Raw genomic sequence first — 57,671 nt, 5'->3', positions numbered from 1 at the left:
CGAACATCCGGTACTCCGGGCGGTGGGACGCCCGGTCGCCGGCTGCCTACGTGCCCGGGTGGGCCGGCGCCTACGCGGTGGTGGGCTTCACCGGGCCACGGTGAAACTGCGTCAACGCGCGAGCGTCGACCTGTACGCGAGTGTCGATGGCGGCGCCGGGGCGTCGTACCGGAACGTGAGCGGGACGGTGAACCTGACGCCGGCCCGGCTCCCGCCGGGCACGCACACGCTGCGGGTGGCCTACCGGCAGGATGCCGGCTCCTACCACGGTGACGAGGTGTTCCAGGGCGTGAGCCTGGACTCCGGCGCGTACACCGTGGCGGTGAGCGTGCCGTCCCGGATCGTGAGGTTCGTCGGCGACTCGATCACGGCGGGCTACAAGTACTTCGAGACGGGCCTGGACACCAGCACGCCGGACTGGGACTTCTCCCGCTACCAGGTCAGCGACGTGGTGATCAACCTCGGCACCAACGACCGCTCGCACACCGTGTCCGGCGCCCACCGAGACCAAGGCCGCGGTCGCCGCCCGGAACGACGCGGGCGACGGCAAGGTGCGTCACATCGCCACGGAAGGCTGGATCGGCCCGGCCACCGACACCGCGGACGGCACCCACCCGAACGACGCGGGGCACCGGAAGATCGCGGCCCGGCTCGCCGCGGTCATCGGGTGACCAAGACACCAAGGAAGGAACAGGTCCCATGTTCCGTGGATCGAGGTGGGCGGTGGCTCTGGCCGCCGTGGCGGTCGTCCTCGGGATCGTCACGCCGGCCGGTGCCCGGCCGGCCTTCGCCGCCGACAACCCGTACCAGCGAGGCCCGACCCGACCACGGCGAGCGTCGCGGCCACGCGGGGGACCTTCGCGACCGCGGAGCTGAGCGTGGGCGGCGGGAACGGCTTCGCCGCGGGCAAGATCCACTACCCGGCCGACACCGCGCAGGGCAAGTTCGGGGCGATCGCGATCGTGCCCGGCTACACCGCCACCTGGGCGGCCGAAGGCGTGTGGATGGGGCCCTGGCTGGCCTCGTTCGGGTTCGTCGTCATCGGGATCGACACGCTCAGCCGCACCGACTACGACACCGCCCGCGGCACCCAGCTGCTGGCCGCCTGGACTACCTGACCCAGCGCAGCTCGGTCCGGGACCGGGTCGACACCCAGCGCCTGGCGGTGATGGGGCACTCGATGGGTGGCGGGGGTGCGATGTACGCCGCGCTGCACCGGCCGTCCTTGTGGGCCGCGGTCGGGCTGGCGCCGTTCAGCCCGTCGCAGAACCTGACCACCGACCACGTTCCGGCGCTGCTGCTGGCCGGGCAGAGCGACGGGACCGTCAGCCCGTCGAGCGTCCAGAACCTCTACAACGGCATTCCGGCCGGGGTGGAGAAGGGCTACCTCGAACTCACGGGTGCGGGCCATCCCGTGGCTGAAGATCTTCGCCGACCACGACACCCGGTACAGCAAGTTCCGGTGCCCGTCCCTGGCGGATTCGACCGGCATTTCGGGCTACCGCAGCACCTGCCCGCTCGACGAACCGGGCGGCGGTGACCCCGGGCCGGGCGACCAGGCGGTGAGCTTGGTCGGCGCGGGCTCCGGCAAGTGCGTCGACGTAGCGAACCAGTCCCAGGCGACCGGCACCGCGCTGGTCGTCTGGACCTGCAACGGCGGGACCAACCAGCGCTGGACGCCGACGACGGCCGGCGAGCTGCGGGTCTACAACGGCACGAAATGCATGGACGCGGGCAGCGGCCAGCCGGGGACGGCGGTGAGGATCAGCTCGTGAGTGACTTGATTAGATAGATTAATGAAGTAAGCTGGGCGGGCTCTGATGTGCGAACAAGGAGGCCAGGTGCCCGAGAGCCGTCTGCTCGCCGCCGAGGTGGTACCGCCCTGGTTGTCCGCCGAGCCGGATCGGCTGCTGGAGTTCGCCCGTGCTTCCCGGCACCCCGAAGGCGGCTTCGCCTGGCTGGACGAGCAAGGCCGCCCGGTGCGCGGGCGACCGGTCGAAACCTGGATCACGTGCCGGATGACGCACGTCTTCGCCCTCGCCGTGGCCCAGGGGAGAGGCGAGGACCGCGAACTGGCGGAACACGGGGTCGCCGCGCTGACCGGCCTGTTGCGCGACGACGAGCACGGCGGGTGGTTCGCGTCGGCCACCGCGGCCGGCCCGGTCGGCGACGACAAACGCGCCTACGAGCACGTCTTCGTCATCCTCGCCGCGGCGAGCGCGGCCGCCGCCGGGATCGGCGACGCCCGCGTCCTGCTCGACGAGGCGCTGGGCGTGTTCGACGACCGCTTCTGGGAGCCGGCGGCGGGCCTGGCGGCCGACGTCTGGGACCGGGGGTGGACCCGGCTCGAGCCCTACCGCGGGGCCAACGCCAACATGCACGCCGTCGAAGCCCTGCTCGCGGCCGCCGAGGTCACCGGTGACCCGCGGCTGTGCGAGCGGGCCGCCCACATCGTCGAGCGGCTCGTCGGCCGGGTCGCCCGCGGGCACGGCTGGCGGCTCCCCGAGCACTTCACGGCGGAGTGGACCGAGGTGCCCGGCTACCACCGCGACGACCCGGCCCACCCGTTCCGGCCGTACGGCGTCACCATCGGGCACCTCTTCGAATGGGCCCGGCTGGCGGTGCACCTGCGGACCGCGCTGGGCAGCCGCGCCCCGGACCGGCTCCTCGAGAGCGCCCGATCGCTCTTCGCCACCGCGGTCCGGGACGGCTGGTCGGTCGACGGCGCGGACGGCTTCGTCTACACCACGGACTTCGCGGGGACGCCGGTGGTGCGCAGCCGCCTGCACTGGGTCGTGGCCGAGGCGATCGCCGCGGCCTGGGTGCTGCACCAGGCGACCGGGGAGGCGCAGTACCTCTCGTGGTTCCGGCGGTGGTGCGACTACACGGAGAAGTACTTCGTGGACCGGGAAAACGGGTCCTGGCACCACGAGCTCGACCCCGGCAACACGCCCGCGGCCGCGGTGTGGCCGGGCAAGCCCGACGTCTACCACGCCTACCAGGCCGCGCTGATCACCCGGCTGCCCGTGTGTGCGTCGTTCGCCGGTGGCGTGGTGATGGGCCGTTCAGGAGGCGGGTGACAGCGGGGGTTCGGACGGCTGGAGGTTCTCCGGCAGCCGCAGGCCGCTGTGCAGGGGCACGAGCTCCGACTGCAGCACCATCGCGGCGGCGCCGATCGCCGGTGCGGTCGCCGCCGCCCGGGACAGCCGCATCTCGACGGTGTGGTTGGCGCGGGCGAAGAACATGCCGTCCAGTTCCCGGCCGACCGCCGGCAGGTAGCTCGGTCCGGCGATGGCGAAGCTGGGGCCGGTGAGGACCACGGCTTCGAGGTCCATGATGTTCGCCAGGTTCCGCACGGCGACCGCGACGTACCGCGCCGAGCGCTCCAGCAGGGCGAGCGCGCTCTCGTCACCGCGTCGCGCCGCCCGGCTGACCGCCGCGAAGTCCGGGATCACCGACTGGTCCGGGGTGCGATCCCGCCGGGACAGCCCGGCCGCGCGGGCGAGCCGGCGGTCGGCACGCGCGGCGGCCACGACGGCGGCCGGGCCGGCGAGGACCTCGAGACAGCCGCGCGCACCGCACCAGCATTCGGGACCGTCCAGGTCGAGGCAGATGTGGCCCAGCTCGCCGGTGTTGCCGCTCGTGCCCCGGTAGCTGATCCCGTTGACGATCAGCCCGGCGCCGATGCCGCTGCCCATGTACAGCGCGGCGAAGGTGGGCGGCAGGTCCACGCCGCCGGACCAGTGTTCGCCGAGCGCCGCGGCGGTTGCGTCGTTGTCGAGCACGACCGGCAGGCCGGTGGCGCGGCGCATTTCGCCGCCCAGCGGGAAGTCCGCCCACCGCCGCATGGCCGGCGGGGTGATCGCCATGCCTTCGTTGGCGCTGAGGGGGCCGGGGATGACCAGGCCGAACCCCAGCAGGCGCGCGCGGTCGACGTCGGCGCTCGCGACGAGCGCCCAGGCCTCTTCGGTCATCCGCTGTACGACCGCTTCCGGGGCGGCGTCCCCCGCGCCGGGCCGGGAGATGCGGGCGACCACGGCCCCCGCCAGGTCGGTGACCACGTACGTGATGTCGGCGTGGTCGAGGTGGATGCCCACGGCGTACCGGGCCGACGGGTTCAGCTGCAGCAGGACGCGGCGCTTGCCGCCGGTCGACGCGGCGCGTCCGGTCTCCTGGACCAGGCCGTCGTCGATGAGACCGCGGACGACCGTGGAGATCGTGGCACCGGTCAGGCCGGTGGCGTTGACCAGGCTGACCCGGCTGATGGTGCCGGCCGCCCGGATGACGTCGAGGACCGCCGCCCGGCTGCTGGTGTGCGGGGTGGTCCTGGTGGGCGCGCTCATCCGAACTCCTGCCGACTTACTTAGGTCGATACGCGAAGAGTAGCAAGGCGCTGCCCGCCAGCCGGGTGTAGACAGCGCGTTCGCGCCCGGCAGATGCCCCGAAAGGGTTGACTTAATTTCTTCGATGACTTAACAATGCCTTCAGTCTTGTGCCTGCCGTGATCGGCGGACGGTCAACGCAGCCCAGCCAGGAGGACTTGATGTCGGTTCACCCAGCGCGTCGCCGGGCAGGCGGCGCGGTGCTCGCCGCGGTCGCGGCCACCACGTTCCTCACCGGCTGCGGGTCGTCGGACAGCGGGTCCGCCGCGGACAGCACGCTGGTCGCCTACACCGGCCAGTCGGGCGACTACCAGATCAACTTCAACCCGTTCTCCTCCAGCACGATGGAAGGGCCGGGGACGATCTTCGAACCGCTGTTCTTCTACAACATCACCCAGGACGCGAAGCCCGTCCCGCTGCTGGGCACCGACTTCGCCTGGAACGCCGACGGCACGCAGCTGCTGGTCACCCTGCGGCCGAACGTGAAGTTCTCCGACGGCACGCCCTTCACCGCCGAGGACGTGGCGTTCACGCTCGACATGGTGGCGAAGAACAAGACCATCAACACCACCGGCTACGACGGCCAGGCCGTCGCCACCGACGACACCCACGTCCGGATCACCTTCTCGAAGCCGGCGTTCATGCAGGGCGCGCAGGTCCTCGGCAAGACTTTCATCGTTCCCCGGCACCTGTGGTCGAAGATCCCCGACCCGGCGAACGACGTGGTCGCGCAGCCGGTCGGCACCGGCCCGTTCGTGCTCGAGGAGTTCAAGCCCCAGGCGTTCACGTTCAAGGCCAACCCCGGCTACTGGGGCGGCGAGCCCGCGGTGAAGCGGATCCGCTACCTCGCGCTGGCGGGCAACCAGTCCGGCGCGGACGCGCTGGCGAGCAAGCAGATCGACTGGCAGACCGGGCCGGTCCCCGAAATCAAGAACGTCGCGAAGAACTACCCGGGCTACCAGGCCATCACGGTCCCGATGAACCAGATGAACCTCACGACCTGTTCGAACGCCGCTCTCGGCTGCACCGGCCCGCAGACCGACCCGGCCGTCCGCAAGGCGATCTACTACGCGATCAACCGCACCCAGCTCAACGCGCTGGCCTTCGAGGACACCGCCTCCGACATCTCGCCGGGCTTCACGCTGCTCGGCCGCGACGCCAAGTACGTCTCGCCGAAACTGCGGGAACGGCTCGCCCCGAAGGCACCCGACCTGGCCCGCTCGGCCGGGCTCCTGCAGGGCGCGGGCTACGCGAAGGGCCCGGACGGCCTCTTCGCCAAGGACGGCAAACCGCTCGAGCTGACGGTCCAGGTGCCCTCGGGCTGGACCGACTACATCACCGCGATCACCACCATGGCCCAGCAGCTGCAGCCCGCCGGGATCAAGCTGACCGCCCAGCAGGTGTCCTACAACGAGTGGGCCGACGCGCGCGTGCGCGGCCGCTTCCAGCTGCTGATCGACGCGATGAACCAGGGCCCGTCGGCGGACCCCTTCTACGACTACAACTACTACTTCTCGACCGAGACCACGGCCAAGGTCGGCGAATCGGCCTACCCGAACTACAGCCGCTACTCCGATGCGGAAGTCGACGCGGCCCTCAACGCCGTCAAGGGCATCGACTCGACCGACGCGGCGAAGCGGCAGCCGTACTTCGACGTCGTCCAGACCCGCGTCGAACAGGACATGCCCTACATCCCGATCCTGACCGGCGGCACGACGAGCGAATACCACTCGGCCAAGTTCACCGGCTGGCCGGCCAAGGACAACCTGTACGCGTTCCCGGCGGTGTGGAGCCGGCCGGACCAGGCCCAGATCTACAAGGCGCTCAAGCCCGCGGGCCGGTGACCGGTGAGCTACTACCTCCGGAAGCTGGCGTTCTACCTGGTGGCCCTGTGGGCGGCGCTGACGCTCGACTTCCTGATCCCGCGCCTGCTCCCCGGCAACCCGGTGGACGTCCTGCTCGCGAAGCTGGCCCAGCGCGGTGCGACCCCCGATCCGTCGGTGCGCCGCGCCTACGAGCTGCTGCTGGGCACCCACAGCGACGAGCCCCTGTGGTCGCAGTACGGCTCCTACCTCGGCCGGCTGGCGCACGGCGACCTCGGCGTGTCGGTCAGCGTCTTCCCCGCCAAGGTCTCCGACGTCATCGCCCAGGCGCTGCCCTGGACGCTGGTCCTGGTGGGCATCGCGACGCTGCTGTCGTTCCTGCTCGGGGTCGGGCTCGGCATGGTCGTCGGCTGGAAGCGCGGCACGTGGCTGGACGCCCTCGTGCCGGGGACCACGGTGCTGGCCGCGGTCCCGTACTTCTGGCTGGCGCTGCTGCTGGCGGCGCTGCTCGCCGGCGCCCTCGGGTGGTTCCCGCTGCTCGGCGGCTACGACGTGGCCCTCGACCCGGGGTGGAACGCCGACTTCCTCGGATCGGCTGTGTACCACGGCACCCTGCCCGCGCTCACCATCGTCGTCTCCTCGGTCGGCGGGTGGCTGCTCGGCATGCGCAACATGATGGTGTCCACCGGATCCGAGGACTACGTGCTCACCGCGCAGGCCAAGGGACTGCGCGACGGGCGGGTGATGCTGCGCTACGCCGCCCGGAACGCGGTCCTGCCGTCGGTGGCCGGGTTCGCGATTTCTCTGGGCTTCGTGGTGTCCGGGTCGATCGTCACCGAGCAGGTGTTCTCCTACCCCGGTATCGGCTCGAAGCTGCTGCAGGCGGTGCAGAACAACGACTACGCGCTGATGCAGGGCATCTTCCTGATCATCACCGTGGCCGTGCTCGCCGCCAACCTCGTGATCGACCTGCTGTACGGCCTGATCGACGCGCGCACCCGGGCCCGGGCCTGAGAAGGAGAACGGCACGTGACGAACCTCAGTCCCGAAACCACCACGGGCGCGCCGATCCTGACGCCCGTCCGCCGGGGCCGCGTCAGCGGACTGCGCGCGGTCCTGCCGACGTGGTCGCCCCGCCTGGGCGTCGGGCTCGGCCTGGTCGCGGTCATCGCCCTGTTCGGGATCTTCGGGCCGCTGTTCGTCGGCGACCCCGACACGATCCGTGACGCCGGCCTCGCCCCGCCCGGCGACGGCCACCTCCTCGGTCTCACCCAGACCGGGCAGGACGTCTTCGCCCAGCTGGCGTACGCCACCCGCGGCTCCCTCCAGATCGGCCTGATCGTCGGGGTGCTGGCGACGGTGCTCTCCGCGTTCTTCGGCGTCATCGGCGCCTACGCCGGCGGCGCCGTCGACGAAGTGTTTTCCCTGTTCTCCAACGTCATGCTGGTCATCCCCGGGCTGCCGCTGGTGATCGTGATCGCCGGGTTCGTGCCGCCCGAGTCGCGCGGCGCGTGGACGGTCGCGCTCGTGCTGGCCATCACCGGGTGGGCGGCCTCGGCGCGGGTCCTGCGCGCCCAGACGCTGTCGCTGCGCAACCGCGACTACGTCGCCGCGGCCCGGGTCGCGGGGGAGAAGCGCTGGCGCGTCATCACCGTCGAGATCCTGCCCAACCTGCTGCCGCTGCTGGCGTCGCAGTTCGTGTTCGCGGTGATCGCGGCGATCCTGTCCGAGGCCGGCCTGTCGTTCCTCGGGCTTGGTGCGTCGAATTCCTCGACGCTGGGGACGATGCTCTACTTCGCCCAGAACGGGTTCGCCCTCCAGCGGTCGGCCTGGTGGTGGTTCGTCCCGCCCGGTCTGGTCATCGCGTTGTTCGGCTGCGGGCTTTCGCTGATCAACTTCAGCATCGACGAAATCATCAACCCGAAGCTGCGGGTGGCGGGCCGGCGGCGGCGTGCCGAACGGCCGGAAACCCGGCCGCCGGCCGGGGCCGGGGCCGACGTCGTGCTGAGCGTCGATCACCTCGACGTCGTCTACCGCACGCAGGCGCCGGTCCACGCGGTCAAGGACGTGTCCCTCACGCTCCGGCGCGGCGAGATCCTCGGCCTGGCCGGGGAGTCCGGCTGCGGGAAGACGACCTTGGCCTACGCGATCAACCGGCTGCACCGGCCGCCCGCGGAGGTCGCCGCGGGCACGGTCGTCCTGCACGACCGCGACGGCTCGGACATCGACGTGCTGGCCCTGGAACGCGAGGAGCTGCGCGCGTTCCGCTGGGACCGCCTCTCGATGGTCTTCCAAGGGGCGATGAACGCGCTGAACCCCGTGACCACAGTGCGTTCGCAGCTGGACGACGTCCTGACCACCCACCGCCCGGGCCTGCCGAAGGCGCAGCGGAAAGCGAAGTGCGAAGAGGTCCTGCGGCTGGTCGGCGTCGATCCCGGCCGGCTGGGCGCCTACCCGCACGAGCTGTCGGGCGGGATGCGGCAGCGCGTGATGATCGCGATGGCCCTGCTGCTCGACCCGCAGGTGATGATCATGGACGAGCCCACGACCGCGCTGGACGTCGTGGTGCAACGCGGGATCCTGAAGGAGATCCTGCGGCTGCGGGACGAGTTCGGCTTCGCCGTCATCCTCATCACCCACGACCTGCCGCTGCTGCTGGAGATCGCCGACCGGATCGCGGTGATGAAGGACGGCGAGATCGTCGAAGACGCCCCGGCCGAGCGGATGTACCGCGCGCCGGCGCACCCCTACACCCGGACGTTGCTCGCGTCGTTCCCGAGCCTGACCGGGGAGCGCGGGGCGTTCCTGCGCGACCAGGCCCTCACCGAAGGAGGTGTCCGGTGACCGAGCTGGCGGTCCGCGACCTGGTCAAGGACTTCCGGGTCCGCGACGGCGTGCGCCGGTCCCGGCTGCGCGCGGTCGACGGCGTGTCGTTCACCCTGACCGCCGGCCGGACGACGGCGCTGGTGGGCGAGTCCGGGTCGGGGAAGTCGACGATCGCCCGGATGGTCGCCCGGCTCGAGTCGCCGTCGTCCGGGCGGATCGTGGTCAGCGCCGACGACGGTGCCGAGGTGTCCGGCCGGGCGTACCGCGACCACGTGCAGATGGTGTTCCAGGACCCGTTCGCGTCCCTGAACCCCTTCCACACGGTCGAGCACCACCTGGCGCGGCCGTTGCTGCTGCACGGGCGCGCCCGGGGCCGCGAGGACACCTGGCGGCAGGTCCTGAACCTCCTGGAGCGCGTCAACCTGTCTCCGGCCGGCGAAATCGCCCGGCGCCGGCCGCACGAGCTGTCGGGCGGGCAGCGCCAGCGGGTGGCGATCGCCCGGGCGCTCGCGCCCGGTGCGAAGGTCATCATCGCGGACGAGCCGGTGTCGATGCTCGACGTCTCCATCCGCCTCGGCGTGCTCAACCTCCTGGGGCGGCTGCAGCGCGAGGACCGGCTGGCCGTCCTGTACATCACGCACGACCTGGCCACGGCCCGCCACTTCGCCGACGACATCGCGGTGCTGTACCGCGGCCGGATCGTCGAACGCGGCCCGGCGTCGGAGGTGATCCTGCGGCCGAAGCACCCGTACACGCAGCTGCTCGCGGCGGCCGCGCCCGATCCCGACCGGCGGGGGACGGCGGCGGTGGAGCAGGCCGAGCCGGTCGGCGGCGGCCTCGCGCCCGGCGTGCACAGCGGCTGCACGTTCCGCGACCGCTGCCGTTCGGCGGCGGCGGTCTGCGCTACGACACCGGCGGAGGAGAAGGTGGGTACCGCGCACTTCGCGCGGTGCTGGTTTCCTGGCGCACCGGCATGACCCGCTGATCGAAGAAGGTCTGGACCACAACTCGGTTGACTTACTTAAGTTACTTGAGTAACAATCGCGAAGAAGGCGTGCTCCGAGGTGAGCCGCCGGAAGGAGCGCCCGAATTGAACCGTCAGGAACTGCACCGCGGCTGGCGGATCGAGGCCGTGGCCGGGCCGGTTCCGGACGCGGTCCGGGGTCGCGCGCTCCCCGCCACCGTGCCGGGCTCCGCCCACCTGGACCTGCTGGCCGCCGGCCTGATCGAGGATCCGTACCTCGACACCGCCGAGGCCGACGTCGCGTGGATGCACCGGGCCGGGTGGCGGTACACGCTCGACTTCGAGTCCTCGGCGCCGGCTTCGGCGGAACGCACGGATCTCGTCTTCGACGGCCTCGACACCGTCGCGACCGTGACCCTCAACGGCCGGCAGGTCGGACAGACCGCCAACATGCACCGCTCCTACCGCTTCGACGTCCGCGAGGTCCTGCGGGAGGGCACGAACACCCTCGTCGTCGAGATCGCGAGCGCGCTGACCCACGCCGAGGCGGTCGAGGCCGAGCTGGGCTGGCGCGACCACGCCTACCCGAGCCCGTTCAACATGATCCGCAAGATGGCCTGCTCGTTCGGCTGGGACTGGGGACCGGACCTGCAGACCGCGGGGATCTGGAAGCCGGTCCGGCTCGAACGGTGGACCACCGCCCGGCTCGCGACCGTGCGGCCGCTGGTGACGGTCGACGAGGACGGCACCGGCCGGGTCACGGTCCACGCGGACGTCGAGCGCGCCACCGGCGCGGGCGACCGGCTCGAGCTGGTCGCCTCGATCCCCGCCGAGAACCGGACCGTGCGCGCCACCATCGAGCCGGGCGGCACCCGCGGGACGGTGACGCTGACGGTGCCGGACGCCCGGCTGTGGTGGCCCGCAGGCTACGGCGAGCAGCCGCTCCACGACCTCGAAGTCGGCCTCGCCGGGTCCGGGACCGAGCTCGACGCCTACCGGCGCCGCATCGGGTTCCGGACCGTCACCGTCGACACCGAACCGGACGGGATCGGCACCCCGTTCACGTTCGTGGTCAACGGCACGCCGGTGTTCGCCAAGGGGGCCAACTGGATCCCCGACGACCACTTCCTCACCCGGATCACCCGCGACCGGCTCGCCCGCCGGGTCGACCAGGCCCTCGGGGCGAACCTCAACCTGCTGCGCGTCTGGGGCGGGGGGATCTACGAAACCGAAGACTTCTACGACGTCTGCGACGAACGCGGCGTCCTGGTCTGGCAGGACTTCCCGTTCGCCTGCGCCTCGTACCCCGAGGAGGAGCCACTGTGGACGGAGGTCGAGGCGGAGGCCCGGGAGAACGTCGCCCGGCTGACCCCGCACGTCTCCCTCGCCCTCTGGAACGGCAACAACGAAAACCTCTGGGGCTTCGCCGACTGGGGCTGGCCCGAGCAGCTCGACGGCCGCACGTGGGGCCTGAAGTACTACACCGAACTGCTGCCCGCCATCGTCGCCGAGCTCGACCCGACCCGCCCCTACGCACCGGGGAGCCCGTACAGCCCCGGCGATCGCCACCCCAACGACCCCGACCACGGCACCCGGCACGAGTGGGACGTGTGGAACCGCGTCGACTACACGCACTACCGCGACCACATCCCGCGGTTCTGCTCGGAGTTCGGCTTCCAGGGGCCGCCCACGTGGGCCACCCTGACCCGCTGGATCCACGACGACCCGCTCACACCGACGTCGCCGGGGTTCCTGCTGCACCAGAAGGCCGAGGACGGCAACGGCAAGCTCGACCGCGGGCTGGCGGCCCACCTGCCGCGGCCGGAGACCTTCCCCGACTGGCACTGGGCCACCCAGCTCAACCAGGCCCGCGCGGTCGCCTTCGGCATCGAGCACTTCCGGTCGTGGTGGCCGCGCACCGCCGGGGCCGTCGTCTGGCAGCTCAACGACTGCTGGCCGGTCACCTCCTGGGCCGCGATCGACTCCGGCGAACGGCTCAAGCCGTTGTGGTACGCCCTCAAGCACGCGTTCGCCCCCCGGCTGCTCACGGTCCAGCCGCGCGACGGCGAAGACGTCGTCATCGCGGTCAACGACACCGCCACGCCCTGGTCGGGTGACCTCGAGCTGGAAACGCGGACGGTCGCCGGCCAGGTCACCGGGCGCCGTAGACTGCGGTTCACCGTGCCGGCCCGCTCCACAGTGGAGCTGGCCCCCGCCGGGACCGGAGAGGAGGTGCTCGTGGCGGCGACCGAAGAGACCCGGCTCGTGCACGTCTTCGGCGAAGACCTCGAGCACGACTACGTGGCCGGTCCGCTGTCCGCCGAGGCGACGGCGGTGCCGGGCGGCTACCGCGTCGACGTCACCGCGTCCGCGCTGGCCCGGGACGTCGCCCTCCTGGCCGACCGCGTGGCGCCCGACGCCGTGGTCGACGACATGCTGATCACCTTGCTGCCGGGCGAAACCCGGTCGTTCCTGGTCCGCACCGCGAACACGGTCGATCCGGCCGCCTTCGCCGACCCGCTCGTGCTGCGGTCGGCGAACGCCCTCGGCTCCCCGGTGATGAGGTCCTGAGTGAGTACCCCCCGCCCCTCCGGCGCGATCGGCCTGGTGCTGGCCCGCCCACCCCGGCTGCTCGGCACCGAGCCGTTCTTCATGGAGTTCATCGCGGGGATCGAGCAGCACCTCGCCGACTGGGACCTCTCGCTGCTGCTGCACGTCGTCAGCACGCAGGACGGCGAACTCGCGGCGTACCGGCGGTGGGCCGCGCAGCGGATGGTCGAGGCGACCGTCGTGGTCAACCTGGTCCACGACGACCCCCGGCCGGCCCTGCTGCGGTCGCTGGACATGCCGGCGGTCCTCGTCGGCGAGCCCGAGGACGACCACGGCTTCCCGACCGTGCGCACCGACAACGCCGGGCCGGTCCGGGAGGCCTTGGGCGTCCTCCTCGACCTCGGCCACCGGCGCATCGCGCGGGTGACCGGGCCCGCGCCGCTGCTGCACACCCGGGCCCGCACCGAGGCGCTGCTCGCCGGCTGCCGGGAGGCCGGCATCGAGCCGCTCATCGCGGAAGGCGACTACTCGGAGGAGTCCGGGGCGAAACGCACCACCGAGCTGCTGTCCGGTGCCGAGCCGCCGACAGCCATCCTCTACGACAACGACGTGATGGCGCTGGCGGGGCTCGCTGCCGCCAAGGAACTGGGCATCGAGGTGCCGGAGCGGCTCAGCATCATCGCCTGGGACGACTCGACGCTGTGCCGCCTGGCCACCCCTTCGCTGACGACGATGAGCGTCGACGTGCACCAGTACGGCGTCTCGGTGGCGGAATCGGTGCTGGAACTGGTCGACGGTGCCCCGGTGACCGAACGCTGGTCGCCGGGCGCGAAGTGCGTGCTGCGCGCCAGCACCGTCCCACCCGCCTGAGCCTTTTCGCTCGCCTCGCGTGTCGTGAGTGGTAATGAGGGTTCTAACCCGAATTACCACTCACGACGTTTCGGCGAGACGACGTCTTAAATTTCCTGCTCGAACTTATTCTCGCGGGGTATCCCGGTGCTGGTGAGGTTGTTAGAATCCAGACTGGAAGCGCTCTCAGACTGGCATTTCTCATGCCGTGCCCGATTGAAGCGGGCCGGTCTTCATCGCGGTCAAAGGAGATGCGATGTCATTCCCTCGAAGTGGGAGGCGGAGAACCGCACGTGCCCTGGCGGCCTCGGTTCTCGTCGTTCCCTTGCTCGCCACCGGCGGAACCGCTTCGGCGGCCCAGACCGGATCTCTCGTCGGTGCGGCGTCCGGTCGCTGCCTCGACGTCACCGGCAACGTGCAGACCGCCGGTACCGGGATCGAGATCTGGGACTGCAACGGCCAGGCCAACCAGCAGTGGACCGTCACGGACGCCGGTGAGCTGCGCGTGTTCGGTGGTTCGCTGTGCCTGGACGCCGCCGGCACCGCAGCCGGCACCAAGCTGCAGATCTGGACCTGCACCGGCGCGGCGAACCAGAAGTTCGCCCTGCGTGCCGACGGCAGCATCCACGGCGCCCAGTCGGGCTTGTGCGCCGACGTGAACGCCGCGGCGACCGCGAACGGTACGACGGTCCAGCTCTGGGGCTGTCACGGCCAGGCCAACCAGCGGTGGAGTCTCGGCGGCGGATCGACGCCGCCCGGTGGCACCTGCTCCGCCAATCCCGTCAACCCGCGGGCGACGGCCCAGGCGAAGAAGCTGCTCTGCTACTTCTCCGGCCAGTACGGCAACCACATCATCTCCGGCCAGGAGGAGTCCACCTGGGTGGCCGGCTCCGAGTACGAGATGAACTACATCCACGACCACACGGGCAAGTACCCGGCGATCCGCGGCATGGACATCGAGCAGGACGGCGTCGGCGGCCGCGGGGTGACGTGGTGGAACGCCGGTGGCATCCCGATGGTCGGCTACCACATGGGTGCGCCGACGAAGCCGGACACCTACGAGGGCAGCCAGATGGCGGTGTCGATCAACGCCGTGCTCACGCCGGGAACGGCCGAGTACGCCTCGTTCGTCCAGCGGCTGGACAAGGCCGCCGCCCAGCTGCAGATCATGGAGAACGCCGGGGTTCCGGTGCTGTGGCGGCCCTTCCACGAAGCCGGGGGCACCTGGTTCTGGTGGAGCAAGGAAGGCGGCGCCCAGTACAAGCGGCTGTGGCAGTTCGAGTACAACTACCTCACCGGCACCAAGGGGCTCGACAACCTGCTCTGGCTGCTGCCGTTCAACGGTCAGCCGGATTCGTCGTTCTACCCGGGCAAGTCCTCCGTGGACATCGCCGGTTCGGACACCTACGCCGGTGACTACGGTCCCCAGACCGGCCTGTTCACCGCCACCCGGAACATCGTCGGCGGCACCATCCCGATCGCCCTGCACGAGAACGGCCCGATCCCGGACCCGGACCAGCTGCAGTCGTCGAACACGCGGTGGGTCATGTTCAACACCTGGCACACCGACTGGCTGACCAACACCTCGCACAACTCGATCAGCCAGCTGCAAAAGACGTACACCAGCGCGTACGTGATCACCAGGGACGAAGTTCCCAATCTGAAATGAACCGGCTTCCGCCCCGGACGGATTCCGTCCGGGGCGGAACTCGCCGAATTCGCCAGGATTTGCGGCTGCGGGGGTGAGCCACGGCTTCAGCGTTTTCCGGAGGTGTGATGAAGCGTCCGACCGTCAGGGAAATCGCGGCGCGCGCCGGGGTGTCGCAGGGCGCCGTTTCCTACGCGCTCAACGGCCGCCGCGGCGTCTCCGAGGCGACGCGCAACCGGGTCGTCGAGATCGCCCGGCAGCTCGGCTGGACGCCGGGTGGCGGAACGCACCGCCACGTCCGCCGGTCCGGGGCGCTGGGGATGGTGGTCCACCGGCCGGCGGTCGCGCTCACCGCCGAGCCGTTCTTCGGCGCGCTCCTGTCCGGGATCCAGCGGCAGCCGGCCACGGGAGCGACGTCGCTGGTGCTGCAGGCCGCGCCGAGCCGCTCCGCCGAACTCAAGATCTACCGGCGCTGGCACCGGGAGCGGACCGTGGGTGGCGTCCTCCTGCTCGACCTCCGGATCGGCGACACCCGGCCGGACGAGCTCGCCGCGATCGGCCTGCCCGCCGTCGCGCTGGGTGGTCCGCTGGGCCGGTCGGACGTGCCGTCGGTGTGGCTGGACGACCGGCAGGCGATGGCGGCGGTGCTCGCCCACCTGGCCGGCCTCGGGCACCGGTCCGTGGTCCGCGTCGCCGGTCCGGAGACGTTCCTGCACACGCGAACCCGGACGGACGCGTTCGTGGCCGCGGCGGGCCGGCTCGGCCTGGCGGACGCGCGCACGGTTCACACCGACTACAGCGACGAAGGCGCCGCGGGCACGACCCGCCGGGTCCTGAAGTCGAAGCGCTCCCCGACCGCGTTGGTGTTCGACAACGACGTCATGGCGGTGGGTGGTCTGGTCGCCGCGCAGGGGCTGGGTCTCCGGGTTCCGGCGGACCTGTCCATCGTGGCGTGGGACGACTCGGTGCTCTGCCGGCTCGCCCGCCCGGCGCTGACCGCGGTCCGGCGGCCGATCGCCGAGTGCGGCGCGCTGGCGGTGTCGGTGCTGCGGCAGGTGATCGACGGCGGGAACGCGGCCGACACCGCCACTTCGGTTCCGGGGTTCGCGATCCGGGGGAGTACCGGGCCGGTGGTCCGCCGGTGAGCTCCGGGACGCACGGGCCGGGCCGGGCCCGGTCCGCGTGCGGTCTTCTCAGCGCCGGGACCAGCGCTGGTTCGCCTGCCCGTTGCAGGTCCAGAGCGCCACCGCGGTTCCGTTGGCCGTCTGCTGCCCACTCGCGTCTAGGCACTGGCCCGACTGCCGTCCGGTGATCGAGCCGTCGGCGTTGAGCGTCCACTGCTGGTTGGCCTGGCCGTTGCGGTCCCAGAGCTGGACCTTGGTCCCGTTGGCCGTGCCGGCTCCGACGACGTCGAGGCACCGTCCGGACTGGACGCCCACCAGGGTGGCGCCGGCCGGCGCGCTGCCGCCGCCGAGGGCCGCGGTCAGCGCCGGGTACCACCGGCTTTCCATCTTCTGGATCCCGGTCGTGCTGTTCGGGTGGACGCCGTCGACGGTGTCGGCGGCGGCGTTGAACCCGGTCCACTGGTCGACGACGGTGATGGGGGACGCGGCCGTCGAATGGGCCTGGGCCCAGCCGGGGATGGCGTTGTCGAGGTCGACCACGCGCCGGCCGCACGCGGAACAGTTCGCCGGGTTCATCGGGAGGATCTTCGCCACGATCCCCTTCATGGCGGGGTTGCTCGCCCGCATCCGGCCGAGCAGGCGGGTGTAGGCGTCGAGGATCGTCGTGGTGCCGATCTCTGCACGATACCTCCCGAGGGCGATCGACCGGCCACTGTGGACGGTCGACGTGGGAGCGCTCTCAGGCGAGAAAGACGTTAGCCGCGGAACTCCGTCGTAAACCCTCAGCGGAGACTGACGGTCCGGCCGGTCAGCGCGGCCCGGATGGCCAGCGCGGCCCCGGACCGCGCCCATTCGCCGAAGTCGAAGGCCCGCACGCCGAGGTCGAGCTGGGCGGGATCCGGTTCGTAGGACTTCGCGATGCCGTCCCGCACCCGGTCCGCGGCGAGCTCGTACAGCGGCAGGCCGTCGCCGGTCAGCAGGACCTTCCGCGGGTCCACGAGGTTGGCGACCGTGCCGATGATGATGCCGAGGGCGAAGCCGGCATCGCCGAACACCCGCCGCGCCGCGGGGTCGCCGGCCTGGGCCCGGGCGACGGCGTCGGCGTAGTCCGTGGCGCCGAGTGCCCGCACGATCGACTCGTTCAGCAGGTAGCTGGCCGCGCAGCCGCGGTGGCCGAGGTCGCACACCGGTCCGGACTGGTCGACGACGAGGTGCGCCGCCCGGCCCACGGTTCCGTGTGCGCCTTCGACGAGTTCGCCGTTGAGCACCAGCCCGCAGCCGATGCCGACGCCGATCGTGATGAGGACCAGGGATCGCAGCCCGGCGCCGGCGCCGAACCAGTGTTCGGCGGCGGTCAGGGCCTGGACGTCGTTGTCCACGGCGGTGGGCAGGCCGGTCGCCTCGGCGACGAGCCCGGCGAGCGGGACACCGGACCAGTGCAGGTACGCGGACCCGTGCACGACTCCCGACCGCACGGTCCCGGCCAGCGTCACGCCCGCGGCGGTCAGGTCCGGGAACGCGGCGCGCAGCGTCGAGGCGGCTTCGGCGATCTGGCCGACGACCTCGGCGACGGCGGCCGAGCGCAGGGGAGTGTCGAGCGACGCCACCACCTCGGCGGTGAGGTCGGTGACCACGGCGTAGAGGTGGTCACCGGTGAGCTTCACGCCGAAGAAGTGCCGAGCGGCGCCGTGGACGTGCAGCAGCTCCGAAGGCCGTCCGGTCGTCGACCGCAACTCGGTCCCGCCCTCGGCCAGCAGTCCGTCGTCGACGAGCTGCCGGGCGATCCGGCTCAGCGTCGGCCGCGACAGCTGCCGGCGTGCGGCGATCTCGGCGCGCGAGGTGGGGCCGTGGACGAGCACCTCGAGGAGGACCTGACGGGCGGCTTCGGGGAGCTGTGGCCAGGGTGCTGCGGCCCGTACTCGGCCTTCGCGGGTTCCGGAACTCACCGGGCGAGGGTATCGCGGGAGAGCGTCCCGTTACGTCACTTCTGAAACAAAGTAGGGCTCAGAACGCCCTCGATTGTGGCTCCTTGACACCCGTTAGTGTTGTGGTGAAACTAACTGGGTGCTGACGACGACGTTCACCGCGGCCGACGACAAGCCGACGAGCCCCGGCGTGGTCCACTTCGCCGCCGCCGGCACCAGCCTCGTGCTCGACACGACCGGCGACCGCCTGCCCCGCGTCGTGTACTGGGGCGCCGATCTCGGGCGGCCCACCGAAGCCGAACTGGCGGACCTGGTCCGCGCGGCCCGGCCCCCGGTCGTCTCGAACAGCATCGACCACCCGCTCCCCGTCGGCGTACTGGCCGAAGCCGCCACCGGCTGGGCGGGCACCCCCGGCATCGCCGGCAGCCGGGCCGGTCGGGCGTTCAGTCCGCTGTTCACGAAGACCGCGGTGGACCTGGCGGCGGACGGCACCCTGATCACCGCCGCGCAGGACGCCGCCGCCGGGCTGGCGCTCGAGCTGCGGGTGGCGCTCTCACCGTCGGGCGTGGTGCGCCTGGGCGCGACGGTGACGAACATCGGCGGCGACGACTACGTCCTCGACTCGCTGACCCTCACCCTGCCGGTGCCGGCGAACGCCTTGGAGCTGCTGGACTTCACGGGGCGCCACCTGCGTGAGCGCGCCCCGCAGCGGCACCCGTTCACGGTGGGTTCCCACGTCCGCAGCGGTCGCCGCGGCCGGACCGGCCTCGACGCGACCCTGCTGGTGCTCGCCGGCGAGCCCGGCTTCGGCTTCCGCCGTGGGGAGGTCTGGGGCGTGCACACCGCCTGGAGCGGCAACCACACCACCTACGCCGAGCGCGACGCCGCGGGCGTCGCGATCCTCGGCGGCGGTGAGATCCTGTTGCCCGGAGAGATGATCCTCGCGCCGGGCGAGTCCTACGCCTGTCCCACGTTGATGGGCTCCCACGGCGACGGGATGGACGAGTTGTCCGGGCGGTTCCACGCCGACCTGCGCAGCCGGCCCGAGCACCCCGCGTCGCCGCGGCCGATCGCCCTGAACACCTGGGAAGCGGTCTACTTCGACCACGATCCCGCGAAACTGCGTGAACTCGCCGTGCTCGCCGCGCGGGTCGGCGCGGAGCGGTTCACGCTCGACGACGGCTGGTTCCGCGGCCGCCGGGCGGACGACGCGGGACTGGGGGACTGGTTCGTCGACGAGCGGGTGTGGCCGGACGGCCTGCGCCCGATCGCCGACCACGTCCGCTCGCTCGGCATGCAGTTCGGGCTCTGGGTCGAACCCGAGATGGTCAACCCGGACTCCGATCTCGCCCGGGCGCACCCGGAGTGGATCCTCCGGCCGGACGCGCGGCTCCCACCCGAGGCCCGGCACCAGCAGGTGCTCGACATCTCCCGGCCGGACTCCTACGCCTACGTGCTGGAACGCCTCGACGCGCTGGTCACCGAGTACGGCGTCGACTACCTCAAGTGGGACCACAACCGCGATCTCGTCGACGCCGGGCACACCGCCAGCGGCACGGCCGGCGTGCACGACCAGACCCGCGCCCTCTACCGGCTGCTGGACGAGCTCCGCGCCCAGCACCCGGGCCTGGAGATCGAGTCCTGTTCGTCGGGCGGCGGCCGCGCCGACCTCGCGATCCTCGCCCGGACCGAACGGATCTGGGCCAGCGACTGCCTGGACGCGCTCGAGCGGCAGCACATCCAGCGCTGGACCGGTCTGCTGCTGCCCCCGGAGATGCTGGGCTCGCACGTCGGCGCGCCGACGGCGCACACCACCGGCCGCACGCACACCCTCGACTTCCGCGCCGGCACCGCGTTCTTCGGGCACTTCGGCATGGAGTGGGACCTGACGTCGGCGAGCGGAACCGAACTAGCCGAGCTCACGGCCTGGATCGCCCTGCACAAGCGGTTCCGGCCCCTGCTGCACAGTGGCACGGTCGTCCGCGGCGACCACCCCGATCCGGCGCACTGGCTCCACGGCGTCGTCGCGCAGGACCGCACCGAAGCGCTCTTCGCCTTTGTCGCCCTGCAGACCGGCGCCTGGGCCCCGCCCGGAAACATCCGGCTGCCCGGTCTGGATGCCGGGACCCGTTACACCGTGCGGTTCCTGTCCGCCGTGGAGCGGGTGCGGCGGCACGGGCTGCCTGCGTTTCCGGATTGGGTGGACCGGCCGCTGACGTTGTCCGGCGCGGCACTGGCCACGGCCGGGTTTCAGGCGCCCGCGTTGCGGCCGGAACAGCTGCAGCTGATCCACGTGATCGCCGAGCACTGAGGAGGCGCAGGCGAAGTTCCGGCCGGCCCGGGAAACGCGCGCCGCCGGGCTGCAAACTGGCGGAACCGCCCGCCCAAGGAGTTCACTCAGGGTTGTGACCACTGACTTCGCCCCGCCCGCCGACCTGGCGGACCGCGTCGGGCGGGTGTGGCGGCGCAGTGGGGAGCTGCCGCCCGCGTTGCCGCAACCGTTCGTGGACCTGCTGGTTTTCGCGGACGGTTCGTTGTGGCTGACCGGACCGGAGACCGAGGCCCGGACCGGGAGTCTGACCGAGCCGTTGACCGGAGTGCGGCTGCGGCCGGGGACGTGTGCCTCGGTGCTGGGGATCGCCGCGGACGAGGTGCCGTTGGCGGGGATGCCGTTCCCCGGTTCGGGGCTGGGCGAGGCGTTGCGCGCCTTGCGGGCACCGTCCCGGCCGGCCGATCGGGCGGTGGGTCAGGTCCTCCAGGCCATGCGTGCGGCCCCGGGGGCGCCGGTGTCCCGGCACGCGGCCGCGGTTGGGCTGTCCGAGCGGCAGTTGCGGCGGCGGTTCCTGGTGGTGGCCGGGTTGAGCCCCAAGGCGTACGCGCGGGTGCTGCGGGTGCACCGGGCGGTGGCGTTGGCACGATCCTCTTCGGTGCCGGACTGGGCGGAGATCGCCGTCCGCAGCGGGTTCTACGACCAGCCGCACATGATCGCGGAGTTCCGGCGCGCGGTCGGTTCGTCCTGTGTCCGTTTCTTCCAAGCGGCGGGCGCGGCCGGCTAGCACCCTGTGGCCATGTCCGTCGAGGAGATCTTCGCTTTCCACGCGCAAGAGGTGGGCCCGGTGCGGTTCGCCGAGCCGTTCGGCGGCTGGGTGGCCACCCGGTACCCCGATGTGCGCAGAGTGCTCGCCGACCACGAGGTGTTCTCCTCCGACGAACTGCGCTACAGCACCCAGCCGATCCCGCACGGCGCGAACCCGTTGCTGCGCAGCCTGCAGGCGACCGATCCGCCCGGGCACCACGCCTTGCGGCGGATCGTCAGCCAGGTGTTCACTCCCCGGGCCGTGTCGGCGCTGGAACCGCTGATCACGGCGAAGGTGCACGCCCTCCTCGCCTCGGCCGGGCCGGTTTTCGACCTGGTCGGCGAGGTGGCCCACCCGTTGTCGGTGCACACGATCGCGGGTCTGCTCGGCGTGCGGCCGGCCCGGTGGCCGGATTTCGTCCGGTGGACCGAAGCCATCACGTCGTTCTTCGGCAGGTTCACCGCGGACGAGGCCCGCCGGACCGCCTTCCACCAGGCGTTGACGGAACTGGGGGCCTACTTCCGCGAAGAGTTCGAGCGGCCGGCCGGCATCATCGCGACCCTGATGGCGGCGGGCCTCACCGAGGACGAGCTGATCAACTTCTGCACCCTGCTCCTGATCAACGGCCACGAGACCACCAAGACGCTGCTCGTGAACGCGGTCCTTTGCCTGGCCTCCGCACCGAAGCCGGCCGACGTGCGACCGGCCGTCGAGGAGGTGCTCCGCTACCTGCCGCCCACCGGCGGAACGGACCGGTTCGTCACCCGGCCCACCGCGCTCGGGGGTGCGGAACTCCGGCCGGGCCAACGGGTCGTCGCGATGATCACGGCGGCCAACCGTGACCCCGCTGTCTTCGCCGACCCGCACACCTTCGACCCGGACCGGACGGCCAACCCGCACCTGTCCTTCGGCCACGGAATCCACTTCTGCCTGGGCGCCCACCTGGCCCGCTCGGAGGTCCGCGCCGCCCTCACCGCCCTGCTCGACCGCCCTTGGCGGATCGCGGACCTGGACACCCACCGGACTCCGGTCGGTATCGACGTCCGGAAAGTCACCCTGGCGACCGGCCGGTGAGGACCACCCGTGTTCGCGTGGTTCAGCGGAGGCGGGCGGCGACGACCGCGACCCAGAGCATCGCGGTGATGGCGCCGACGGCGAGGGTCAGCGAACCGGCCGCGCCCCCGGCCATCGCCCAGACGTCGCCGAGCAGCAACGCGCTTCCGGCGACGTGGGAAGCCACGGCGTCCCGGCGGTTGCCGCTGCGGGCGAAGTGGCGGCCGAGGACGTAGCAAGCGGCGATGAGCGAGATGAACGCGATGCTGCCGGCGGCCATGTGCCCGTAGGAGTGCCACGACATCGTCGGCGGCACCCCGGCCGGTGTCCCGGCGGGGAAGCCGTCGGCCGGGTCCATCGGGAGCAGGCCGGCCGCGGCCATCCCGACCCCGTTGACCAGCACGAGCCGTGGCGCCCAAGTGCTGGTCAGGGCCTGGCGAAGGCCGGTCGCGCCGATGACGATCAGCACCCCGGCGACGACGAAGTTCGCGATCTGCAGCCAGCCGAGCGAGCCGGTGCTGAGCATGCTGAGCGGGTGGCGGGTCAGGTCGAACCCGTCGCGGAGGGCCGCCTGCGCCAGGGAGACGGTGCCCCACAGGGGCGCGGCGACGGCCAGGCAGGTCAGCCGGGCGGAGGTGGTGGAGCGCTGGGTCGTGGTGGTCATGTCGGTCCTTTCCCGAAATCCGTTCTTGCCTCGACGTCGTCCGGCCGATGTGACAGGGAATGCCCGCATTCCCTGTCGGATAGGGTGTTCGACGTCGGGGTGACAGGCGGGAACGCCACCGAAAAGACGAGAGGCAAGCCGATGCGCTACCTGATGACGACCAAGGCCACCGACCAGGCCCCCGACGAGAAGCTCTACGCCGAGATGGGCAAGTTCATCGAGGAGATGACCGCGGCCGGGGTGCTGCTGGCCACCGGGGGCCTGAACCCCCAGGGCATCCGGGTCACCTCCGCCGGTGACGAGATCACGGTGACCGACGGGCCGTTCACCGAGGCCAAGGAGGCGGTGGCCGGCTTCGCGCTGGTCGAGGTGCGCTCCGAGGAAGAGGCGATCGAGCTGGCCCGCCGCTTCCGCAAGGTGGTGGGGGACGGCGAGAGCATCATCCAGCAGGTCTTCGGGCCGTGATCGACGTCCGCCGCACGGTCGACGCGGTCTGGAAGCTCGAATCGGCGGGCATCATCGGCGGTCTGACACGGATCGTGCGCGACGTGGGCCTGGCCGAGGAGCTGGCCCAGGACGCCCTCGTCGCCGCGCTGGAGCAGTGGCCGGAGTCCGGGGTGCCGGACAACCCGGGTGCCTGGCTGATGACCACGGCCAAGCGACGCGCGATCGACCACCTGCGGCGGGCGGCCCGGCTCGAGCGCCGGCACGAGGACCTCGCCCGCGAGCTCGATCAGCCTCAGGACGTCGAGCACGAAGACGTCCTGAGGCTGATGTTCCTGTCCTGCCACCCCGTCTTGCCGACCCCGCAGCGGGTCTCGCTCACGCTGCGGCTCGTCGGCGGGCTCACCGCCGCCGAGATCGCCCGCGCGTTCCTCACCTCCGAACAGCTGATCACGCAGCGCGTCACCGCGGCCAAGGAGGCGCTGGCGCGGGAAGGAGCCGCCTTCGAGCTGCCGGCCGGCGAGTCCTCGGCCGGCCGGCTGTCGTCGGTGCTCGAGGTCGTGTACCTGATCTTCAACGAGGGCTACGCGGCGACGTCCGGGGACGACCTGATGCGGCCGGGGCTGTGTCAGGAGGCGTTGCGCCTCGGCAGGCTGCTGGCCGAGCTGGCACCGGACGAAGCCGAGGTGCACGGGCTGGTCGCGCTGATGGAGATCCAGGCCGCGCGGTCGGCCGCGCGGACCGGCCCCGCCGGGGAGCCGGTCCGGTTGCACGAGCAGAACCGGGGGCGCTGGGACCCGTTGCTGATCCGCCGCGGGTTCACGGCCATGCTGCGGGCACGGGACATCGGCGCGCCGCCCGGCCCGTATGTGCTGCAGGCCGCGATCGCGGTGTGCCACACCCAGGCCCGCACCGCGGAGGACACCGACTGGGCCCGGATCGCGACGCTGTACGACGCGCTGGTCCGGCTGCTGCCCACGCCGATCGTCCGGCTCAACCGGGCCGTCGCGGTCGGCGAGGCACGCGGACCGGAAGCCGGGCTCGCGCTGGTCGACGAGCTGACGACCGACCGCACGCTGCGGGACTACCACCTGCTGCCCAGCGTCCGAGGCGACCTGCTCGCCCGGCTGGGACGGCACGCCGAGGCGCGCGTCGAGTTCGAACGGGCGGCGGCGATGACGAAGAACGCGGCCGAACGCGGCTTTCTCTTCCGCCGTGCCGAAGAACTGGGGACGAACACCTCCGCCGTGACCCTCGCGCAGGCCACCACGGAGTTCCTGGCGCGAGAAGACCTCGACACGGCAACCCTGCGCTCCTACGGCCAGACCCTGCGGCGCCTGCGCCTGTCCTTGGGCGACCGACGGCCGCTGGAGTCGTTGACGGCGGAGGACGTGACGAAGGTGTTCGAGCTGTCGTGGCGCGACGCAGCGGCGAAAACCTGGAACCGGCACCGATCGGCGATCCGGTCGTTCACCGCCTGGGGATCGCTGGCGGACCTCGCGGCCGGGCTGCCGCGGCGAACCGAGACACCCCAGCGGATTCCGGCCATCCCCACCGAACACCTCGAGCGCCTGTGGACCCTCGACGCACCGGCGCGCGAACAAACCCTGTGGCGCCTGCTCCACGAGTCGGCGGCCCAGGTGCGCGTCGTGCTGTCGCTCAACGTCGAGGACCTCGACCTGGAGGACCGCCGCGCCCGGGCAAGCGGCACCTGGGTGAGCTGGCGTGCCGCCACGGCGAGGCTGTTGCCCGACCTGCTGACGGGACGCACCCGCGGGCCGGTGTTCCTGGCCGAGCGCAGACCCGGGCCGGCCCGGACGCCCGCGACCCGCGATCTGTGCCCGGACACGGGCCGGAGCCGGTTGTCCTATGAACGGGCCGAGTACTTGTTCAAGCAGGCGACCAGGGGGCTGGATCCTGCGGGCGGTGGCTACACACTTCGCCAGCTCCGCCCTTCATGAGCTGCCGGAAGCGCAGGCCGGCTCGACCCGGGCCACGCGCTCTCCGCGGCAGAAAAGTGTGTTGATCATGCGGCACAGGGGTCCGTGCAGCGGTCACGGTCTCGCCGCCGCGTTGCGCGGCTCGGGGTGCCGTCCACGATGGGTGCCGGCTCCCGTCATTACGATCATCGACTATGGACACCGCCGATTTGGTCTGGCTCGACGCGACCGAGCTGGCGCGCCTCATCGCCGTCGGCGAGGTCACCGTGGTCGAGGTCGTGCAGGCGCATCTGGATCGCATCGAGGCGCTGGGCGAGCGGGTCAACGCGTTCGTCACCGTGCTGGGCGAGCAGGCCCTCGCCGCTGCCGCTCGCCCGCGCACCGGGCCGCTGGGTGGCGTGCCGTTCACGATCAAGGACTCGTTCGACACCGAAGGCGTGCGGACCACCCGGGGATCGTCGTTGTTCGCCGATCACGTCCCGGACGCCGACGCCACCGCCGTGGCGCGGCTGCGGGCTGCGGGCGGAATCCCGTTGGCGAAGACCAACCTGCCGGAGATGTCGTACTGGACCGAGACCGACAACCTGGTCGCCGGCCGGTCGCTCAACCCCTACGACCCCGAGCGCACCCCCGGCGGTTCCAGCGGAGGCGAGTCCGCGGCCATCGCGGCGGGTCTGTCGCCGCTCGGCCTGGGCAGTGATGTCGCGATCTCCGTGCGCGGACCGGCTCACGACACCGGCATCGCCTCAATCAAACCCACCCATGGGCGGGTGCCGTGCACCGGCCATTTCCCGCACGCGCTGCGGCGTTGGTGGCATGCCGGCCCGATGGCGCGCAGCGTGCGTGACCTGCGGCTGGCGCTGTCGCTGTTGGAAGGCCCCGACGGGCGGGACCCCTACGCGGCCGCCCCGGCCGCCGCCCGGCCCGGCGGGCCCGCCCGGATCGGCTGGACCACCGACGCGTTCGGCCCGATCGACCCCGAGGTGGCCGATACGGTGGTGTCGGCGGCGGTGGCTCTGTCCGACCTCGGTCTCCAGGTCGAGCAGGTCGGCGTCCCGTGGCTTGCCGAGCACGACTGCACGCGGATCTCGGCGACGCTGTTCACCGCTGAGATGCTGCCCTACCTGCGCGGCATCACGGCCGGGCGGGAGGCGGAGTTGCACCCGGTGATCGCGCGGACGCTCCAGGCACCGGACGTCACGATCGCCGACTACCTCGCTGCCGAAGGCGAGGTGGAACAACTGAGGTCGGTGTTCACGCACTGGTTCCGGGCCTACGATGTGCTCGTCTGCCCGGTGGTGACGATCCCGGCGCCGCCGCACGCGCAATCCAGTTACGTTGTCGGCGGGGAGAAAGTGCCGGCCCGCAACGTCATGCGGGCGACGGTGCCATTCAACCTCACCGGCCTGCCCGCCGTCTCGCTGCCGTTCGGGACGACCGCGGGCGGCCTGCCCGTCGGTGTCCAGCTCATCGGCACCTGGTGGGCCGACAACGACCTCCTCGCACTGGCCGAACGACTCGAGTCGGTCAGCCCGGTCCGCGACCGTCGCCCACCACTCCAGCCCTGACGTACCCCGTCCTGGCCGGCCAGTCTCGAAGCGAGCGGCAAGCACGTCGTCGACGTCACCGCCGATGATCATGTTCAGGACTCCGGCGCCATCTGCGTCCGTCTTCGGGTGTGTAGCCTCGGCAGCTGTGAGCTGGCTGCCCGACGACTTCGTCCACCCCGTCTCCACGCCCGTGCCCGGAACCGCGCTTCACCTGCGGCCGATCCGCGAGGCGGACACTGCCCTCGATTACCCCGCTGTGATGGGCTCCCGGGAGCGCTTGTGGAGCATCTTCGGTCCGGCCTGGTCCTGGCCGAAGGCGTCGATGACCTATGAAGAGGATCGCCTCGACCTGCTGCGGCACGAGAAGGAGATAGCCGCGCACCAGTCGTTCAACTATGCGCTGCTGGACGAGGAAGAGACCGCGATCCTCGGCTGCGTGTACATCGACCCGCCCGAGCGCACCGGTTCCGACGGCGAGGTGTCCTGGTGGGTGGTGGACGACCTCGTCGGCGGCGAAGTGGAGCGTGCGCTCGATACGCTGGTGCCGCGGTGGATCGCCACCGACTGGCCCTTCCGCCGGCCCCGCTTCCTGGGCCGCGACATCACTTGGCAGGATTGGCTGGCGTTGCCGCCGATCTCGTGACCACCGGTCAGGACAAGTGCGCCGACAACAGCCAGGCGGGTGCCGACTTGCGGCCGTTGCCCTCGTCCCGGACGTCGCTGCCCGCGAAGTCCGCGAAGCCGGGGAAGTTGTCCGGGACGTTGGCGTGGATGCGGGCCGGCCGGATGTCGTCGATCGTCCAGTACGCGCCCACCACCTCGCGCAGTTCTTCCGCGGAGACCGGGTTGACCCGGTCCGAGGGCACGGTGGCGCTGTCGAACACCAGCACGAAATAGGACGCGCCCGGCGATGCGGCGCGCACGATCGATTCCTGGTAGGGCCGGCGCAGCTCGACCGGCATCGAGTGGAACAAGGTGCTGTCGACGATGGTGCCGAACCGGCCGTCGTAGCCGGTGAACGTGCTGATGTCGGCGACCGCGAAGGTGGCGTTGGCCAAGCCGCGCCGGACGGCTTCCGCACGCGCCAGCTCGATCGCGGTCGCCGACTGGTCCAGGCCGACCGTCGTGAAGCCCCGCTCGGCCAGGTGGAGCGACGTCGCGCCCTCGCCGCAGCCGGCGTCGAGGACCTCGCCGTGGAGGGCGTCCGCGTCGATGAGCGCGGCGATCTCGGGTTGCGGTTCGCCGATGCTCCACGGCGGCCGGAAGCCCTGCCCCATCTCGGGAGCCTGGCCACGATAGGCGGATTCGAACAATGAGGGGTTCGTCATGCACCCCAGAGTGTCAACCCGGTTGATATATGTCAACATGGTTGACATGGAAAAGGTCCGGGACGAGCCGCTCGGCTACCTGCTGCACCGGGTCACCGCGGCCTTGCGCGCCGAGGTGGCCGCCACCGTGCTGGGGCCCGCCGGCTTGGCGGCCCCCGAATACCTCTGCCTGCGGATGCTGGCGCAGGCGCCGAAGTCCAACGCCGAGCTGGCCCGCGAAGCTCAGGTGTCGCCGCAGGCGATGAACAAGGTGGTGCGCGAGCTGCAGGATCGCGGCCTGGTGACGCGACCCGCCTCGGTGCCGTCCGGGAGGTCGTTGCCCGCCACGCTGACGCGCGAGGGCATGACCCTGCTCGCGCGCCTCGATCCCGAAGTGGCCGAGGCCGAGGATCGGGCCCTGGCCGGGCTCGACGACCACGGCCGGCGTGAGCTCCGGCGGCTCCTCGTCGCGGCGTTCCGCCGGTAGCCGGCCGCTGACGAAGATGCGACGTGTCGTGATTCGGACGCGTCCGCCCTAGTGACGGATGACGGCGGCGGCGTGAGCCTGGTGCGATGCACTGGAGATCATCCGTTCCGGTCCTCGCTTGCGTGAGCATCCTGGCCGCGGGCACCGCCGGCGTCGCGAACGCGGCCCCCGGCCGGCAACCGGCACCGCCACCCGCGGGCCTCGAACGCCATTCGGTCACCCTGCTCACCGGGGACGTCGTCCAGGTCGAACGGCAGCCCGGCGGCAAGCAGGCCGCCACCGTCCGGCCCGCGCCGGGCCGGGAGAAGATCCGGTTCCACCAGCAGGAGGTCGACGGCCACCTCAGCGTCTTCCCCGAAGACGTCACCCCGCGGCTGGGCTCGAAGCAGGTCGACCGGACCCTCTTCGACGTCACCGAGCTGATCGCCGAGGGGTACGCCGACGAGCAGTCGGCGACCCTGCCGCTGATCCTCACCTACCGCAAGGGCACAGACCTCCGGAAAGCCACGGCAGCAGCCGACCTGGGCGCGACGCTGACCAGCGTCAACGGCCGTTCCGCGCGGGCCGGCAAGGCGAATGCCACCGCGTTCTGGGCCTCGTCGGGAAACCTCGAGCGGATCTCCCTGGACCGCAAGGTCCGGGCCTCCCTCGATCGCAGCGTCCCGCAGATCGGCGCCCCCGAGGCGTGGGCCGCGGGCTACGACGGCACCGGCACCACGGTCGCCGTGCTCGACACCGGCTACGACCCCACCCACCCCGACCTGGCCGGCCGCGTGAGCGAGGCGGTCAACTTCACGACCAGCCCCGACACGACCGACCACTTCGGCCACGGCACGCACGTCGCCTCGACGATCGCGGGCTCCGGCGCCGCCTCGGGCGGCCGGCTCAAGGGCGCCGCGCCGGGCGCGAAACTGCTCGTCGGCAAGGTGCTCGACGACGACGGCTTCGGGTACGAGTCCTGGGTCCTCGCCGGGATGGAATGGGCGGCGCACTCCGGCGCCAAGGCGGTCAACATGAGCCTCGGCGGCGGCCCGACCGACGGCACCGACGCCCTCAGCCTCGGCCTCGACGCGCTCAGCGAACAGACCGGCACGCTCTTCGTGGTGGCCGCCGGCAACGACGGCGAACAAGGCGCCTACACCGTCGGCTCGCCGGGCACCGCCGAAGCCGCGCTGACCGTCGGCGCCGTCGGCCGTGACGAGAGCCTGGCGTCGTTCTCCAGCCGCGGACCGCGGTTGGGTGACAACGCGGTCAAGCCCGACATCACCGCACCCGGTGTCGGCATCGTCGCCGCCCGGGCCGCGGGGACCGCCATGGGCGACGTCGTCGACGACCACTACACCGCCGCTTCCGGCACCTCGATGGCCACGCCGCACGTCGCCGGCGCGGTGGCGATCCTCGCCCAGCAGCACCCCGGCTGGACGGGCAGTGAGCTCAAGGACGCGCTGGCCAGCACCTCCCTGACCGCCCCCGGGCGCTCGGTGTTCGAGCAGGGCGGCGGCCGGGTCGACGTGGCGCGCGCGGTGAAGCAGCAGGTGTTCGCCACCGGCACGCTCGACCTCGGCGCGGTCGAGGACGGCCGGGCGCCGGTGTCCGAAGAGGTCACCTACACCAACGCCGGCACCACACCGGTCTCGCTGAAGCTCGCGCTCGACGCCAAGTCCCTCGCCGGTGTCCCCGCCGGGGACGGGATCCGGCTCGGCAAATCCACTGTGGACGTTCCGGCCGGTGGCCGGGCGACCGTCACGATCACCGGCGACCCGGCGAAACTGGCGCCGGGCACCTACAGCGGCCGGCTCACCGCGACCGCGAACGGTGTCGTAGTGCACACCGCGCTCGGCGCGGACAAGACCGCGCCCAAGCACAAGGTCACCCTCACCGCCCTCGACCTGCAGGGCAAGCCGACCATGGCGCCGTGGCTGCTGATGTACGGCGAGGACTACCGCTTCGACGTCAACACCTGGCTGGCCGGCGACGGCCTGACGGTCGAGCTCGGCGCGGGCGTGTACTACCTGACCGCCCAGGTCAACGGCAGCGAGGACGGCCTCACCGCGTTCCAGGTCGTCCAGCCGGAGATCCGGGTCACCGGCGACACGACCGTCGTCCTGGACGCCCGCAAGGCGGTGAAGGTGGACATCCGGACCCCCCAGCCGTCCGAACAGGCCGGGATCTGGAGCTACTACACCTACCGGGAGCTCGGCCCGCGCAAGATCGCGAACTACGCCATGCAGTTCGACTACACCCGCGAGCTCCGGGTCACCCCGACGCCGAAGGTGACGACCGGCGCCTTCGAGTTCGGCTCCCGCTGGTCGAGGATCGCGCCGCCGTTGACGGTGAACGTCCTGGGCGGCCGTGCTCCGCTCACGAACCGCTACCTCGCCGGCTCGCCCAAGCTGGACGGGTGGCGGCTGCTGCAGGCCGTCTCCGCCGGACAGGGAAAACCGGCGGACTTCAAGAACGTGCGGGGCAAGGCCGCGATCGTCGACCCGGACCCGGCGGACTACAACCGCGACGAGGTCTCCCGTGCCGCCGCGGAAGCCGGGGCGGCGATCGTCTTCATCACCGTGCCGGACGGCTGGAGCACCGCCTCGGTGCCCTCGATCAGCGCGGCGCCGTTCCTCAAGATCCCGACCGTCCAGCTCGACCGGGACGAGGGGCTCGCGCTGCTGGCCGGGATCAAGCGCTTCCCGGCGTTCCTGAGCCTGGACGGGATCGCGGTCAGCCCGTACCTCTACGACGTCGTGCAGACCGAGCACGACCGGATCCCGGACAAGATCGTGCACCAGGTCACCGCCGCGAACACCGCGACCGTCACCACCCACTACCGCCAGACCGGCAGCGGCGGTGCGGCCAAGGAGCAGCGGTTCGCGTGGAAGCCGTGGCAGGACTTCGCCGTCAACGAATACCAGCGGTACGTGACGACGCCGTCGACCCGGCAGGAGTACGTCAGCTCCGGGGACGTCCAGTGGCAGCACCGGGTCAAGCACGGCCTGGTCTGGGACGAGATGTCGCCGCTCGACGGCGGCATGACCGCGGCGCCGCGCACCTACACGGGCCGGGAAAACCTCACCGAGGACTGGTTCGCGCCGGTCGTCCGGCCCGCCATCCCGCGGGGCGTGCCGGGCATGGACTCGACCCGCGAGGGCGACAACCTCCGGATCCGCGTCCCCGAGTTCGTCGACAGCCAGGCCGGGCACTACGGCTTCAACGAAGGCGACGACCAGGCCGGACCGGCCACCACCTCGGCGAAACTGTTCCGCGACGGCAAGCTCGTGTCGGAACAGCCCTACGCGTTCGGCACCTTCCCCGCCGGCGCGGACCCGGCGACCTACCGGCTCGAGGAGTCGGTGCGGCGTGATTCGCCGGAGTGGCTCTTCGGCACCAGCACGCAGACGTCGTGGACGTTCCGGTCGGCCCGGTCGGCGGCCCCGGCGCTGCTTCCGTTGCTGCAGCTGGACTACGCGGTCGACGCCGACTCCGGCAACCGGCTCCCGGCCGGTCGCCGGGCCAGGATCGGCCTGACCGCGCGGTTCCAGGACGGGATGGCCGCGCCGGACGTGCGGTCGGTGAAGGCCTGGGCGTCCTACGACGACGGCAAGACCTGGCGCACCGTCGACGTCAAACGCGCCGGGAAGTCCTATGAGGCCACGATCGACCACCCGTCGCTCGGGGCCACGAACTCCTACGTCGCGCTGCGGGTGCAGGCCACCGACACCGCGGGCAACGCCGTCGACCAGACGGTGCTCCGGGCGTACGGGCTCAGCTCGAAATAGCGTCACCCAGGGGCTCCGGGTGCCTTCCGCCGTCACGCGGCAGGAGGTGCCCGGGGCTCGGCTCGTCCAGCCAGCCGAGCTTGCTGGCCTGCCAGGCCAGCTGCATCCGGGTGCGGGCGTCGACCCGGCGCATGAGGTCCTGCAGGCGCCGCTGGACGGTCCGGTAGCTGACGTTGAGCTGGGTCGCGATCGACTTGTCACTGACCCCGCCGATGAGCAGGGACAGCAGCCGCCGCTCATCGGGGTCGAGGTGGGGGGTGGGCGCGGTGTCGCCGATCCGCAGCGGCGACGCGCGTTCCCAGTAGACCTCGAACAACGCGACCAGCGCGGACAGCAGGCTGCTCTCCCGGACGAGCGCGGCGGTGGGTTCGCCCGTGCTGTCGTGGGTGACCAGCGGGCACAGCGCCACCCGGCGGTCGGAGATGGCCAGGCGCACCGGCAGTTTCGAGATCGAGCGGGCGATCTCGCCGCCCTCGATCCCCTCGAGGACGTTGACGATCCGGCCGGGTTCTTCGAGCAGGCCTGTCTCGTAGATCACGCGATACTGCACGCCGCGGGCCTGCGCCAGCGCCTCCTCGACGTTCTCCGAGGCCGCCATCGCGACGTTGCCCTCCAGGCAGAACCACAGGGACTCTTCGCGGGCGCCGCGCTGGATGGCCAGCGCCTGCCGCCGGATCGCGTCCACCCCGGTGATCACCTCGACGAGCTGCGCGGAGTCGCGCCGCCGCGCGCTGCCGCGGTACTCCTCGGCGAGCTGGGACACCGCGGCCCTGGCGGCCTCCAGCTTCTCCTGGCCGTGCACCAGCAGCGGGCCGAGGGAGACGTCCGGTGGCGCGGACACGTAGTGCCCCTCGGTCCGGCTGACGAGCCCCTTCGCCAGCAGGGCCTCCAGGATCGGCTCCAGCTCGCCGCGGCCCACGCCGGCCCGGCCCGCGATCTCGTCGGGCGTGGTCCGGTACCCGCCGACGATCACTCGGTAGACCCGTTCTTCCCCGGGAGTCATGCCCAGCGCTTCCAGCACACTGCCTCCTAGCCACGCGGCCAACGCTTTCCGTCGGCGTTGACGGCTCTTGGACAACGTACAACGGGGCTCGCCGACCCGGGCCACCTCTTACTTCAAGGCGTGGACGAACGGGCGTCCGGCCGCCGTTCGGCGCTTTACAGCCCCGGCGGAAGGTGCCTAGGGTGCGCTCGCCCCAATGCGGCCGGTCAGTACCGACCACGGCTGAAGGAGGTCAAGTGTTCCGCAACCACAGACGCAGTACCCGCGCCACCGTCACGGTGTTCGCGGCGGCGGCCCTGCTCGCGGTTCCCGCGTTCACCGCCAGTAGCAGTGCCGCCATCGATCCGGGCGCCGCGCCCTGGGTGGACACCCATCGCCCGGTGCCGGCGCGGGTGGAGGCGCTGCTGCACGCGATGACGCTGCCCGAGAAGGTCGGCCAGATGGACCAGCAGCTGGTCGGCACGCTGACCGACGCGAACAGCGCGACGTGCGGCAACAACGGATTCAACCTGCCCAACCCGGAATGCATGCGAAAAATCCTGGTCGACGCCCACGTCGGTTCGATCCTCGCGGGCGGTACCGACAACCCGGTCGACACCACGGGCAAGGGCGGCGTGGGCAACACCGGCTACGACTGGGCGAACGAGTACAACATCATCCAGCAGTTCGCGATCAAGAACTCGCGCCTGCACCTGCCGGTGGTGTTCGGCGTCGACGCGGTGCACGGCTTCGGCCACCCGTGGCAGGCGCCGCTGTACCCGCAGTCCATCGGCATGGGCGCCACCTGGGACCCCGCGCTCGCCCAAGCCGGTGGCAAGGCGACCGCGGACGCCCTGCGCGCCACCGGCTGGAACTGGAACTTCGCCCCGGTCCAGGACATCGCGCGCGACAACCGGTGGGGCAGGACCTACGAGACGTGGGCCGAGCAACCGGTCCTGTCGGCCGCGATGGGCGCCGCGAACATCAAGGGGATGCAGACGCCGGGCAGGCGCGGTGAGCTGAACGTCAGCGCGACGGTCAAGCACTTCGCCGGCTACTCGCAGTCGGTCAACGGCCACGACCGGGCCGAAGCGCTGCTCCCGATGAACTACCTGCAGACGACGATCCTGCCCTCGTACGCGGCCGGGATCGACGCGGGCGCCGGGACGGTGATGGTCAACTCCGGTTCGATCAACGGCGTTCCCGCCACTTCGTCGCGCTACCTGCTGACCGACATCCTGCGCAACCAGCTGCACTTCCAGGGGGTCGTGATCAGCGACTACCAGGACGTCACCGCGTTGCAGACCGCCTACCACATCGCGCCGGACCTTTCGGGTGCCATCGCCGCCGCCGTGAACGCGGGCGTCGACATGAGCATGCAGGTCTCCGACCCGGCGGGGTGGCAGGCCGCGATCCTGCAGGCCGTCGACACGGGCAAGATCTCGCACGCGCGGATCGACCAGGCCGTGCGCCGCATCCTCACGCTGAAGTTCCAGCTCGGCCTGTTCGACCAGCCGTGCGTGGCCGACCCGGCGAAGCCGTGCGTCGACGCCAACGCCGCCAACGCTGCTGTCACCGCGGGCCGCGATCAGACGGCGAAGGCCGCGCGGGAGTCGATCACCCTGCTGCGCAACGAGAACAACGCGCTGCCCTTGCCGGCGGGCGCGAAGGTCGTGGTGACCGGCCCGAGTGCGGACTCGATGACGAACCAGCTCGGCGGCTGGAGCGTGAGCTGGCAGGGCGTCGCGGGTGCGGGGCACGTGTGCTGCATGGGCCCCGACAACCAGATTCCGCCGGGAACCACCGTGCTGAACGGCATCCGGGCCGCGGACCCGGCCGCGGTCTACGCGCCGGACCAGGCCGGCGCCGTCGCGGCCGCGGCGGACACCAGCGCCTACGTGGCGGTGGTGGGGGAGAAGGCCTACGCGGAAGGGCTGGGCGACAACCCGGCTCCGGCCCTGGCGCCCGACCAGCAGGCCCTCATCTCGGCCCTGGAGGCGACCGGCAAACCGGTGATCGTCGTGGTCGTCGCGGGCCGGCCGGTCGGGCTGGGCCCGGCGGAGAAGGCGAACGCGGTGCTGATGGCCTACCAGGGCAGCACGGAAGCCGGCACGGCGGTGGCGGATGTGCTGTTCGGCAAGACGAACCCCGCGGGCAAGCTCCCGATCAGCTGGCCGTCCGACGCGCCGGCCGTCGGCGCCGACTTCGCCGGCACGGCCCCGTCCCCGCTGGGGGACCAGCCGAAGTTCTTCGACCAGCTGCCCAGCACCGCGTCCGGTCCGGGCAACGCGTACAACCCGCAGTTCCCGTTCGGTTACGGCCTGTCGTACACGACGTTCACCCACACGAACCTGGCGGTGACGCCGAAGGTCGCGCGCGACGGCACGGCCACCGCGACGTTCACCGTCACCAACACCGGAACCCGCGCCGGCACCGACATCGTGCCGGTGTACGTGGCCCAGCCGGTGAGCCCGGTGGTCGTCCCGCCGCAGCGGCTGGTCGGCTTCGCGCGGGTGACGCTCGACCCGGGCCGGTCCCAGGTGGTGCGCGTGTCCTTCCCGGCGGCGGCGCTGGCCGAAAGCGTGGGGGACATCAACGCGTCCGGCCCGCCCGCCGTGGTGCCGGGCGGTTACGTGCTGCAGCTGGACAAGAACGGCACGACGCCGTACGCGGTGGACGTGTCGGCGCCGTTCGTGATCCAGTAGCGGTGCCGGTTGCGGAGCGACGCCGGCACGTCGCTCCGCAACACCGGCCCGGTCTCCGCTCCTGCTCTGCCGGGTCGATCGTTCCCGCGAATTTCGACCTGCCGGGCGCAGGCGCGGACCCGGCCGTCCTTGTCACTGTGTGTGGGTATCCGAGAGATCATCGCGACGTTCGCCCGCGAACATCACTCACAGGAGGTCAGATGCCGGTCATGGGTGCGACGAGGTTCGAACGGTTCTTCCGGATGGCCGCGAGCCTGAATGTCGACAAGAGCGATCTGAAACGGTACGACGAGTTCCTGGACCGCAAGATCTACGACCTCTTCTTGGTCGCCAAGGCCGCGGCCAAGGCCAACGGGCGGGACATCATCGAGCCGAGAGACCTGCCGATCACCAAGGGACTGCAGGAGCGCATGCACGAGTTCCTCAAGCTGGAAGAGGACCTGGAAGTGGTGCCGCTGCTCGAGCAGCTCCTGAGCCGTCCCCCGCTCGGGATCGCGATTTCCGAAGAGACCGAGGCCCGCCTCCCGGCCGTCGCCGGCGGCCTCAGCGTGGCTCTCGCCCAGGCTTTCAAGATCATCGACCCGCGCGTCAAGAACCCCGGCTCCGAAGAGTGGGACCAGGTCTTCCGGATGTTCGAACTGCTCCTCTGAAAGGGCCACGCTTCCGTCAACGAACTGTGGGAGACTTTCTTCGCTGCCGGATCCACGGGGGGTTTCGATGAGGCATGCTCTACGGTTCTGCGGGATCCTGCTGACGCTGTCGGCCGCGCTGGTGGCGACCCCGGCCAACGCGGCGCAGGCCCCGGCCGTCAATCGCTACGCGCCCGGCGAATGCACCTGGTGGGCCTCCGCTCGCCGCGCCGAGGTGGGCCGCCCCATCCCGCAGGTCTGGGGTAACGCCAAGACCTGGGATGACTTCGCCCGCCGGGACGGCTATGCGGTCGACCAGACGCCCGCGGTCGGCGCCATCATGCAGTCGGACGCCGGAAGCCTCGGCCACGTGGCCGTTGTCGAGACCGTCGATGCCGACGGCCGCTGGCAGGTCTCCGAGATGAACCAGGTCGCCTGGAATGTCGTCAGCTACCGCACGTTCACCGCAGCGCAGGCGGCTTCCTACGACTTCATCCACTAGAGACTTCCAAGCTCCTGCGACTGCTTCGGGCCGGTGATCGACGCCTACGAAGGGCAATCCAGCCGATCATGTTCGCACCGCACGTCCACCGGATCACCAAGTACGATCCCGCCGATCGCGACGACCAGGGCGCGTACCGCGGTTCCGAGGACGTATCGAGCGACTACGGGCCGGTGGAGGCCGCCTACGTCGCCGCCGTGACGGCGTTCGCCGAGGATGCCGGCGTGTCCCGGCTGACCATCCGCGACCCCGCGTTCAGCGGGTTCGTCCACTTCGGAGTCGAGCCGCCCGTCGACGGCCACGGGCTGTTCCGGCCCGACCTCACCGGCTACCACGACGGCGCGCCGATCACCCTGGACATCGGGCGTGAGCTGCTGCGCGCCATGCTGCGGGGCAACGGCGTGTGGTGCCGGCTCGAAGCCGAGGACCGGTTCTTCGTCCATGTCGGCTACGACCAGTACCTGTACATCGGAACCGCGCAGCCGTGCGGACGTGCGGTCGCGCTGACCGCCGCGAGCGGGTTGTTCGTCGAGCCGCTGGACGGCTCGCCCTACGACCCATCGTCGGCAACCACTCGCGCTGGCATCGGCTCACCGCCGAGGCCACGGTGCCGGACCTCGGTCCGCGCGCCCTGTTGTCCGTGTGGCCGGACCTGTCGGCCGATATTCCGGCCGTGCTGCGCACGATGTCACCGGACTTCGCCGGCTGGGTCGTCGTGGAACACGCGGACGGCCGCATCCACAGCTTCCACGCCGACGGCGATGACCGGGCCGGTTTGACCGAGGCGTTGGCAGACATCCGCGCGGCTACCCTGCTGCCGCACACCACCGACCCACTGCTCGTGGCCGTGGAGCCGGACGACGACGGAATCGTCCGCGCTCGCTGGCCGATCTGAACCACGTAGCCGAGCGGTACAGCTTTGCCGGGGTCGAGTGCAGGTCGAGCGAGTCGAACCGGATGCCGGACCTCCTCATCCACCTCGCTGGTAGTCGCCTCGCAGACGGCACCGGCAGCGTGCCGGGAATGCGAGCGACTGCTTCCGAGACCCCCATCGTTTTCGGCAGAATCCCGGTATGGACACCGGTTCGTTTGCGGAATACCTCGGTCGGATGGACCAGGCGGAGCTGGCCGACGTCTTGCGGGTTCGGCCCGAGGTGCGCCTCGCGCCGGTGCCGGATGGGCCTGCAGCTCTCGCGGAACGGCTGAGCGATCGCGGGTCGCTCGCGGCGATCCGGCTGGTGAGCCGGGACGCGGTGGCGGCAGGGCAGGCGACGGCCGCATTGGGGGCCGGTGCCACCGTTGACTCCGTGGCCGAACTGACCGGAGGGGACCGGGCGGCGGTCCGGGCGGCGCTGGGTGAGCTGCGCCGGGTCGGGGTGGCGTGGCCGGACGCGGGCGTGGTGTGCCTGGTGCCGCCGGTTCTGGAGCGGTGGAAGCGGGCGAAAGGGCAGCTCAAGGTGACTGGACCGCCCGCGGTCGAGCGTGGCCGGGGTGGCGCGGACGGTGAGGTGCGGTCGGCGGTGCAGCACCTGCTGCGTTCGGCGTATGCGTTGCTGGACACGAGCCGGCCGATCGTGGGGTTGCGGCAGGGCGGCGTGGGGGTCAGGGAGCGGCAGCGCCTGGGGAAGGTGCTCGGCGTGGGTGAGGACGACCTGTTGCTGGTGCTGGACCTGCTGTTCGCGGCCGGGTTGCTGGAGCAGGCCGGCACGGCTTTCAAGGTGACCGCGCGGTACGAGCCGTGGCGGCGGGCGACGCCTGCCCGGCAGTGGGCCGAGCTGGCGTGGGCCTGGTTCTGGTTGTCCCACTCCCCGACGGCCCAGCGGGCCACGGCGGTGTCGAAGGTCGAGTCGTCGCATGCCCGGGCGGCCAGGTGGGCGGTGTTGCGGGCCGGGAGGGCCGGCCTGTCGGTCGAGGGGGTCGCTGCTGCGGCCTACTGGTTCTGCCCGGCGGTGCACCAGTACGTCGGTGGGGTGGTGCGCGAGGCGGAGATGGTGGGGGTGGTGGCGGGCGACGTGCTGAGCGTGTGCGGGGAGGCGCTGTTGTCCGCGGGGAACGCGGAAGCGCTGGCCGCTTCGGTGGCCGAGGTGGTCGTGCCGATGCGGTGTGAGGTGGAGGTCCTGGAGGACCTGAAGGCGGTGGTGTTCGGGCAGCTGACGGTGGAGGCCGCGCGGGTGCTGGCGGCGTCCGCGGAAAGCCGGACGGAGGACGGGGCCCGGGTGTGGCAGTTCACCCCGGCCAGCGTTCGGGCGGCGTTCGCCCAGGGGTGGACGGCGGAGACCTTGCTGGCCGCGTTGGACGAGCTGACGCGGCAGAACGTGCCGTGGGCGTTGCGGGCCCTGTTGGGGGAGCGCGGGCGCGGGCAGGTGCGGGTGCGGGCGGTGGGGTGCTGCGTCGTCGCCGAGGCGGAAGTCGTCGCCGAGGTGCTGCGGTTGCCCGGGTTCGTCGAGTTGGCACCGACCGTGGCGGGGAGTGTGATGACGCCGTCGGACGTGGTCGTGGTGTTGCAGGCGGAAGGGTTCGCGGTGGTCGAGGACCCGTCGTCGGGCAGCGTTGTGGTGCGGCGGCCGAAGGCACGGGCGGTCACTCCGGTGGAGGTGGAGCCGGTTGAGCTGCCCGATCTGGACGCGGACGAGCTGTCCACGGCGCAGGTCGTGCGGGGACGGAACCCGAAGTTGCCGGAGACGGCGGTGGCGTTGCTGGCGGGAGCCATCGACGAGCGGTCGGACGTGCACATCGAGTACGTCGACGGGAAGGGTGAACCTTCGCAGCGCACCATTACGCCGATCGGCTGGGATGGGCCGTTTCTGTTGGCGTGGTGCCACAAGCGGGAGGCCGAACGGCAGTTCAGGGTGGAGCGGATCCGGTCGGTGTCGCCCGGGCGACCGTGAGCGTCATGAGGCCCTCCTCGGCGAGGTGCGGCGGGGTTTCCGCGACCACGCGCGCGGGCGCATCCGGCAGGCTCAGGTCGGCCGCGATCGCGTGCGCCCTTCAGAGCAGTTCCGCGTCTTGCTCGACGCACAGGAGAGCCGGGCCTTCGGCGGCGAAGAGCGCCGCCATGGCTTCGTCGAGCTGTTCGCGTGTGGTGACGCTGCTTCCCCGCGCGCCGCAGAGTTCGGCGTAGGCGGCCCAGTCCGGGTTGACCAGGGGAGGTCTGCCACACCGGGTAGGCCCCGGCGAGCTGCTCCTTGCTGATCTTGCCGAGGGCGTTGTTGTTCAGCAGCAGGTGTTTCACCGGGATGCCGTACTTGACGGCGGTGGTCAGCTCGGTCGCGTACTGCCCGAACCCGCCGTCGCCGGTGACCGCCACGATCGGACGGTCCGCCGCCGCCGCCCACGAGTGGTTGCTGAACGACGCACCGACCGCGATCAGCAGGTCGGCTTCGTTCATCAGCCAGCCGGCCACCGGCGTCCCGCTGCGGCCGAGCACGCCCGCGCCGAGCGGATGGGTGTCGGGCACCAGGCCCTTGGCCTTGAACGTCGTCAGGACCGGGGCGCCGAGGCGTTCGGCCAGCGCGGTGACCTCGGCGACGGCGTCCCGGGCGCCGTGGCCGACGACGAACACCGGCCGCCGGGCGTCACGGACGAGCGCGGCCGCCGCGGTGACCGCGGCGGCGGCCGGCGGCCCGGACCGGCCGGACCGGCGGCCGTCCGGGGTGACCGCCAGCGCGGCCGGCTCGGCGTGGTCACTTCCACTGTGGACGGTCGTGGTGGACACGGCGACATCGCGGAAGACCGCCGAGAGGTCGACGTCCTGGAACGCGCCGCGGCCGAGGACCTTCGACGGTACCTGGCCGGAGATCGCGAGTACCGGCGCGCCGTCGAGCTTGGCGTCGTAAAGCCCGGTGAGCAGGTTCGTCGAGCCCGGACCGGCGATCGCGAAGCAGGCCGCGGGGCGTCCGGTGAGCTTGCCGTACGCGCTCGCCGCGAACGCCGCCGCGCCTTCGTGCCGGATCCCGATGTACGTCAGCTCGCCGCGGGCTTCGGCCCGCCGCAACGCTTCGGCGAAGCCGAGGTTCGAATGCCCGACCATGCCGAACACGTGCCGCACACCCCCGGCGACGAGCGTCTCGACCAGCACGTCGGCGACCGTCCGCACCGCGGCCGCGGGCTCCGGCAGCTCGACGAAGACGCCGTCCTCGCGCTCCTCGACCGGGTAGGTGGTGACGGCGTCCCCGAAGCCTTCGGGCGGCTGCCCGGTCGGCGGGTCGTAGTCGTAGCCGTGCCAGGGGCAGCGCAGCCAGCCCTTCTCGATCGAGCCTTCGCCGAGCGGCCCGCCCTGGTGCGGGCAGTGGTTTTCCAGCGCGCCGAACCGCGTGCCACCGCGCGACAGCGCGACGCTGCGGCCGTCCACGGTGACGCTGCGCACCGGCCGTCCGCGGGCACGTCGGCGGGGTCCACCCGATGCCAGTCCGCCGTGTAACGCCTCCAGGGTTCCGGGACACTGCGGTGACGGCAGGCTCAGTGCCCGGAACCCTCCCGGGCGTTACACGAGGAGTTCGGATGGACTGGGAACCCACCAGGCGGTCCCTGCACGGGGTGGCCGAGCTGCTGCTCGCCGGCCCGCAGCACCGCGCGACCGGGCGCATCGACCTGTCCGTGGTCGACGGCGGTTTCGCGACGGCCGCCGAACCCGCGCTGCGCGTCGAAGGTGACGAGCTCCTGACGGGGTCCGCCCGGGTGCGTCTCACCGGGCGCACGTACACCGAAGTGGCGGCGGAGGCGGGGCTCGAGGCGGGCGAACCCGCGGGCGTCTACTCGGGCGGTCCCGGCGTCCGGCCCGGCGAGACGATCGTCTTCGCCGCCGACGCGCTGAACCTCCTGCTCCAGGCCTTCGCCGACGGAGACCGCGCGCTGCGCGAGTTCGCGCCGGACGCCACCCCGGTGCTGTGGCCCGAGCACTTCGACGTCGCGATCGCCCTCGACGAGGTCAACTACGGCGTCTCCTTGGGCGACGGCTACCTCGGCGAGCCGTACGCGTACGTCGGCCCGTTCGAACCTAAGAGCGGCGACTTCTGGAACGCCTCGTTCGGCGCCGCCCGGCCGATGCGCGAGCTGACGGGCGTGGCCGCGGTGGTGCAGTTCTTCGCCACCGGCCAGAATTTTACTGGCGGACGGTGACCCGATCCGGACGAGCGGCGGCCTCGGCCTGCCCGACATCGAGGCGTCAAACGGCGGTGCCCCGCTCGGGCAAGGTGTCCGGGTCGGGCAAGGGACGCTGACAGAGAGCGCGTGCTTCGCCGGCGGGGACGCCGAACATGCGCAACAGGTCTTCGGTGACGAGGTCGGTCGCCGCCGCGTCGTCGCGGGTGGGTTCGTCGTGCAGGAGCTGGCCCAGGGTCAGGGCGGCGCCGGTGACGACGGCGAGCGCGAGGTCGGTGTCGCGCACGGCGGTGAACCGGCCGGCGTGGACGGCGGCTTCGATGTCGCGGCGGGCGCGGGGGGCGAGGCCCTGGCCGGCTCTCGCCAGGTTCAGGCCGTTGTGCAGCAGGACCCGGCTGAGTTCCGGGTGCTTGCGGTGCAGCCGCCCGGTGAGCCGGAAGCTCTGCGCGAACACCGCGGCGGGGTCGTCGATGTCCTCGGTGAGGGTGTCCAGGGTGCTGCCGAAAGCCTCCAGCGCATCTTCGACGGCGGCCTGGAAGAGCTGCTCCTTGGTCTCGAAGTGGTTGTAGAACGACCCCATCCCGACGTCGGCGAGCTGGGTGATCTCCAGGATCGGGACGGCGGTCCGCCCCTCCGCGATGCAGGTCTGGGCCGCGCGCACGAGTGCCGCGCGGGTGCGTGCCTTGCGGCGGTCGACGCGGTTGCGTACCTGCTCGGCCATGGCTGTTCGTCCTCCCTCACTGGTCACCGCCACCTTAGCGTTCCGCGTCAGATTTGACGAATTCCTCAGAAGCGCTTGACTGACGACACTCTCATAGTTGACGATTACGTCATCTTTGGAGGGAGCAGTCGATGAGCCACCACGACCCCCACAGCGGCCTGCACAGCGAGCAGGGCGCCTTGGCCGGCGAACACCCGGGACGCGCGGCCGAGCCGATCGTCAAGGTGCACGACCTGGCGTGGCTGGAGTTCGAGAAGCCCGACCTGGCCAAGGCGGAGCTCTTCGCGCGGGCCTTCGGGTTCACCACGGTGCTGCGCACGCCGGATGAGCTGCAGCTGCGCGGGACCGATCCCGGCGCGCCCTGCGTGCTGATCCGCCGCGGCGAGCGGTCGGCGTTCCTGGGGCCCGTCTTCCGCGCCGCCGACTCGGCGGACGTGCTCAGGCTCGCCGAAGCCACCGGACGGCGAGCGGGGAAGCTGCCGGAGAGCCTGGGCGGCCTGGCCGTCGACCTGGCCGACCCGAGCGGGCTGCGCGTCCGGGTCGTCGCGGACACGCACGAGCTGTCCGCGCTTCCGGCGCAGGAACCGCTGCGGTTGAACTTCGGCCACGACGCGCCGCGCGCCAACGCCACCCAGCGGCCGGTGCGGGGGCCGGCGAAGGTGCAGCGGCTCGGGCACGTCGTGTGGCAGTCGACGAAGTACCGGGAGACGCTCGACTGGTACCTGCGGCACCTCGGGCTGATCGTCAGCGACTTCCTCTACTACCCGGGGCAGCGCGACCGCGGCCCGGTGATGAGCTTCCTCCGCTGCGACCGCGGCGGTGAGCCCGCCGACCACCACACCCTCGCCCTGGCGCTCGGCCCGGCGAACCGCTATGTGCACTCGGCCTACCAGGTGGCCGACCTCGACGCGCTCGCCGCGGGCGGCGAGCACCTGCGCGACCACGGCTACCACCACTCGTGGGGCATCGGGCGGCACATCCAGGGCAGCCAGCTCTTCGACTACTGGCGTGACCCGGACGGGTTCATGGTCGAGCACTTCAGCGACGGCGACCTGTTCGACAACACCCTCGATCCCGGCTGGGCCCCGATGACGGCCTCCGGCCTCGCCCAGTGGGGCCCGCCCGCCACCAAGGACTTCCTCGGCGTCAAACCGGGGCCGCAGGTGCTGCGTGAACTGCGCACGATGCTCGGCGCCCTGCGCCAGGACAACGAATTCGACTTCGGCCGCCTGCGCGGCCTGCTGAAGGTGGCCACCTCATGACCGTCTCCGTCCTCCGCACGACCGACGCCTGGTACGTCGCCACTCCCGAAGGCGCGGCCAGGATCGACACCGCGGCCACGACCACCGCCGAGCTGCTGGCCGACCGGCCGGCCGTCACCGCGGCGGTGTCGAACCCGGCCACCGTGCCGATCGCCGCCCTGGACCTCGTCGCCCCGGTGACCGCGCCGTGCCGGGTGGTCGCCCAGATGACCAACTTCGCCTCGCACGTGCGCGACGCCGGGATGAACCCGGCCACCGTGCCGCTGACCTTCTTCCGCAAGGCCTCCGGCTCGATCGGCGGGCCCTTCGCCGACGTCGTCAAGCCCGCCCACGTCCGGCTGCTGGACTACGAGGTCGAGATCGGGCTGGTCATCGGCCGGGAGCTGCCGGTCGGCACCGAGGTCACCGACGAGAACCTCGCCCGGTACGTCGCGGGGCTGGTCGTCACGAACGACGTCTCCGCCCGCGACCTGCAGCTGCCCAAGACGCAGTTCTACGAGTCGAAGTCCTACCCGACGTTCACCCCCGTCGGCCCGGCCCTGGTGCTGCCGGACGCCGACGAGCTCAGGCGGTTCGCCGACCTGCGGCTGCGGCTGTCGGTGAACGGCGAGGTCCGGCAGGACACGACGGTCAGGCCCGACATGCTCTACCGCCCCGCCGAGGCACTCACCGCGCTGGCTCGCTTCCAGCGGCTCGATCCCGGCGACCTCGTCCTCACCGGAACCCCGGTCGGAACCGCGTTGAGCGCGCCGCCGAAGCCGCTGGAAATCCTCGGGTCGTTGCTCCCACCCGCCACCAAGTGGCGGCTGTTCTTCAAGCGCCAGGAGGGAAACCCGAAGTACCTGGCCGACGGTGACGTCATCGAAGCGAGCATCGCCACCGACGACGGCGTCGTCGATCTCGGCACCCAGCGCACGGTCGTGAGGTACGCCCGATGAGCGACCTGCTGTGGCCCCGGTACGACTCGCCCGAGGATCTCGCCGCGATCGAGGCGGTGCCGCTGGCCGATCGCGGCCTGCCGGAGTCGACGTACGCCTTGCTGGCCCGCGCCGCCGCGCGGTGGCCGGAGCGTTCCGCGATGTCCGTGCTGCCCGAAGCGGCCCGTTGGGCGAAGGCCGAGTCGCGCACCTTCGCCGCACTGCTCGCCGACGTGCACCGGTTCGCGAACCTCTTGCACCGCCTCGGGATCCGGCGCGGCGACGCCGTCGCGCTGATCGCCCCGAACTGCGCCGAGCTGATCACCGCGACGCTGGCCGCGCAGCTCGCGGGCATCGCCGCACCGATCAACGGCGCGCTGTCCCGGCCCCACACCGCCGAGCTGCTCCGCCGCTCCGGCGCCCGCGTGCTGATCACCGCCGGGCCGGAACTCGACGCCGGAATGTGGGACACCGCCCGGAATCCGGGCGCCGAGTTGGCCGCGATCCTGGTGCTGCGGCCGACCGGGGCGACCGGGCCCGCGCTACCGCTGCCCGCCGTCGACGGGGTGCTGATCGGCTACCTCGACGAGCTGGCCGCGGCCGAGGATCCCGCCGCGTTCGCGGGAGAGCCGCCGCGATCCGGTGACTTGGCCGCGGTCTTCCCCACCGGCGGCACCACCGGCGCCCCGAAGCTGGCCGCGCACACGCACGGCAACGAGGTCGCCGACGCCTGGATGCTCGCCGCGAACTCGCTGTTCGACAGCGACTCGGTGCTCTTCGCCGCGCTGCCGCTGTTCCACGTCAACGCGCTCGTGGTCACGCTGCTCGCCCCGCTGTTCAAGGGGCAGCACGTGGTCTGGGCCGGACCGCTCGGCTATCGGGATCCCGCGCTGTACGGCGAGTTCTGGCGGATCGTCGAGCACCACCGGATCGCGTCGATGAGCGCGGTGCCCACGGTGTACGCGGTGCTCGCGCAGGTCCCGGTGAACGCCGACATCGGCAGCCTGCGCTTCGCCATGGTCGGCGCCTCGCCGTTACCCGCCGCCGTGCGGACGGCGTTCGAAGACCACACCGGCGTCCCGCTGCTCGAAGGCTACGGGCTCACCGAGGCGACCTGCGCCAGCGCGCGCAGCTTCCCGGACACCCCTCGGCCCGGATCGGTCGGCCAGCGGCTGCCGTACCAGCGGGTGAAGGTCGAGGACGGCGTCCTCCGGATCGCGGGGCCGGCGGTGTTCGCCGGCTACGTCACCGGCCGCGACGCCCACGGCCTGGTGCTGGACGGCCTGGGCAAGCTCGCCGGCGGCTGGCTGGACACCGGGGATCTCGCCGAGGTCGACGACGACGGGTTCGTCTTCCTGCGGGGCCGGGCCAAGGACCTGATCATCCGCGGCGGCCACAACATCGACCCCGCGCTCGTCGAGGACGCGCTGCTCGCGCACCCGCGGGTCACCGCGGCCGGCGCGGTCGGGCGGCCCGACCCGCACGCCGGCGAGGTCCCGGTGGCCTACGTGACGCTCACCCCCGGCACCGTGGTCACCGAGGACGAACTGCTCGCCTGGGCCGCGGACCGCGTGCCCGAACGTGCCGCCGTCCCCAAGGCCGTCATCGTGCTCGAAGCCCTGCCCGTCACCGTGATCGGCAAGCCGGACAAACTCGCCCTGCGTGCCGACGCCACTCGCCGCGCCGTCGCCGCTGCGCTCGCCGGGATTCCCGGTGCCCAGGTGAGCGCCCGGGCGGAGGACGGCTCGGTCGTCGCCACGGTCACCCTCGCCGCGGCCGAGGACGAGGCTGCGGTGCACGCTGCTCTCGGCGCCTACGCCGTGCGCTGGGAGCTCCGGATTCCCGAGGACGTCTCATGACTCTCGCCATCGGCCTCGCGGCCGTCACCTCGGCGATCTTCGCCCTGCTCGGGCCGGCGAAAGTCCTGGCCGGCACCCCGATGCGGGCGTTGGCCGCCGAGGCCGGGTTCCCGGTCGGCGCCTGCCGCGGGATCGGCGGGCTCGAACTCGCCGGGGCCCTGGTCACGCACGTGCGCACCGGCGACGGGCTGCGCAAGGCCGCGCCCGCGGTCGGGTGCACGGCACTGGTCGCCGGCTACCTGGTCGTGCTGTCGTGAGCACGCCGCGGGTTCCGGTGGTCGTGGTCGGCGCGGGCCCCACCGGGCTGACCGCCGCGACGTTGCTCGCCCAGTACGGCGTCGAGTGCCTGGTGCTGGACCGGTGGGCGTCGGTCTACCCCCAGCCGCGCGCGGTGCACCTGGACGACGAGGTCCACCGCATCCTGGCCCGGCTCGGCGTGGCCGAGGAGTTCGCCGCGATTTCGTGGCCGTGCCACGGGCTTCGCCTGCTGGACCCGGACATGCGGGTGCTCGGGGAGTTCCGGCGCGGCGCGGGTACCGGACGGCACGGCTACCCCGAGGCGAACATGTTCGACCAGCCGGAGCTGGAACGCTTGCTGCGCACCAACGTCAAGCGATACGACACCGTCACGCTGCGCGGCGGCGCCGAGGTCACCGGGGTCACGCAGAACGGTTCCGGACCCGTGCGGGTCGACTACACCGACCGGGACGGCGGCGCGCACGGTTCGGTCCTCGCCGACCACGTCCTCGGCTGCGACGGCGCCAACAGCGTCGTCCGGACCGCGATCGGCGCCACCATGCGGGACCTGCGGTTCGAGCAGCGGTGGCTGGTCGCCGACGTCGCCACCGACGCCGAGCTGGGCGGATGGGAAGGCGTGCACCAGGTGTGCGACCCGGACCGCGCCGCGACCTACATGCGCATCGGCCCCCACCGCCACCGCTGGGAGTTCCGCCTCCGCGACGGCGAAACCGCCGAGGACTACCGCGACCTCGCCCGCCTGCACCCCCTGCTGACGCCGTGGACCGAACAGATCCCGGCCGAGGCATTGGAGATCGTCCGGATCGCCGAGTACACCTTCCGGGCTCGCGTGGCCGACCGCTGGCGCGATCGCCGGATCTTCCTGCTCGGCGACGCCGCCCACCTGACCCCGCCGTTCATCGGCCAGGGCCTGGGCGCCGGCCTGCGTGACGCGGCCAACCTCGCCTGGAAACTCGCCGGCGTGCTCGAGGGCACCCTCCCACCGGATGTTCTCGACACCTACGAAGCCGAACGCAAGCCGCACGCCCGCGCCCTGATCCGGCTGGCCAAGCTCATCGGCGTCGCCATGACCCGGGGCGGCCGGGCCGGAAACCTCCTGCGCCGGACCGCGCTGCCGCTGCTGGCCCGGACGCCGAGCCTGGGCCGGATCGTCCTGGACAGCGCCACCCCCACCCTGCGCCGCTCCGGCCTCGTCGCCCGGCCACGCCTGCGCCGCACCCTCGCCGGGCGGTTGTGCCCCAACGCCGTCGTTCAGGATGGTCGCCGCCTCGACGAGCTCACCGCGGGCCGGTTCGCCCTCGTCGCGGTGTCGCCCTTCCCCGCCGCAGACCAGGCCGTCGTCCGGCAGCGCGGGGGAGTGTGCGTCACCGCGCCCGCCGGCACGGCCCTGCACGACTGGCTGCTCCGCGGCCGTGCGCACGCCGTTATCGTCCGGCCCGACGGCACGGTCCTGCGGGCCGGACACGACCTGGCCGAACTCTGCGCTCTCGTGCCCCGCCTCGGGTGACCGGCGCTACCGGTCGCGTTCGGCCCGCGCGCGCCGGTATTCGGCAGCCCTGGTGCGGTAGTCCTCGTGTTCCTGCGCGTGGTCCGGGGGAAGGTGCGGTGCGTCCGGGGACGTCGTGGCGAAGAACCGCGTGAGCGCGGTGTTCGCCCTCTCGGCGAGTGGCCCGGAGCGCGGGAACATCGTGGCTTCGTAGCGGGCGACAGCGTCGTCGAGGCTGTGCTCCTTCGCGATGGCGTGCGCGAGTTCCGCGCCGTCGAGCAGTGCGAGGTTCGTGCCGTGCCCGCCGAAGGGGGCCATCAGGTGCGCCGCATCGCCGATCAAAGTGAGCCCGGGGACGTGGTCCCAGGTCAGCGGCGCGGGCAGGGCCCAGAAGCTGCGTTGCACGTAGTCGCCGTCGTTGTCGGTGAGCAGTGGGCGCATGACCGCCGACCATTCGCCGAACTCCTTCAGCAGGAAGGACCGGACCTCCTCGCGGTCGGTGACGTCGACCCCGGCGGCGACGTGCCAGTCGAGTTCGGCGCGGAAGGCCACGTAGCCGCGGACCACACCGTTGCTGTTGCGCTGGACGATCACCGCGCGGCCGTCGCCGTCGGTGGAGAACATGTGGCCCGCACCCACGATCGCGGCGACTTCGGGGTGCCTGGTGTCCACGTCGTCGAACCGGGCGTCGAGGAACTGGACGCCGAGGTACTGCGGCACCGCGTCGGTGAGCAGCCGGCGCACCGCCGACCACGCGCCGTCGGCTCCGATGACGAGGTCGGCTTCCGCCCGGGTGCCGTCGGCGAATTCCAGCTCGTGCACCCCGCCGCCCACCGGCGTCGCGGCGCGGAGTTTGTGTCCCCAGTGGACGGTACCGGGTGCCAGGTGCTCGTAGAGCATGGTGCGCAGCAGGCCCCGGTCGATTTCGGGTGCGGCCTCGTCGCCTTCGGCGGGAACGAACTCCGCCAGGACCGTGCCGTGGTGGTCCCGGCGGCTCTTCGCCTGGCCCTCGACCCGGGCCGACGTCCGGAAGGCGGCCATCAGCCCGGCGTCCTCCAAGGCGATCTGGCCGCTGTCGGCGTGCAGGTCGAGCGTTCCACCCGGGTCGCGGGCGTCCACGGCGGCGTCCGCGTCGTACACGACGGGCCGGAAGCCGTGTCCCTGCAGGACTCGTGCGCACAGCAAGCCGGCGGGGCCGCCGCCGATGATGGCGATGCGGGGTGGGGTCGTCATGGGTGAACCTCTTCCACGCGTGGTGCGGCGACGGTTCGTCGTAGCCGCTCGCTGCAGGCCGGACAGCCTGACCTCCACCCACGATAGGTGACACGGTTCCAAAAGTCGAACGGTTCTACATTGTGATCCGTTCAACGCACGCGCTAGAGTGGGGCACGTGACCGAGACGGGGCGCCGCGAGCGCAAGAAGGCCGCCACCCGGCAAGCCTTGGCGGACGCCGCGCTGGGGCTGTTCCTGGAGCGCGGCTACGACGCGGTCGGCGTGCGGGAGATCGCCGAGGCCGCCGACGTCTCGACGGCCACGCTGTTCAAGCACTTTCCCGACGGGAAGGAAGCACTGGTCTTCGACCAGGACACCGACCGTGAGGCCGCGCTCGTCGCCGCGGTCCGCGAGCGCCCCGCCGGCCAATCCATCCCGCAGGCGCTGCGCCGGCTGCTGTGCGACGAGCGGTCCCGTCAGGTCCGCGAAGACCCGCGCTTCGCCGGCTTCCGCCGGCTCGTCGACACCACTCCGGCCCTCCACGAATACTTTCGCCGCATGTGGGTGCGCCACGAGAAGGCACTGTCCGCGGCGATCGCCGCGGACAGTGCGCTCCCGGAAAGCGACCCCGGTTGTCAGGCGCTCGCCCATTTCGCTCTCGAAGCCGTCACCCTCGTCCACGGACGGGACGACGCCGAGGCCGCGCTCGACCGGATCTTCGCCCTCCTCGACACCGGGTGGGCCGGCATGACGAAGGAATCCGTAAGGCACGGTGACCGAACCTGACGGCGAACGGGCTGCTCAGCCGTTGGCCGCGCTGGTGTTGACTTCGCCGTTGACACCCTGGGGGAAGAATCCGCCGGAGGTGGCCGCCTTGGGGGTCAGGTAGACGATGTTGAGGACCTGGCCGGGGGAGCGGCTGTAGGCGATGCCGTTGGGGTCGGTGGGGACGATGTTGACGTTGCCGTGGCTGTCGATGACGCCTTGGTCGTCGTCGCCGGCGCCGTCGAGGCTGTCGCGGGCGTCGGACAGCTTGACGGTGGCCCTGCCGTCGCCGCGCTGGTAGAGGGCGCTGCGGATGGTGGCGGCGTGGTAGGCCTCGACGGCGAGGATGCCGGCGGCGGCTTCGAGGTAGGTCTTGTTGGTGATGAGCGGGGCGGCGCCCTTGTAGGCGGTGACGCCGACGTCTTCGAAGAGGAACGCGGCGAGCAGGAAGTTTTCTTCGCAGGCGAAGGCGTCGAAGCTGCGGCCCGGCTTGACGAGGCCGGCGGCCTGGGCGGCGGCGGTGAAGCTGGACTGCAGGTCGATCGCGGGCCGGCTGACGGCGGCCGAGCCGAGTGCCGAGCGCAGGAACTGGACGTGGGCTTTCTCGTCGGCCGCGATTTCCTGGGCGTACTGGCGGGCGGCCTTGGTTTCGAAGCGGACCGCCCGGCCGCCGGTCACGCCGCCGCGGGTGCCGGTGCCGGTGGTCATGGAGTCGGCGAGGCCGCGACCGGTGACGGCGTGCAGGTAGAACTCGGCTTCGAGGTACTCGAGGTTGAGGGCGAAGTTGAGGACGGCGCCATCGCTGACGGCGGCCTCCTCGGCAGCGGCGGCCGGGTGGGCCGTGGCTGCGGCCGCGGGGCCCGCGGTCAGCCCGCCGAGGGCGCCGGCGCCCACGACACCGAGCCCGGTCACGCCGGCGGCGCGCAGGAACCGCCGCCGGTCCTGCTCGTTCTCGGCGCTGCGGTTGATCATCGAAGCGGCATAGCGTTTGCCGAACACGTGCACTCCTTCCCGCCCGCGCGCGACGTTGCGCGACCTCGGGCGTGTCCCGCACGCCCCGGCATGGCCTCCCGGGTGAGCAGGTTGGATCGTCGCTGACGTCTCCGGTTCGAAGCTGGCCGCCCGGCGGACAGGTCGAATTTCCGGACGGGCCCCCGGGCGAAAAACAGCCCAGCCGAATACCCGCTGCCGGCGAGGAGAAACCCTGGAAGAAAAGAAAAATCAGGGCGCTCTGCCACCCAATCCGGTGAGGATCTCGCGGCGAACTTGCACTGACGGGTGAAGATCGCACTCGAAGGGAGGTGAAATGCATGGATACTTCCCAGTCTGAGGACGTGCGGGTCGGTGACGGCTTGATATTGGCCCGGGTATTGCTGGTCGCGGGCACCTTGGTGGGGTTCGCTGTCCTGGCGTTGCTGATGTCGGGTACGGCCAACGCGTCCGAATCGTCCTCGCCGGACCATCCGGATCCGCCTGGTCTGTTGTCCGCGGTCGGGAAACCGCTGCGGGGCGCGCTCGAGCCGGTTGCGAACCTCGCGGAGCCGGTGCTCGCGCCGGTCGTGCGGCCGGTGGTCACGGCGGTGGCGCCGGTGTTGTCGGTGGTGCGCCCGGTGACCGAGCCGGTCCTCCGGCCGGTCCTGGACGCGGTCGCGCCGGTGGTGCACGCCGTGGGAGCGGATCCCGCCGGCCCGGTGGTCATCCCGGGGACTACGCGTCCGCGGGACGACGTCCGCCCTGCCCCGGCGGAACAAGCCGCCGCGGCGACCACCGGACAGCCGGCGGTCGAAGCGGTCGTTTCGTCCAGGCAGCCACGGGCGGATCGGCCGGTGTTCGCCGAAGTCACCGCGAAGGACGCGGCTGTACCGGCCGGGTCGGCCCGGTCCGCCCGGACGTCCGGGCCGGACGGCGGCGGCAGCGTGCCGCCGGCGCCGGAAGGTCCCGCGGCGAGCGGGACCACGGCGGCGGGGTCGGCCGGGCAGCACGGTGGTGAGTACGCCGTGACCGGGTCCGGGTCGAGCATGCCGGGCACCGATCGCGCTTGGCGGGCACCGCCGGACGGGTGTGCGCCGCCGTACTGGCTGGTCTTCTACGGCAACGACCATCCGAGCTGACTTTCCCTTTCCGCCACCAGAAATCCATTGTGGACAGAAGGCAAGGAAAGGGAAGACATGCACAAGTACGTGCGACGCGGCCTGACCGCCGCGTTCATCTCCGGCGGGTTCGTCCTGCTGGGCAGCGCGGTGGCCAGTGCGGACACCGGCGGTTCGGGCCCGCTGGGCGGGCTCGGCGGCACCCTGCACTCCGTGGTCTCCGGCGTGTCGGCCGGCGGCACCGGCGGGGACTCCGGGGCCGGCGGGAACGCGGGCAGCGGCAACACCGCTGTCAGCGGGAACTCCGGCGACTCGGGCGACTCCGGATCCACCGGGCACAACAGCGCCTACGGCGTGTGCGTGCTCGCGAAGTGCAGCACTTCGGTGTCCTCGGGCAACTCCGGGAACACGGGCGCGACCGGCTCGACCGGGCACGCCTCGAACACCAGCACCACCACGGGCGGCAGCTCCGGGAACGCCGGGCACGGCGGCTCCGGGACCACCGCGGCTTCGGGTGAGAACACCGCGGACTCGCGGGGCGCCCGCGGCGTCCTCGGCTCGGTGACCGGTACCGCGAAGGGCGGCCACGGCGGCGACTCCGGCAAAGCCGGAAACGCCACCAGCGGCAACTCCGCGGCGTCCGGTGCCTCGGGCAACTCGGGGAACTCGGGCTCGACCGGCGGCAACAGCGCCTACGGTCTCTGCCTGCTGGCGCAGTGCACCACCACGGTGACCTCGGGTGACTCCGGGAACACCGGCGCCACCGGCTCGACCGGCGACGCGGCCAACACCAGCACCACCACCGGCGGGAACTCCGGCAACGCGGGCCACGGCGGCGACGCCACCACGGCCGCGTCCGGCGCGAACACCGGCGGTCACGGCTGGAACCGGCACGACCAGGGCGGCACCACGGGCGTCGCCGGTCTCGTGACCGGTATCGCCCAGGGCGGCCGTGGCGGCGACTCCGGTAAGGCCGGAAACGCCACCAGCGGCAACTCCGCGGTGTCCGGTGCCTCGGGCAACTCGGGGAACTCGGGCTTCACCGGCGGCAACAGCGCCATCGCGTGGACCCTCGGTGGCCAGGGCAACGGCCGCGGGCACCACGGCTGCGGCTGCACCTTCGGTGGCCGGGACAACGACGGCACGAAGTCGGCCACCACGGTGACTTCGGGCGATTCCGGCAGCACCGGCGCCACCGGCTCGACCGGTGACGCGGCCAACACCAGCACCACCACCGGCGGGAACTCCGGCAACGCAGGCAACGGTGGGGGCGCCACCGTCGTCAGCACCGGCACGAACACCGGCGGACAGGGCTGGAACCGGCACGGCCTGCGCGGCACGACCGGCGTCCTGGGCTCGGTCTTCGGCTCCGCACGGGGTGGCAACGGTGGTGACTCCGGTGACGCCGGGAACGCCGCCGGCCACAACACCGCGGTGACCGGCAGCACCGGCAACTCGGGTGACTCGGGCTCGACCGGCGGCAACACCGCCGTCTCCTCGACCCGCGGGCACGAGCAGCAGGGCCGCCACCACCACGGCGGCGGGAACCACCCGGGTGACCACGCGAGCACCACGGTCACCTCGGGCGATTCCGGCAGCACCGGTGCCACCGGCTCGACCGGTGACGCGGGGAACCACAGCACCACCACCGGCGGCAACTCGGGCCGGGGTGGCAACGGCGGCGACGCCGCGGTGATCGCCACCGGCTGGAACACCGTCGCGCACACCCCGCACACCGTCTGACGGTCAGCGGGCAGCACATGAGCGGGGCACCGGAGGAATCCGGTGCCCCGCTCCTTGCCGGGCCGAGGCGTTGGCGGTGGGTCAGCCGACCGCGATGGCGGCGATCGGTGGCGTTGTCGGTTCCAGGGACCCGGTGGTGGGCTCGACGGTCACGGCGATCCCGTCGGTGAGCTCGGGGAGGGCGGTGTCGACGCTGCCGCCGGAGGCGACCAGCCCGGCCGACCGGGGCCCGTGCGGCCCGGTCAGCCACACCTCGTAGGCGTGGCCGGCAGCCGGCCGAGGAAGGCCCTGGGTGGCGATGAGGGCTCTGCCGGTGCTTCGGGAGATCGTGGCCGTGACGGAGCCGCCGCCGGTCGCGGTGGTCCGCACGGTGATCGCGTCGGGCGCGGCGGTCACCGCGTTGCCCTCGGCCACCGGCACCGGTGCGGAGCCCGGTTGGTCCAGCCCGATGCTGATGCCCCCGACCAGCGCCGCGGCCGCGGCGGCGACCGACGCGACACCGATCGATGCGCGACGGCGCCACGGCGTGCGTGGCCCCCGCGCGGCCGGCCCAGCGGTCACCAGCGGCGGCAGCTGCCGCGTCTGGGAGACCACGGCGAGCACGCGCCGGCGCCGGGTTTCGTCCGGGTCGGCGGCCGCTGCGCCACCGAGGCGGGCGGCGGTCTCCTGGAAGCCGGCGACCTCGACGGCGCAGGCCGGGCACCCGGTCAGGTGCCGGGCGAAGGCGGCGCGTTCGAGGTCGGTGACCGCGTCGAGGGCATACGCGCCGGTGAGAGCGTGGGCGTCGGCGGTCGTCATCAGTTCACTCCAAACAACGAGTCACGCGCCGCTGTCGTCGGCGTGTCAGGACAGGTTCGGGGCAGCCGGCCTGCGCAGATTGGTGCCGGGGGAGGGGAACGGGCACGATCCCCCGCGAGGGTCGGCGACGACTCGCTGTCCACAGTGGATCCGGCGCGTGCTCTCACCCATTCAGGTGGACGACGTTGCGGAACGGTCACTGACCAATACCTGGACCCGGCGAGCACCGAATGCTGGGTATGACCGCTACCGAACTCGACGCCCCAGCAGTTCCGCCGTCCTCGGAGCGCACCCGGCTTCGGTTCTTCGCGGCCGCGTTCACCGGCATCCTGGCGCTGGCCGCCGCGCTGGCGGCCGGGCACCTGGTCGCCGGCTTCATCGGCATCAACGCCTCGCCTTACCTGGCCGTCGGCAACGGCGCCATCGACCTGACGCCGGTGGAGCTGAAGGACTTCGCCGTCCGCACGTTCGGCACTTACGACAAGCTCGTGCTGCTCAGCGGCATGGCCGTGGTGATGGTGGCGGCCGCCGCGCTCGCCGGCGTGCTGTCGCGCCGCTCGCCGGTGCCCGGGACGGTCGTCATCGTCCTGTTCGGACTGCTCGGCGGGTTCGCCGTGTCCCAGCGCCCGGACCTGACGAGCGTGGCGTTGCTGGCGCCGGCCGCCAGCTTGCTCGTCGGAGTCGCCGTTTTCCGGCTCCTGCACCGGATCGCCCCACGGGTGTGGCGAGAATCCGGAGCCGGGGAGAAGAGCGGCACGTCCCGGCGGTCCTTCCTCCTGGGCGGCGCCGGGGTCGTCGTCGGAGCCGGCGCGATGGGCCTGGGCGGGCAGCTGATCAGCTCGGCCCGGGACGCGACGGCGTCACGGGAGGCGATCGGCAAGCTCGTCCCCGCGCGGACCGCGCCGGCCATTCCCGCCGACGCCGATTTCGCCAAGCTCGGCACCCCGCCGTTCCTGACGCCGAACGCGAACTTCTACCGGGTGGACACCGCGTTGTCGGTGCCGCAGCTGCGGGCCGAAGACTGGACGCTGCGGCTGCACGGCATGGTCGACCGCGAAATCCGCTACCGCTACGAGGACATCCGCAACCGGCCGCTGATCGAGCGCACGGTGACCATGACGTGCGTGTCCAACGAAGTCGGCGGCGACTACGTGTCGACGTCGAACTTCCTCGGCGTCGACCTGGCCGACCTGCTCGCCGAAGCCGGCGTGAAACCCGGCGCCGAGCAGCTGTACTGCACCAGCGTGGACGGCTGGACCTCCGGCACCCCGGTCGCGGCGGCCCAGGACCGGGGCCGCGGGGCGATGCTGGCGATCGGCATGAACGGCGAACCGCTGCCGCTGGAACACGGCTTCCCCGCGCGGCTCGTCACCCCCGGCCTGTACGGCTATGTGTCGGCGACGAAATGGGTCGTGGACATCGAAGTCACCACCTGGGCCGCGCGCAAAGCGTATTGGCTCAAACGCGGCTGGAGCCAGGAGGCCCCGATCAAGACGGAATCCCGGATCGATTCGCACCGCGGTTTCGCCAACGTCAAGGTGGGAAAGGTGCGGGTCGCCGGCGTGGCGTGGGCGCAGCACACGGGCATCGAGAAGGTCGAGGTCCGCGTCGACCGGGGACCGTGGCAGGAAACGACGCTGTCCCAGCAAGTCAACCTGAACACCTGGCGGATGTGGTGGACCGAGGTCGACATCCCGGCCGGGGTGCACCAGGTGTTCTGCCGGGCCACCGACAAAACCGGTTACACGCAGACCGACATGCGCGCCGGCACCGTCCCCGACGGCGCCACGGGCTGGCACAACGTCACCTTCACTGCGGCCTGAAAAAAAGTTTTCCCGCCCGACCAATCCGGCGCGGGCCGGGCCCCGAATTACCGGCAGACAGCAAGTTTCCCGCAAGGGACAGCCGCTTTTGATTCCCCTCTTGGAGTGATTTCCGTGAACAAGCTTCGTATCGCTGGTATCGGCATGACCGCGGCCGCCGCCCTCGCGCTGACCGCGTGCGGCAGCAACGGCACCGCGTCGTCGGGCAGCTCCAGCGCCCCGGCTCCGGCTCCTTCTTCGTCGATGGCCGCGCCGTCCTCCAGCACGGCCGCTGCCGATGGCGTGACCACCAACGCCGACGTCTTCGGCCCGGCGTGTTCGCAGCTGCCGCAGGGGTCCGCGCCCGGTTCGCTGGACTCTATGGGCCCGCAGCCGGTCGCCTCGGCCGCGTCGACGAACCCGCTGCTGACCAAGCTGGTGGCGGCGGTCAAG

At 71.8% G+C, this 57,671-nt stretch carries 46 protein-coding genes and 3 pseudogenes (1 of these 49 running past the window's edge); 37 read left to right on the top strand and 12 right to left on the bottom strand.

Annotated features, from left to right (window positions below; translation table 11 throughout):
- From C2L58_RS50450 to C2L58_RS15615, 4 genes and pseudogenes are all read left to right on the top strand, one after another.
- Positions 1-104, top strand: partial view of a hypothetical protein gene (locus C2L58_RS50450; RefSeq protein ID WP_233225742.1) — the 3' portion only. The gene continues 46 nt to the left of window position 1, outside the view; 104 of the gene's 150 nt are visible here — the last part of the coding sequence; its start codon lies off the left edge, out of view; it ends in the stop codon at positions 102-104.
- 612 nt (positions 105-716) lie between these two features.
- Positions 717-1,360, top strand: a pseudogene (locus C2L58_RS51710) (dienelactone hydrolase family protein); the annotation flags it as partial.
- Between the two features lie 40 nt (positions 1,361-1,400).
- Positions 1,401-1,775, top strand: a complete 375-nt coding sequence (locus C2L58_RS50435; RefSeq protein WP_233225740.1) for an RICIN domain-containing protein — start codon at positions 1,401-1,403, stop codon at positions 1,773-1,775.
- A gap of 66 nt (positions 1,776-1,841) precedes the next feature.
- On the top strand, positions 1,842-3,080 hold the full coding sequence (locus tag C2L58_RS15615) for an AGE family epimerase/isomerase (protein WP_103338296.1): 1,239 nt from the start codon (positions 1,842-1,844) through the stop codon (positions 3,078-3,080).
- On the opposite strand, the gene C2L58_RS15610 is transcribed toward C2L58_RS15615, so the two are convergent.
- The gene (locus tag C2L58_RS15610; RefSeq protein ID WP_103338295.1) at positions 3,066-4,343 is read right to left on the bottom strand and encodes an ROK family transcriptional regulator; all 1,278 of its coding nucleotides are present in this window, start codon (positions 4,341-4,343) and stop codon (positions 3,066-3,068) included. The genes C2L58_RS15615 and C2L58_RS15610 overlap by 15 nt on opposite strands.
- 200 nt (positions 4,344-4,543) lie before the next feature.
- Between C2L58_RS15610 and C2L58_RS15605 the strand changes: the two genes are divergently transcribed.
- The 8 genes from C2L58_RS15605 to C2L58_RS15570 all read left to right on the top strand — a co-directional run bounded on the left by C2L58_RS15605 (position 4,544) and on the right by C2L58_RS15570 (position 16,187).
- The gene (locus C2L58_RS15605; RefSeq protein WP_233225739.1) at positions 4,544-6,226 is read left to right on the top strand and encodes an ABC transporter substrate-binding protein; all 1,683 of its coding nucleotides are present in this window, start codon (positions 4,544-4,546) and stop codon (positions 6,224-6,226) included.
- Positions 6,227-6,229: 3 nt separating this feature from the next.
- Positions 6,230-7,219, top strand: a complete 990-nt coding sequence (locus C2L58_RS15600) for an ABC transporter permease (protein ID WP_103338293.1) — start codon at positions 6,230-6,232, stop codon at positions 7,217-7,219.
- A 15-nt stretch (positions 7,220-7,234) separates the two neighbouring features.
- Positions 7,235-9,049 (top strand): dipeptide/oligopeptide/nickel ABC transporter permease/ATP-binding protein, encoded by a 1,815-nt coding sequence (locus C2L58_RS15595; RefSeq protein ID WP_103338292.1) that lies wholly within the window; start codon positions 7,235-7,237, stop codon positions 9,047-9,049.
- Complete coding sequence (locus C2L58_RS15590) at positions 9,046-10,008, top strand: ABC transporter ATP-binding protein (RefSeq protein WP_103338291.1); 963 nt, start codon at positions 9,046-9,048, stop codon at positions 10,006-10,008. Before C2L58_RS15595 ends, C2L58_RS15590 begins: the two co-directional genes overlap by 4 nt.
- 113 nt (positions 10,009-10,121) lie before the next feature.
- A complete protein-coding gene (locus tag C2L58_RS15585) occupies positions 10,122-12,566 on the top strand; it encodes a glycoside hydrolase family 2 protein (protein WP_103338290.1) in 2,445 nt (814 codons plus the stop codon).
- Positions 12,567-13,415: a LacI family DNA-binding transcriptional regulator gene (locus C2L58_RS15580; RefSeq protein WP_103338289.1), complete on the top strand. Its 849-nt coding sequence runs from the start codon at positions 12,567-12,569 to the stop codon at positions 13,413-13,415.
- A gap of 304 nt (positions 13,416-13,719) precedes the next feature.
- A complete protein-coding gene (locus C2L58_RS15575; RefSeq protein WP_103338288.1) occupies positions 13,720-15,063 on the top strand; it encodes a glycosyl hydrolase in 1,344 nt (447 codons plus the stop codon).
- A 107-nt stretch (positions 15,064-15,170) separates the two neighbouring features.
- The gene (locus C2L58_RS15570; protein WP_103338287.1) at positions 15,171-16,187 is read left to right on the top strand and encodes a LacI family DNA-binding transcriptional regulator; all 1,017 of its coding nucleotides are present in this window, start codon (positions 15,171-15,173) and stop codon (positions 16,185-16,187) included.
- A gap of 48 nt (positions 16,188-16,235) precedes the next feature.
- Here C2L58_RS15570 and C2L58_RS15565 read toward each other — a convergent pair whose 3' ends face one another.
- Together C2L58_RS15565 and C2L58_RS15560 are read right to left on the bottom strand one after the other, a co-directional pair.
- The gene (locus C2L58_RS15565; RefSeq protein WP_233225738.1) at positions 16,236-16,772 is read right to left on the bottom strand and encodes an RICIN domain-containing protein; all 537 of its coding nucleotides are present in this window, start codon (positions 16,770-16,772) and stop codon (positions 16,236-16,238) included.
- 176 nt (positions 16,773-16,948) lie between these two features.
- The gene (locus tag C2L58_RS15560; protein WP_103338286.1) at positions 16,949-18,112 is read right to left on the bottom strand and encodes an ROK family transcriptional regulator; all 1,164 of its coding nucleotides are present in this window, start codon (positions 18,110-18,112) and stop codon (positions 16,949-16,951) included.
- A 118-nt stretch (positions 18,113-18,230) separates the two neighbouring features.
- Between C2L58_RS15560 and C2L58_RS15555 the strand changes: the two genes are divergently transcribed.
- From C2L58_RS15555 to C2L58_RS15545, 3 genes are all read left to right on the top strand, one after another.
- Positions 18,231-20,402: an alpha-galactosidase gene (locus C2L58_RS15555; RefSeq protein ID WP_103338285.1), complete on the top strand. Its 2,172-nt coding sequence runs from the start codon at positions 18,231-18,233 to the stop codon at positions 20,400-20,402.
- 94 nt (positions 20,403-20,496) lie between these two features.
- Positions 20,497-21,147: a helix-turn-helix domain-containing protein gene (locus tag C2L58_RS15550; protein WP_103338284.1), complete on the top strand. Its 651-nt coding sequence runs from the start codon at positions 20,497-20,499 to the stop codon at positions 21,145-21,147.
- Positions 21,148-21,159: 12 nt separating this feature from the next.
- Complete coding sequence (locus tag C2L58_RS15545; RefSeq protein WP_103338283.1) at positions 21,160-22,242, top strand: cytochrome P450; 1,083 nt, start codon at positions 21,160-21,162, stop codon at positions 22,240-22,242.
- A 22-nt stretch (positions 22,243-22,264) separates the two neighbouring features.
- On the opposite strand, the gene C2L58_RS15540 is transcribed toward C2L58_RS15545, so the two are convergent.
- Positions 22,265-22,885 carry a DUF998 domain-containing protein gene (locus C2L58_RS15540; protein WP_103338282.1) on the bottom strand — a complete coding sequence of 207 codons (621 nt, stop codon included), beginning with the start codon at positions 22,883-22,885 and terminating at the stop codon, positions 22,265-22,267.
- Positions 22,886-23,026: 141 nt separating this feature from the next.
- Here C2L58_RS15540 and C2L58_RS15535 point away from each other — a divergent pair, with 141 nt between their 5' ends.
- The 4 genes from C2L58_RS15535 to C2L58_RS15520 all read left to right on the top strand — a co-directional run bounded on the left by C2L58_RS15535 (position 23,027) and on the right by C2L58_RS15520 (position 27,462).
- Positions 23,027-23,350 carry a YciI family protein gene (locus tag C2L58_RS15535; protein ID WP_103338311.1) on the top strand — a complete coding sequence of 108 codons (324 nt, stop codon included), beginning with the start codon at positions 23,027-23,029 and terminating at the stop codon, positions 23,348-23,350.
- Positions 23,347-25,290: a sigma-70 family RNA polymerase sigma factor gene (locus C2L58_RS15530; protein ID WP_103338281.1), complete on the top strand. Its 1,944-nt coding sequence runs from the start codon at positions 23,347-23,349 to the stop codon at positions 25,288-25,290. Before C2L58_RS15535 ends, C2L58_RS15530 begins: the two co-directional genes overlap by 4 nt.
- Before the next feature lie 173 nt (positions 25,291-25,463).
- Entirely contained in the window at positions 25,464-26,837 is a 1,374-nt protein-coding gene (locus tag C2L58_RS15525) for an amidase (RefSeq protein ID WP_103338280.1), read from the top strand.
- Between the two features lie 127 nt (positions 26,838-26,964).
- Entirely contained in the window at positions 26,965-27,462 is a 498-nt protein-coding gene (locus C2L58_RS15520) for a GNAT family N-acetyltransferase (RefSeq protein WP_103338279.1), read from the top strand.
- A 7-nt stretch (positions 27,463-27,469) separates the two neighbouring features.
- Here the strand turns inward: C2L58_RS15520 and C2L58_RS15515 are convergent, their stop codons facing one another.
- Positions 27,470-28,147, bottom strand: coding sequence for a class I SAM-dependent methyltransferase (locus tag C2L58_RS15515; protein WP_103338278.1), 678 nt, complete (start codon positions 28,145-28,147; stop codon positions 27,470-27,472).
- A 46-nt stretch (positions 28,148-28,193) separates the two neighbouring features.
- On the opposite strand from C2L58_RS15515, the gene C2L58_RS15510 reads away from it, so the two are divergent.
- Both C2L58_RS15510 and C2L58_RS15505 read left to right on the top strand, forming a co-directional pair.
- Positions 28,194-28,613, top strand: a complete 420-nt coding sequence (locus tag C2L58_RS15510) for a MarR family winged helix-turn-helix transcriptional regulator (RefSeq protein ID WP_103338277.1) — start codon at positions 28,194-28,196, stop codon at positions 28,611-28,613.
- Positions 28,614-28,735: 122 nt separating this feature from the next.
- On the top strand, positions 28,736-32,386 hold the full coding sequence (locus tag C2L58_RS15505) for a S8 family peptidase (protein ID WP_199191285.1): 3,651 nt from the start codon (positions 28,736-28,738) through the stop codon (positions 32,384-32,386).
- Here C2L58_RS15505 and C2L58_RS15500 read toward each other — a convergent pair.
- Positions 32,373-33,407 carry a helix-turn-helix transcriptional regulator gene (locus C2L58_RS15500; protein ID WP_103338275.1) on the bottom strand — a complete coding sequence of 345 codons (1,035 nt, stop codon included), beginning with the start codon at positions 33,405-33,407 and terminating at the stop codon, positions 32,373-32,375. The genes C2L58_RS15505 and C2L58_RS15500 overlap by 14 nt on opposite strands.
- 218 nt (positions 33,408-33,625) lie before the next feature.
- On the opposite strand from C2L58_RS15500, the gene C2L58_RS15495 reads away from it, so the two are divergent.
- The 5 genes from C2L58_RS15495 (at position 33,626) to C2L58_RS15475 (ending at position 40,092) form a co-directional block, all read left to right on the top strand.
- On the top strand, positions 33,626-36,073 hold the full coding sequence (locus C2L58_RS15495; protein ID WP_103338274.1) for a glycoside hydrolase family 3 N-terminal domain-containing protein: 2,448 nt from the start codon (positions 33,626-33,628) through the stop codon (positions 36,071-36,073).
- 200 nt (positions 36,074-36,273) lie between these two features.
- Entirely contained in the window at positions 36,274-36,723 is a 450-nt protein-coding gene (locus tag C2L58_RS15490) for a DUF1931 family protein (RefSeq protein ID WP_103338273.1), read from the top strand.
- 67 nt (positions 36,724-36,790) lie between these two features.
- Positions 36,791-37,204, top strand: coding sequence for a CHAP domain-containing protein (locus C2L58_RS15485; RefSeq protein ID WP_103338272.1), 414 nt, complete (start codon positions 36,791-36,793; stop codon positions 37,202-37,204).
- Positions 37,205-37,272: 68 nt separating this feature from the next.
- Positions 37,273-37,983: a hypothetical protein gene (locus tag C2L58_RS15480; protein ID WP_233225737.1), complete on the top strand. Its 711-nt coding sequence runs from the start codon at positions 37,273-37,275 to the stop codon at positions 37,981-37,983.
- A 330-nt stretch (positions 37,984-38,313) separates the two neighbouring features.
- On the top strand, positions 38,314-40,092 hold the full coding sequence (locus C2L58_RS15475) for a helicase-associated domain-containing protein (RefSeq protein WP_103338271.1): 1,779 nt from the start codon (positions 38,314-38,316) through the stop codon (positions 40,090-40,092).
- Between the two features lie 100 nt (positions 40,093-40,192).
- Here C2L58_RS15475 and C2L58_RS51500 read toward each other — a convergent pair whose 3' ends face one another.
- Both C2L58_RS51500 and C2L58_RS15470 read right to left on the bottom strand, forming a co-directional pair.
- Positions 40,193-40,348: a thiamine pyrophosphate-dependent enzyme gene (locus C2L58_RS51500; protein ID WP_369904195.1), complete on the bottom strand. Its 156-nt coding sequence runs from the start codon at positions 40,346-40,348 to the stop codon at positions 40,193-40,195.
- A 91-nt stretch (positions 40,349-40,439) separates the two neighbouring features.
- A pseudogene (locus C2L58_RS15470) lies at positions 40,440-41,555 on the bottom strand (thiamine pyrophosphate-binding protein); the annotation flags it as partial.
- Positions 41,556-41,704: 149 nt separating this feature from the next.
- On the opposite strand from C2L58_RS15470, the gene C2L58_RS15465 reads away from it, so the two are divergent.
- Entirely contained in the window at positions 41,705-42,322 is a 618-nt protein-coding gene (locus C2L58_RS15465) for a hypothetical protein (RefSeq protein WP_103338270.1), read from the top strand.
- A 46-nt stretch (positions 42,323-42,368) separates the two neighbouring features.
- Here the strand turns inward: C2L58_RS15465 and C2L58_RS15460 are convergent, their stop codons facing one another.
- Complete coding sequence (locus C2L58_RS15460; protein WP_103338269.1) at positions 42,369-43,025, bottom strand: TetR/AcrR family transcriptional regulator; 657 nt, start codon at positions 43,023-43,025, stop codon at positions 42,369-42,371.
- A gap of 131 nt (positions 43,026-43,156) precedes the next feature.
- On the opposite strand from C2L58_RS15460, the gene C2L58_RS15455 reads away from it, so the two are divergent.
- Genes C2L58_RS15455 through mhpA form a run of 5 tightly spaced genes read left to right on the top strand, consistent with a single transcriptional unit; the run spans position 43,157 to position 48,828 of the window.
- A complete protein-coding gene (locus C2L58_RS15455; protein ID WP_103338268.1) occupies positions 43,157-44,287 on the top strand; it encodes a VOC family protein in 1,131 nt (376 codons plus the stop codon).
- The gene (locus tag C2L58_RS15450; RefSeq protein ID WP_103338267.1) at positions 44,284-45,225 is read left to right on the top strand and encodes a fumarylacetoacetate hydrolase family protein; all 942 of its coding nucleotides are present in this window, start codon (positions 44,284-44,286) and stop codon (positions 45,223-45,225) included. Before C2L58_RS15455 ends, C2L58_RS15450 begins: the two co-directional genes overlap by 4 nt.
- A complete protein-coding gene (locus C2L58_RS15445) occupies positions 45,222-47,063 on the top strand; it encodes an acyl-CoA synthetase (RefSeq protein ID WP_103338266.1) in 1,842 nt (613 codons plus the stop codon). Before C2L58_RS15450 ends, C2L58_RS15445 begins: the two co-directional genes overlap by 4 nt.
- Positions 47,060-47,320: a DoxX family protein gene (locus C2L58_RS15440; protein ID WP_103338265.1), complete on the top strand. Its 261-nt coding sequence runs from the start codon at positions 47,060-47,062 to the stop codon at positions 47,318-47,320. Before C2L58_RS15445 ends, C2L58_RS15440 begins: the two co-directional genes overlap by 4 nt.
- A complete protein-coding gene (mhpA, locus tag C2L58_RS15435) occupies positions 47,317-48,828 on the top strand; it encodes a bifunctional 3-(3-hydroxy-phenyl)propionate/3-hydroxycinnamic acid hydroxylase MhpA (RefSeq protein WP_103338264.1) in 1,512 nt (503 codons plus the stop codon). Before C2L58_RS15440 ends, mhpA begins: the two co-directional genes overlap by 4 nt.
- Positions 48,829-48,834: 6 nt before the next feature.
- On the opposite strand, the gene C2L58_RS15430 is transcribed toward mhpA, so the two are convergent.
- Positions 48,835-50,040 (bottom strand): FAD-dependent oxidoreductase, encoded by a 1,206-nt coding sequence (locus C2L58_RS15430; RefSeq protein WP_103338263.1) that lies wholly within the window; start codon positions 50,038-50,040, stop codon positions 48,835-48,837.
- A gap of 157 nt (positions 50,041-50,197) precedes the next feature.
- On the opposite strand from C2L58_RS15430, the gene C2L58_RS15425 reads away from it, so the two are divergent.
- Positions 50,198-50,806 (top strand): TetR/AcrR family transcriptional regulator, encoded by a 609-nt coding sequence (locus C2L58_RS15425; protein WP_103338310.1) that lies wholly within the window; start codon positions 50,198-50,200, stop codon positions 50,804-50,806.
- Between the two features lie 15 nt (positions 50,807-50,821).
- Here C2L58_RS15425 and C2L58_RS15420 read toward each other — a convergent pair whose 3' ends face one another.
- Positions 50,822-51,784 carry a ferritin-like domain-containing protein gene (locus tag C2L58_RS15420; RefSeq protein WP_103338262.1) on the bottom strand — a complete coding sequence of 321 codons (963 nt, stop codon included), beginning with the start codon at positions 51,782-51,784 and terminating at the stop codon, positions 50,822-50,824.
- Between the two features lie 311 nt (positions 51,785-52,095).
- Here C2L58_RS15420 and C2L58_RS15415 point away from each other — a divergent pair, with 311 nt between their 5' ends.
- Positions 52,096-52,896 carry a hypothetical protein gene (locus C2L58_RS15415; protein WP_146073606.1) on the top strand — a complete coding sequence of 267 codons (801 nt, stop codon included), beginning with the start codon at positions 52,096-52,098 and terminating at the stop codon, positions 52,894-52,896.
- A 57-nt stretch (positions 52,897-52,953) separates the two neighbouring features.
- Complete coding sequence (locus C2L58_RS15410; RefSeq protein ID WP_103338260.1) at positions 52,954-54,618, top strand: beta strand repeat-containing protein; 1,665 nt, start codon at positions 52,954-52,956, stop codon at positions 54,616-54,618.
- An 81-nt stretch (positions 54,619-54,699) separates the two neighbouring features.
- Here C2L58_RS15410 and C2L58_RS15405 read toward each other — a convergent pair whose 3' ends face one another.
- Positions 54,700-55,416 carry an anti-sigma factor gene (locus tag C2L58_RS15405; protein ID WP_103338259.1) on the bottom strand — a complete coding sequence of 239 codons (717 nt, stop codon included), beginning with the start codon at positions 55,414-55,416 and terminating at the stop codon, positions 54,700-54,702.
- A gap of 239 nt (positions 55,417-55,655) precedes the next feature.
- On the opposite strand from C2L58_RS15405, the gene C2L58_RS15400 reads away from it, so the two are divergent.
- Together C2L58_RS15400 and C2L58_RS15395 are read left to right on the top strand one after the other, a co-directional pair.
- Complete coding sequence (locus tag C2L58_RS15400; protein ID WP_199191284.1) at positions 55,656-57,239, top strand: molybdopterin-dependent oxidoreductase; 1,584 nt, start codon at positions 55,656-55,658, stop codon at positions 57,237-57,239.
- Between the two features lie 114 nt (positions 57,240-57,353).
- A pseudogene (locus tag C2L58_RS15395) lies at positions 57,354-57,671 on the top strand (fasciclin domain-containing protein); the annotation flags it as partial.

The sequence above is a fragment of the Amycolatopsis sp. CA-126428 genome, assembly GCF_002904335.1.
Lineage (GTDB): Bacteria > Actinomycetota > Actinomycetes > Mycobacteriales > Pseudonocardiaceae > Amycolatopsis.
This window is presented reverse-complemented; position numbering and strand designations above follow the sequence as displayed.

Coding starts and splice junctions, on each gene's coding strand:
- C2L58_RS15405 (WP_103338259.1), bottom strand. CDS start 55,416: ATGACGACCGCCGACGCCCACGCTCTCACCGGCGCGTATGCCCTCGAC.
- C2L58_RS15460 (WP_103338269.1), bottom strand. CDS start 43,025: ATGGCCGAGCAGGTACGCAACCGCGTCGACCGCCGCAAGGCACGCACC.
- C2L58_RS15450 (WP_103338267.1), top strand. CDS start 44,284: ATGACCGTCTCCGTCCTCCGCACGACCGACGCCTGGTACGTCGCCACT.
- C2L58_RS15540 (WP_103338282.1), bottom strand. CDS start 22,885: ATGACCACCACGACCCAGCGCTCCACCACCTCCGCCCGGCTGACCTGC.
- C2L58_RS15510 (WP_103338277.1), top strand. CDS start 28,194: ATGGAAAAGGTCCGGGACGAGCCGCTCGGCTACCTGCTGCACCGGGTC.
- C2L58_RS15475 (WP_103338271.1), top strand. CDS start 38,314: ATGGACCAGGCGGAGCTGGCCGACGTCTTGCGGGTTCGGCCCGAGGTG.
- C2L58_RS15410 (WP_103338260.1), top strand. CDS start 52,954: ATGCACAAGTACGTGCGACGCGGCCTGACCGCCGCGTTCATCTCCGGC.
- C2L58_RS15570 (WP_103338287.1), top strand. CDS start 15,171: ATGAAGCGTCCGACCGTCAGGGAAATCGCGGCGCGCGCCGGGGTGTCG.
- C2L58_RS15565 (WP_233225738.1), bottom strand. CDS start 16,772: ATGAAGGGGATCGTGGCGAAGATCCTCCCGATGAACCCGGCGAACTGT.
- C2L58_RS15535 (WP_103338311.1), top strand. CDS start 23,027: ATGCGCTACCTGATGACGACCAAGGCCACCGACCAGGCCCCCGACGAG.
- C2L58_RS15515 (WP_103338278.1), bottom strand. CDS start 28,147: ATGACGAACCCCTCATTGTTCGAATCCGCCTATCGTGGCCAGGCTCCC.
- C2L58_RS15465 (WP_103338270.1), top strand. CDS start 41,705: ATGGACTGGGAACCCACCAGGCGGTCCCTGCACGGGGTGGCCGAGCTG.
- C2L58_RS15605 (WP_233225739.1), top strand. CDS start 4,544: ATGTCGGTTCACCCAGCGCGTCGCCGGGCAGGCGGCGCGGTGCTCGCC.
- C2L58_RS15455 (WP_103338268.1), top strand. CDS start 43,157: ATGAGCCACCACGACCCCCACAGCGGCCTGCACAGCGAGCAGGGCGCC.
- C2L58_RS15490 (WP_103338273.1), top strand. CDS start 36,274: ATGCCGGTCATGGGTGCGACGAGGTTCGAACGGTTCTTCCGGATGGCC.
- C2L58_RS15545 (WP_103338283.1), top strand. CDS start 21,160: ATGTCCGTCGAGGAGATCTTCGCTTTCCACGCGCAAGAGGTGGGCCCG.
- C2L58_RS15400 (WP_199191284.1), top strand. CDS start 55,656: ATGACCGCTACCGAACTCGACGCCCCAGCAGTTCCGCCGTCCTCGGAG.
- C2L58_RS15480 (WP_233225737.1), top strand. CDS start 37,273: ATGTTCGCACCGCACGTCCACCGGATCACCAAGTACGATCCCGCCGAT.
- C2L58_RS15525 (WP_103338280.1), top strand. CDS start 25,464: ATGGACACCGCCGATTTGGTCTGGCTCGACGCGACCGAGCTGGCGCGC.
- C2L58_RS15610 (WP_103338295.1), bottom strand. CDS start 4,343: ATGAGCGCGCCCACCAGGACCACCCCGCACACCAGCAGCCGGGCGGCG.
- C2L58_RS15430 (WP_103338263.1), bottom strand. CDS start 50,040: ATGACGACCCCACCCCGCATCGCCATCATCGGCGGCGGCCCCGCCGGC.
- C2L58_RS15440 (WP_103338265.1), top strand. CDS start 47,060: ATGACTCTCGCCATCGGCCTCGCGGCCGTCACCTCGGCGATCTTCGCC.
- C2L58_RS15485 (WP_103338272.1), top strand. CDS start 36,791: ATGAGGCATGCTCTACGGTTCTGCGGGATCCTGCTGACGCTGTCGGCC.
- C2L58_RS15445 (WP_103338266.1), top strand. CDS start 45,222: ATGAGCGACCTGCTGTGGCCCCGGTACGACTCGCCCGAGGATCTCGCC.
- C2L58_RS15415 (WP_146073606.1), top strand. CDS start 52,096: ATGGATACTTCCCAGTCTGAGGACGTGCGGGTCGGTGACGGCTTGATA.